44 protein-coding genes (1 of these 44 running past the window's edge) are annotated in these 57,671 nt (G+C 52.1%); 13 read left to right on the forward strand and 31 right to left on the reverse strand.

The window, feature by feature from the left end:
- The first annotated feature begins 275 nt into the window (after positions 1–275).
- The gene (gene porD, locus B036_RS0111780) at positions 276–1,298 is read left to right on the forward strand and encodes a type IX secretion system protein PorD (RefSeq protein WP_026231907.1); all 1,023 of its coding nucleotides are present in this window, start codon (positions 276–278) and stop codon (positions 1,296–1,298) included.
- Here the strand turns inward: porD and B036_RS29080 are convergent.
- The 3 genes from B036_RS29080 to B036_RS29085 all read right to left on the reverse strand — a co-directional run bounded on the left by B036_RS29080 (position 1,273) and on the right by B036_RS29085 (position 3,375).
- Positions 1,273–2,313 carry a DNA topoisomerase IB gene (locus tag B036_RS29080; protein WP_020568926.1) on the reverse strand — a complete coding sequence of 347 codons (1,041 nt, stop codon included), beginning with the start codon at positions 2,311–2,313 and terminating at the stop codon, positions 1,273–1,275. The two genes, porD and B036_RS29080, sit on opposite strands and share 26 nt — an antisense overlap.
- 139 nt (positions 2,314–2,452) lie before the next feature.
- The gene (locus tag B036_RS0111790) at positions 2,453–2,701 is read right to left on the reverse strand and encodes a hypothetical protein (RefSeq protein WP_020568927.1); all 249 of its coding nucleotides are present in this window, start codon (positions 2,699–2,701) and stop codon (positions 2,453–2,455) included.
- A 95-nt stretch (positions 2,702–2,796) separates the two neighbouring features.
- Complete coding sequence (locus tag B036_RS29085) at positions 2,797–3,375, reverse strand: sigma-70 family RNA polymerase sigma factor (RefSeq protein ID WP_020568928.1); 579 nt, start codon at positions 3,373–3,375, stop codon at positions 2,797–2,799.
- A gap of 538 nt (positions 3,376–3,913) precedes the next feature.
- On the opposite strand from B036_RS29085, the gene B036_RS0111800 reads away from it, so the two are divergent.
- Positions 3,914–4,957, forward strand: a complete 1,044-nt coding sequence (locus tag B036_RS0111800) for an aldo/keto reductase (protein ID WP_020568929.1) — start codon at positions 3,914–3,916, stop codon at positions 4,955–4,957.
- Between the two features lie 32 nt (positions 4,958–4,989).
- Here the strand turns inward: B036_RS0111800 and B036_RS0111805 are convergent, their stop codons facing one another.
- Entirely contained in the window at positions 4,990–5,319 is a 330-nt protein-coding gene (locus B036_RS0111805) for a DUF3140 domain-containing protein (RefSeq protein ID WP_020568930.1), read from the reverse strand.
- Positions 5,320–5,400: 81 nt separating this feature from the next.
- Here B036_RS0111805 and B036_RS32015 point away from each other — a divergent pair, with 81 nt between their 5' ends.
- Together B036_RS32015 and B036_RS0111815 are read left to right on the forward strand one after the other, a co-directional pair.
- Positions 5,401–6,660, forward strand: a complete 1,260-nt coding sequence (locus B036_RS32015) for a hypothetical protein (RefSeq protein WP_026231908.1) — start codon at positions 5,401–5,403, stop codon at positions 6,658–6,660.
- A 66-nt stretch (positions 6,661–6,726) separates the two neighbouring features.
- On the forward strand, positions 6,727–7,302 hold the full coding sequence (locus B036_RS0111815; RefSeq protein ID WP_020568932.1) for a hypothetical protein: 576 nt from the start codon (positions 6,727–6,729) through the stop codon (positions 7,300–7,302).
- Between the two features lie 51 nt (positions 7,303–7,353).
- Here B036_RS0111815 and radA read toward each other — a convergent pair whose 3' ends face one another.
- The 4 genes from radA to B036_RS0111835 all read right to left on the reverse strand — a co-directional run bounded on the left by radA (position 7,354) and on the right by B036_RS0111835 (position 10,749).
- Positions 7,354–8,769, reverse strand: coding sequence for a DNA repair protein RadA (radA, locus tag B036_RS0111820; protein WP_020568933.1), 1,416 nt, complete (start codon positions 8,767–8,769; stop codon positions 7,354–7,356).
- A gap of 139 nt (positions 8,770–8,908) precedes the next feature.
- Complete coding sequence (locus B036_RS0111825) at positions 8,909–9,271, reverse strand: ArsR/SmtB family transcription factor (RefSeq protein ID WP_026231909.1); 363 nt, start codon at positions 9,269–9,271, stop codon at positions 8,909–8,911.
- A gap of 141 nt (positions 9,272–9,412) precedes the next feature.
- Positions 9,413–10,126 (reverse strand): hypothetical protein, encoded by a 714-nt coding sequence (locus B036_RS0111830; RefSeq protein WP_211217390.1) that lies wholly within the window; start codon positions 10,124–10,126, stop codon positions 9,413–9,415.
- Positions 10,127–10,167: 41 nt separating this feature from the next.
- On the reverse strand, positions 10,168–10,749 hold the full coding sequence (locus B036_RS0111835) for an RNA polymerase sigma factor (protein ID WP_020568936.1): 582 nt from the start codon (positions 10,747–10,749) through the stop codon (positions 10,168–10,170).
- A gap of 323 nt (positions 10,750–11,072) precedes the next feature.
- On the opposite strand from B036_RS0111835, the gene B036_RS0111840 reads away from it, so the two are divergent.
- From B036_RS0111840 to B036_RS0111855, 4 genes are all read left to right on the forward strand, one after another.
- Positions 11,073–13,589, forward strand: coding sequence for a T9SS type A sorting domain-containing protein (locus B036_RS0111840; protein WP_020568937.1), 2,517 nt, complete (start codon positions 11,073–11,075; stop codon positions 13,587–13,589).
- A gap of 275 nt (positions 13,590–13,864) precedes the next feature.
- Positions 13,865–16,009 (forward strand): S8 family peptidase, encoded by a 2,145-nt coding sequence (locus tag B036_RS34515; RefSeq protein ID WP_026231911.1) that lies wholly within the window; start codon positions 13,865–13,867, stop codon positions 16,007–16,009.
- 11 nt (positions 16,010–16,020) lie between these two features.
- Positions 16,021–18,813 carry a CHAT domain-containing protein gene (locus B036_RS0111850; RefSeq protein WP_083926193.1) on the forward strand — a complete coding sequence of 931 codons (2,793 nt, stop codon included), beginning with the start codon at positions 16,021–16,023 and terminating at the stop codon, positions 18,811–18,813.
- Positions 18,814–19,057: 244 nt separating this feature from the next.
- A complete protein-coding gene (locus B036_RS0111855; protein ID WP_020568940.1) occupies positions 19,058–19,516 on the forward strand; it encodes a GNAT family N-acetyltransferase in 459 nt (152 codons plus the stop codon).
- Positions 19,517–19,775: 259 nt separating this feature from the next.
- Here the strand turns inward: B036_RS0111855 and B036_RS0111860 are convergent, their stop codons facing one another.
- The 4 genes from B036_RS0111860 to B036_RS0111875 all read right to left on the reverse strand — a co-directional run bounded on the left by B036_RS0111860 (position 19,776) and on the right by B036_RS0111875 (position 24,585).
- Positions 19,776–21,845 carry a hypothetical protein gene (locus tag B036_RS0111860; protein WP_020568941.1) on the reverse strand — a complete coding sequence of 690 codons (2,070 nt, stop codon included), beginning with the start codon at positions 21,843–21,845 and terminating at the stop codon, positions 19,776–19,778.
- Positions 21,846–21,909: 64 nt separating this feature from the next.
- Positions 21,910–22,662 carry a DUF5995 family protein gene (locus tag B036_RS0111865; protein WP_020568942.1) on the reverse strand — a complete coding sequence of 251 codons (753 nt, stop codon included), beginning with the start codon at positions 22,660–22,662 and terminating at the stop codon, positions 21,910–21,912.
- 197 nt (positions 22,663–22,859) lie between these two features.
- Positions 22,860–23,948 (reverse strand): DmpA family aminopeptidase, encoded by a 1,089-nt coding sequence (locus B036_RS0111870; protein WP_020568943.1) that lies wholly within the window; start codon positions 23,946–23,948, stop codon positions 22,860–22,862.
- A 94-nt stretch (positions 23,949–24,042) separates the two neighbouring features.
- Positions 24,043–24,585 carry a hypothetical protein gene (locus B036_RS0111875; RefSeq protein WP_020568944.1) on the reverse strand — a complete coding sequence of 181 codons (543 nt, stop codon included), beginning with the start codon at positions 24,583–24,585 and terminating at the stop codon, positions 24,043–24,045.
- Between the two features lie 309 nt (positions 24,586–24,894).
- On the opposite strand from B036_RS0111875, the gene B036_RS0111880 reads away from it, so the two are divergent.
- Positions 24,895–26,172 carry a replication-associated recombination protein A gene (locus B036_RS0111880; RefSeq protein ID WP_026231914.1) on the forward strand — a complete coding sequence of 426 codons (1,278 nt, stop codon included), beginning with the start codon at positions 24,895–24,897 and terminating at the stop codon, positions 26,170–26,172.
- A 273-nt stretch (positions 26,173–26,445) separates the two neighbouring features.
- On the opposite strand, the gene B036_RS0111885 is transcribed toward B036_RS0111880, so the two are convergent.
- The 12 genes from B036_RS0111885 to B036_RS0111945 form a co-directional block, all read right to left on the reverse strand.
- Positions 26,446–28,734: a T9SS type A sorting domain-containing protein gene (locus tag B036_RS0111885; RefSeq protein ID WP_026231915.1), complete on the reverse strand. Its 2,289-nt coding sequence runs from the start codon at positions 28,732–28,734 to the stop codon at positions 26,446–26,448.
- Between the two features lie 133 nt (positions 28,735–28,867).
- The gene (locus tag B036_RS0111890; RefSeq protein ID WP_020568947.1) at positions 28,868–30,526 is read right to left on the reverse strand and encodes a glycoside hydrolase family 16 protein; all 1,659 of its coding nucleotides are present in this window, start codon (positions 30,524–30,526) and stop codon (positions 28,868–28,870) included.
- A 97-nt stretch (positions 30,527–30,623) separates the two neighbouring features.
- A complete protein-coding gene (locus B036_RS0111895) occupies positions 30,624–32,204 on the reverse strand; it encodes a PKD domain-containing protein (RefSeq protein WP_020568948.1) in 1,581 nt (526 codons plus the stop codon).
- Between the two features lie 53 nt (positions 32,205–32,257).
- A complete protein-coding gene (locus B036_RS0111900; protein WP_020568949.1) occupies positions 32,258–33,724 on the reverse strand; it encodes a RagB/SusD family nutrient uptake outer membrane protein in 1,467 nt (488 codons plus the stop codon).
- Positions 33,725–33,771: 47 nt separating this feature from the next.
- On the reverse strand, positions 33,772–36,840 hold the full coding sequence (locus tag B036_RS0111905) for a SusC/RagA family TonB-linked outer membrane protein (RefSeq protein WP_020568950.1): 3,069 nt from the start codon (positions 36,838–36,840) through the stop codon (positions 33,772–33,774).
- Positions 36,841–37,110: 270 nt separating this feature from the next.
- Positions 37,111–39,906, reverse strand: coding sequence for a helix-turn-helix and ligand-binding sensor domain-containing protein (locus B036_RS0111910; protein WP_020568951.1), 2,796 nt, complete (start codon positions 39,904–39,906; stop codon positions 37,111–37,113).
- A 250-nt stretch (positions 39,907–40,156) separates the two neighbouring features.
- On the reverse strand, positions 40,157–42,217 hold the full coding sequence (locus B036_RS0111915; RefSeq protein ID WP_020568952.1) for a M13 family metallopeptidase: 2,061 nt from the start codon (positions 42,215–42,217) through the stop codon (positions 40,157–40,159).
- A 449-nt stretch (positions 42,218–42,666) separates the two neighbouring features.
- Positions 42,667–43,473, reverse strand: coding sequence for a class I SAM-dependent methyltransferase (locus B036_RS0111920; protein ID WP_020568954.1), 807 nt, complete (start codon positions 43,471–43,473; stop codon positions 42,667–42,669).
- Positions 43,474–43,704: 231 nt separating this feature from the next.
- Positions 43,705–44,901 (reverse strand): DUF3500 domain-containing protein, encoded by a 1,197-nt coding sequence (locus B036_RS0111925; protein ID WP_020568955.1) that lies wholly within the window; start codon positions 44,899–44,901, stop codon positions 43,705–43,707.
- Positions 44,902–44,961: 60 nt separating this feature from the next.
- Positions 44,962–45,753, reverse strand: coding sequence for a hypothetical protein (locus B036_RS0111930; RefSeq protein ID WP_211217391.1), 792 nt, complete (start codon positions 45,751–45,753; stop codon positions 44,962–44,964).
- Between the two features lie 41 nt (positions 45,754–45,794).
- Entirely contained in the window at positions 45,795–46,538 is a 744-nt protein-coding gene (locus B036_RS0111935; protein WP_071596773.1) for an alpha/beta hydrolase, read from the reverse strand.
- Positions 46,539–46,728: 190 nt separating this feature from the next.
- A complete protein-coding gene (locus B036_RS0111945) occupies positions 46,729–47,802 on the reverse strand; it encodes a Gfo/Idh/MocA family protein (protein WP_020568958.1) in 1,074 nt (357 codons plus the stop codon).
- A 366-nt stretch (positions 47,803–48,168) separates the two neighbouring features.
- Here B036_RS0111945 and B036_RS0111950 point away from each other — a divergent pair, with 366 nt between their 5' ends.
- Positions 48,169–49,206, forward strand: coding sequence for a sugar kinase (locus tag B036_RS0111950; RefSeq protein WP_020568959.1), 1,038 nt, complete (start codon positions 48,169–48,171; stop codon positions 49,204–49,206).
- 539 nt (positions 49,207–49,745) lie between these two features.
- On the opposite strand, the gene B036_RS0111955 is transcribed toward B036_RS0111950, so the two are convergent.
- From B036_RS0111955 to B036_RS0111985, 7 genes are all read right to left on the reverse strand, one after another.
- Positions 49,746–50,795 carry a mandelate racemase/muconate lactonizing enzyme family protein gene (locus B036_RS0111955; protein ID WP_020568960.1) on the reverse strand — a complete coding sequence of 350 codons (1,050 nt, stop codon included), beginning with the start codon at positions 50,793–50,795 and terminating at the stop codon, positions 49,746–49,748.
- Between the two features lie 70 nt (positions 50,796–50,865).
- Complete coding sequence (locus B036_RS0111960) at positions 50,866–51,744, reverse strand: DKNYY domain-containing protein (RefSeq protein ID WP_083926194.1); 879 nt, start codon at positions 51,742–51,744, stop codon at positions 50,866–50,868.
- A gap of 105 nt (positions 51,745–51,849) precedes the next feature.
- Entirely contained in the window at positions 51,850–52,917 is a 1,068-nt protein-coding gene (locus tag B036_RS0111965; RefSeq protein ID WP_020568962.1) for a DUF1611 domain-containing protein, read from the reverse strand.
- 49 nt (positions 52,918–52,966) lie between these two features.
- Positions 52,967–54,007, reverse strand: coding sequence for a pyridoxal-phosphate dependent enzyme (locus B036_RS0111970; protein ID WP_020568963.1), 1,041 nt, complete (start codon positions 54,005–54,007; stop codon positions 52,967–52,969).
- A 145-nt stretch (positions 54,008–54,152) separates the two neighbouring features.
- Complete coding sequence (locus tag B036_RS33540; protein WP_020568964.1) at positions 54,153–54,482, reverse strand: hypothetical protein; 330 nt, start codon at positions 54,480–54,482, stop codon at positions 54,153–54,155.
- Positions 54,483–54,608: 126 nt separating this feature from the next.
- Entirely contained in the window at positions 54,609–54,980 is a 372-nt protein-coding gene (locus B036_RS0111980) for a hypothetical protein (RefSeq protein WP_020568965.1), read from the reverse strand.
- 58 nt (positions 54,981–55,038) lie between these two features.
- A complete protein-coding gene (locus tag B036_RS0111985) occupies positions 55,039–55,251 on the reverse strand; it encodes a hypothetical protein (protein WP_020568966.1) in 213 nt (70 codons plus the stop codon).
- Between the two features lie 117 nt (positions 55,252–55,368).
- Between B036_RS0111985 and B036_RS0111990 the strand changes: the two genes are divergently transcribed.
- From B036_RS0111990 to B036_RS0112000, 3 genes are all read left to right on the forward strand, one after another.
- Entirely contained in the window at positions 55,369–56,466 is a 1,098-nt protein-coding gene (locus B036_RS0111990) for a TRAP transporter substrate-binding protein (protein WP_245557464.1), read from the forward strand.
- Positions 56,467–56,579: 113 nt separating this feature from the next.
- Entirely contained in the window at positions 56,580–57,035 is a 456-nt protein-coding gene (locus B036_RS0111995) for a TRAP transporter small permease (protein WP_020568968.1), read from the forward strand.
- Positions 57,022–57,671: the 5' portion of a TRAP transporter large permease gene (locus B036_RS0112000; RefSeq protein ID WP_020568969.1), read on the forward strand. It continues 646 nt past the right edge of the window; 650 of the gene's 1,296 nt are visible here — the first part of the coding sequence; it begins with the start codon at positions 57,022–57,024; its stop codon lies off the right edge, out of view. The genes B036_RS0111995 and B036_RS0112000 overlap by 14 nt, the downstream gene beginning before the upstream one ends.

Raw genomic sequence — 57,671 nt, forward strand, 5'->3', positions numbered from 1 at the left:
GCTCCTGTTGCAGTTGTTGCAGGAGTCGCTTTGCTCCTGTTGCAGTTGTTGCAGGGTCGCTTTGCTCCTGTTGCAGTTGTTGCAGGGTCGCTTTGCTCCTGTTGCAGTTGTTGCAGGGTCGCTTTGCTCACGTTGCAGGGGTTACAGTGAGTTACGCTGTTCTCCGCCCCTGCAACGTGAGCGCAGCGAACCCCTGCAACGTGAGCCCAGCGAACCCTATCTTTGCACCTGCGCCCCCGCCACAAAAGCTACTTCTTTTAAACAAGTTATTCCCGATGCAACAACGATTATTTATCCTTTCGGTCCTGTTTCTTTTCTCCCTTTCCTCCCTTGTTGCCCAGGGTGAGATCAAATGGACGTTGAACATGAATACGGACCAGATTCTCCAGACGGACAAGAGCATTTTCAATGCCCTGGAGAAGGACATCATCACCTTTCTGAATAGCCAGAACTGGACCAATGACCGATTCGAGGAAGAGGAACGGATTGAAGCGACCATGTTCTTTACCGTAAGTGAGGTCTTTGAAAAGTCGGGCAAAGGAGACGGAGCTTCCGTTGCCGTTCCAAATGCCTATAAGGCGACGGTCGCTATTCAAAGCTTGCGACCGATTTATAATTCCGGTGAAAAAACGCCGGTACTGAATACCCTGGATAAGTTTGTAGAATTTACTTACCGGCAAGGAGAAGGCGTTCAGTATTCGGAACAAAGCTACCTGAGTGACCTGGGAACCATATTCGCTTTTTACAGCTACATCATCATCGGGCTCGACTACGACACTTTCAGTCCACTAGGTGGCGATCCTTATTTCACTAAGGCGCAGGAGCTGTATAACCGGTTGCCAAACAGCGTTACCAACGATGTGAACAATGGTTGGGCAAGTACAGCTAAGAGCCGAAATCGCTACTGGCTGATGGAAAATATCCTTCAACCCCGGATGCTGCCGCTTCGCCGGGCCTATTACACTTACCACCGTAGGGGGCTGGATATCATGTCTGAAGATGTGATTGCCGGCCGTAATAACGTTACCCTGGCCATCGAAGATTTGCAGAAGGCAAACCAGGCTTATCCCCAAACGATGTATGCTCAGGCATTTGTTGATGCTAAGCGGGACGAGATTATTGAAATCTATAAGGCAGCTCCCAGCGTCGAGCAAAATACCATCATCCAGGCGATGACCCGGGTGGACCCTTCGAAGTCCTCTTCTTACCGTAATATCCGGTACAATACGAGTGGCAGCAGCCGGCCGAGCGTTCGCTCGCGAGCTCCGGTATCTACGAGCAAACGCGGTAAGCGATAATTTCTCCGGCAGAAAATTCGTCGCCGAATTGGTGTAATTCAGCTTTGGTTATGTCTGTGGCTGCCGGTAAGGTGGTCTCCACGATGCCTGCCATAACGGCCGGATGTATGTAGTACTTCCGGCATACGGCAACGGTATTGCCGAGGAATTCGGCAACTCGTTCGGTTACCCTCAGGTCTGGTCGGTCAGGAAGTGTACCTTGAGATTCTTCCTGAAGCCGCCAGTATTCTGCCACGGCAGCGGCGGTGCCTGCCCAGGTGCGAAAGTACTTAGAGCTGTATGCCGGTCCTGCCAGCTTTTTTACCAATTCATTTACGTCCTGGCTATCCAGATTATGCATCCGGCCATCCTCACTTCGATAGCGCAGAAGTTCATATCCAGGAAGTTCGCTGACGTTTTTAACCAACTTCACTAAAGTTGGATCTTCCAGGTCGACGGCCCGATCGATGCCGCTTTTCCCTACGTATTCGAAGTGCAGGGTGTCGTCATCTGTTTCCACATGTTTACGGCGCAGGGTGGTTAGCCCGATGGTGCCATTGCGTTGTCGGTAACTTGCATTACCAACCCGCATGCCGGTTTCGTCCATGATGGCTACGGCCAGCGCGGCGACCCGGTCCTGGTTCCATCCCTGGCTACGATCAGTAATCAGATCACGGATTTTCTGGCGGGCTTTAGGTAGTTGGCTGGCGAAGTCAACCAGCTGCCGAAATTTATTCAGCTGCTGGTAGGCCATCCAGTCAGGATGGTAGCGATACTGCTTCCGGCCAGCTTCGTCGCGGCCGGTGCTAAGCAGGTGCCCATTCTCCAGTGGACAGATCCAAACGCTGGTCCACGCCGGTGGAATGGCTAATGATTTGAGCCGGTTCCTGATCAGCTTGTTGGTGATGGGCTTTCCGTCTTCCCGGAAATATCGGAAACCCCGGCCATGCCGGCGTCGTGACCAGCCGGGCTGATCGTCGGAAACGTGAACAAGTTGGGGAATGGCCGCCAATAGGCGTACGGAGTCAGCGCCCATGAGATGATAGTTTACTACCAGTTTAATGGACGGAGCTCAGGAAATGTTCACTTTATGAATGAGGGGGGCGCACGTGACTATATTGTTCGCTCAGTGTTTGGCGGTATTCGGCGTGCGCCGGGGAGTTTTTTTTCTAATGCTACTCTTCTCCAGCTTTAACTTTTTCGAGTCTGGCGTTGATGTTGGCTAATAAGTCAACGGGGGGAGCTTGCCACTTTAAATTTCGTTTCATAAAGACTTTATAAGTCTTGAGGTCAACGAGGTCTTCGGTCTGGGGGTCTATCGATAGGTCCAGACATTCCCCGGCTGGTACGGCTGGCTCGCGATCAGCTACTTCGGGAAGTTGATGCGTGCGTTTCTCCTGGGGGTTGCGACTTGAAAGTGACATTATTTTGGATTGAATGAATAAATGATGATGATACGTAAAGCTGAAAATGCCACCCCGTGAAATGTTTCGCGGGGTGGCATTGATGATTTGGTGAGTTATCCGAGGTTTCGCGTATTGACGATACCGTAGGTATCTTCAGCATAGACTGCGAGCTGGCGGATAAGTGCAAGACGTGCCCGTCGGGTGGTCGACTTCACGGTGTTCAGGTTGAGGTCCATCGCCTTGGCGATTTCCTTCTCGCTGAAGTCGTAGAGGTCAGCCATGATGATGATGGCGCGGTTATCGTCCTTGAGGAGGGCCATGGCCTTCACTATCTCGTCGGAAAAATCTTGCTCCATGGCACCTGCGATGCGGAGGTCAGCAAATCCGGCCATAGAGTGGCCTTCATCGCGTTGGTTGTAAGCGATGCGTTCGTCCAGTTCCGTTTCACCCCGACGAGTTTTTTTACGGTAGTCGTTGATGAACAGGTTCTTGGCCAGGCGGAAGAGCCAGGCCCGGGCGTTGGTGCCGGGCTCGTACTGATCGATCTTAACGTAAGCCCGCACGAAAGTTTCCTGGGTAAGGTCTGCCGCGTCGGCCCCGTTACCACACATTCGGTGGAGGAAGTTATAAACGATCTGGTAGTGCTCCTGCATCTCCAGCTTGAAAGTACGCTCGCGAGTATCGAGTGCCATAGTTTGCCCCTTTCGGGGGTTTGTGCCGGCTTGACGGAGTTTCACGGATATCCGCCTCCCGGCTGTACCTTTTTCTTAGCGCGTAAGTGAGGGTACGGTTTACGGTTGATGTTGTTTCAGAGGTGTAATGTCGTGGTTTCTATTTAAAGTTGCAGCTGCTCGAAAAAAGTTTCACTTTTTTTTCGCGCCACAACTTTAAAAGGAAACCACGGCATTCGTGGCAGGTGTTTAGAGGGGCTTTGAGGCTGCGAGTAATTTGGGGTTTTGGGCGGGGCCGCAGGTGCAAAGGGCCCTGCTAGCGGCTACCGCCGCAGTCCCTGAAGGACCAGGGTGCACGTACCGGGCAAAATCGCTGCGCTCCCTTGCCCGGTTCGGGCAGAATGCCCTCAACCATTCTCTGCACCTGCGGCCCCGCCCAAAGGAATGATGTAACTGGCGATTCCTGAAAAAGCATTGAACCTTGTTCCGTCTATCATTGTCTTGTGCCCGCGATGCTGCTCTTGCACGTCTCCTACTAACGATAAACAGAACACTCCCCATGCGTTACAACCATTTTGGTACTACTGGCTTCAATATTTCCAAAGTAACCCTCGGCACCATGACCTGGGGCCGGCAAAATACCGAGGCGGAAGGCCACGCGCAGATGGATTACGCCGTGGAGCACGGCATCAATGCTTTTGACACCGCCGAACTGTATGCTATTCCGAGTACCGCCGAAACCTGGGGGAAGACGGAAAGCATTATCGGCACCTGGTTTAAGGCAACGGGCCAGCGGAAGGATATTTTTCTGGCTTCCAAAGTAGCTGGCCCGGCAGCTTTCGCTGCTCACATTCGCAACGGTAACCTGGGCTTTAGCCCTGCGCAGATCGATGAAGCACTAAGTGGCTCGCTGGAGCGCCTGCAGACTGATTACCTGGATTTGTACCAACTGCACTGGCCGGCCCGCAAAGTGAATTTCTTTGGAAAACGAGGTCTGCATACGATTCAGGATGATCCGTGGGAAGACAATATTCTGGAAATTCTTACTAAAATGGACGCGCTGATCAAGAGTGGAACCATCAGGCATTGGGGGCTGAGCAATGAAACTCCCTGGGGCGTGATGCGGGTCCTCCATTTAGCAGATGTACACGGCCTGCCGCGCCCGGTAAGCATTCAAAATCCTTATAACCTGTTGAGTCGCGGCTTTGAGGTCGGCCTGGCGGAGGTTTGCCTGCGGGAAAACATTGCCGGCTTTCCTTATTCGCCCCTTGGTATGGGCCGCCTTACCGGAAAATACCTGGACGGTACTGCCCGTGAGGATGCCCGGCTAAATCTTTTCCCGCAGTACACCCGGTATACCAACGCAAATGCTTTGGCGGCCACCATAGGTTACGCCGAGGTGGCCAGCAAGCACGGGCTGAACATAACTAAAATGGCCCTGGCCTTCGTTAATGACCGGGATTTCAACCACAGCAACATCATTGGGGCTACCAGCCTGGAACAACTGAAGACGAACCTGGAGAGTGTGGAGCTTAGCTTGTCTGAAGATGTGCTGAAGGACATTGAGGCGGTGCAGCAGCGGTGGCCTAATCCTAGTGTGTAGCGAAGGCGCTATAGCACTAGTCGGCAGAAGGGTTATTTGGTGGGGTCGAACCCCCAGTTTTTCAGGCTAAAGGTCCAGTTGGTACCACTGACGTCCCCGTCGGGTCGCTGGGCACGGTGGCGATGGATATAGCCAATAACTTTGTTCATGTGTTCGTAATCAGCGTCGGTCAATTCTTCTTTTTTCTTACGCTTGATTTTGACGATCCGCCCCCCGGAGCGGTGGCCTGTACTTTCTCCATTGTCGGTGTCACCCACTGATTTGGACTCATCGGTTTCCAACCATTCTTCCAGTTCCTTGGGGGCCATGTTTACGGTATCGTAGAAGTTGGTGTAAATTTCGTCGTGTGACTTATCTGGCATTGTATTTTTCCCCTGAAACAGGATAGTGTACTTACTATGTTCGGATAAATCGTGCTAAATTCGGGGCATAAAAATATCGTAATGGCCAACAAGCTCTTAATTGAACGCGAATCGGGTAATTTGTCCATCAGCTACTCATGGAAAACACCGGGAATGTGGTTCCTGGCCTTCTTTTCGGTGATCTGGGACCTGTTCATCGTTTTCTTTTTGATGACTGGCGCAGGGCTTTTTATCAGTCTGCACCTGCTGGCGGGAATATTTATCACTTGGTATACGATCACGCGGTTTACAAACCGTACCAAGATTACGATTGACCGGGAGAAATTACTGATTGATAATGGCCCGATTCCGTGGCCTTTCGCTAAAAATCAGCGTATTCCGGCGCGGTCGCTGGTGCAATTATTTGTTAGTAAGAGCGGGGTTAAGGTCAATGATCAGCCGACTTTTAACCTTAAGGCCAAGCTTGATACTGGCGTTGAAGTGGCGTTGATTAAAACAGAACTGGATAAGCAGTTGCTTCTGGACCTGGAACGAACCATAGAAACTTACCTGGACATTAAGAATGACACCAGCCTGGACCTGAGCGGGAAAGAGGGCTTTGAAAACCTAGACCTGGAAGAAATGAAGGCGCAACTGGAGCAGATGCAGAAGCTTAAGAAATGGCTGCCCGGCAGCATTGTGAAGCAGATGGAGTTGGCGGAGGAGAAGATACTTCAGGAAGCTAACGGCAGAGGTGGATCGGCAAGTGGCTCCTCTCGTAGCAGCGGTACCTCAGGCGGCGGTTCTGGTTCCTCTGCGAAGGATGATGGGTTCTTTGCCCGGAAGGATCTGTCGGGCCCACGCCCACTACCAACGCCTACCCATAATTTTGTTTATCCGCTTTACCACGCTAAAGAGGGAGATGCCTTTACTTATCTGGGAAAAACTTACCGCTTAGGCCGCTCCGCACAGATTGATTGGGAAGATAAGCACATTACGGTAGGGCGTCAGCTTGAGGCCATACCCGGAGGAGGTGGTGATCAAACACATTTTTATGCACAGAACGAGCGGGAACGCTGGGCCTATTTTGAAGAACGACGGTTGGATGATGCTGAAGTGGAAGTATTAGGCTTCAAAAACGAAGTTCACCCACTCCGTTTCGACAACGGTAAAGAGCGATATTATCCCCGGGATGAGCAGCGCGGGAAACGCTTTGTTGGCAGGGTAGGGGAGCCGGTACAACAATTCATTTATTTCACTACTGCTTCTGGCACACAATTCCGGGCCTTAAAGCCAGAAGGGCGAGGCTGGGAAGTTTATGTGATGGAGGTGGTAGACGGCGGGAGCTTTGATAAAGTGTAAAAAAGTGACTGATTTTTGTAATGTTTGCTGATTTTGCTGCATAAAACTATAAACAACAACCCCTTTATGAAATCACTCTCTCTTACCTTATTTTTTGGCCTTCTATTCCTCTTTACTGCTTGCAGCCATGGAGATAAAGCCAGTGCCATTGGTGCCACCTTTGAGGATGCCAGCAGCTTCGAAAATACCTACTTCACGGGCAACAAGATCAACCTTGCCGAATTCACCCAGCCTTGTCAGTACATCTCCAAAGCCATTGTGGCTTCAATGATGAGCATTCCGGTTGAGAAGGTCGATTACCGCCCAATTCCCGCAGAGAAGAAATGTGTTTACACCATCATCTTTAACGATGATGCAGATCAACCTGATTACACTACTGGGAGCCTGGCTTTGGTTCAGGAGGTTACTGGCGTTGAAGAAGAATGGAAGGATAACTGGTCCGTGAAAAAGGGCATCAGTAAATCTTCAGAATGGGTCCCTAACCTTGGTAAGGCTGCTATCTGGAACCCTTCTAACCGGATTCTTGAGGTTAAATTTGAAGGTTATACCCTTCAGGTTATCTCGCCACAGGGGCCAGGTAAGGACGAAAAGAACAGCAAGAAATGGGCCATTGAAATGGTTAAGCTGGCTGGATTCGTTTAATACCGGGTCGCAACTAAATCTTTTAGTGATTGCCAAAGGCCCTGCAGAGCACTAGGCAAACAGTGCTTCATACAGTTCCCGTACCGTAGCCAGCGTGATTATCCTTATTCCGTACCGGTCCGGGTCCAGGCCCTTGGTATTGTATTTGCTGACGTAGATGGATTTGAACCCCAGCCGGTCGGCTTCCTGAATGCGTTGCTCGATACGGGTGACGGCGCGAATTTCTCCACTCAGGCCTACTTCGCCGGCGAAGGCGATCTCGGGAGAGATGGTTACGTCCATGGCGCTGCTGAGCAGCGCGGCGATGATGGGCATGTCAATTGCGGGGTCGTCTACCTTGAGTCCGCCAGCAATGTTGAGGAAAACATCCTGGTTACCCAGCGGTAGGCCGGCACGTTTCTCGACTACCGCCAATAGCATGTTGAGGCGCTTAAGATCGAAGCCGGTTGCCGTTCGCTGCGGGTTCCCGTAGACGGCGGTGCTGACCAGCCCCTGCACTTCGATCAGCATTGGGCGCATGCCTTCGAGGGTGGCACAGACGGCGGAGCCGGAGAGGTCTTCATCCCGCTCACTGAGCAATAATTCGCTGGGGTTGGAGACTTCCCGTAGTCCGGTGGCTTCCATTTGATAGATGCCCAGCTCATCGGTGGAACCGAAGCGGTTCTTCAGGGTGCGGAGGATGCGGTAGGTATAGTTGCGGTCCCCCTCAAACTGTAGTACGGCGTCGACGATATGCTCCAGCAATTTAGGGCCGGCAATAGAGCCTTCCTTAGTGATGTGCCCGATGATGAAGGTGGGTATCCCAGACTCCTTGGCGAAACGTTGCAGCTCTGCTGCACACTCCCGAACCTGGCTAACGGTGCCAGCCATACTGTCGACATGGGGACTGGCCAGGGTCTGGATGGAATCGATGATCAGTAATTCCGGTTTGACTTCTGCGGCATGTTGCAGGAGCTTGTTGGTATTGGTTTCGGTGAGGAGGTAGCACTGGGTTTTGTCTCCTCCCAATCGGTCGGCACGCATCTTGATCTGCTGTTCGGATTCTTCTCCGGAGACGTAGAGTACTTTCCGGCCCAGGCGGAGGGCTAGCTGGAGTAGTAAGGTGGATTTACCAATGCCCGGCTGCCCGCCGAAGAGGACGATGCTTCCGGGGACGATGCCGCCGCCAAGTACGCGGTTGAGCTCGCGGTCGGGGGACTCCAGGCGATTTACGTCGCCGGCGACAACCCGTTCGAGTTGGATGGGGCGTGGGCCTTTGCCGACCGGTCCTCCGCCGGAGTTGCCTCCTGGTGGGGAGTCGTTGACGCTTCGCCAATCGGTCTTATTGTCGAGGCGTTCGTTCTTGGTTTTGACGACTTTTTCCTCGATGAGGGTATTCCACTCGCGGCAGGATGGGCATTGGCCCATCCATTTGGGGGATTCGGCACCGCAGGAACGGCAGAAGAAGGCTATTTTGGTTTTGGCCATTTTGTAAATATGTAGAAGTACGACAGTTCTAATTTGTGTAGAACTTCAGGGTGCCGTAAATATGTAGAAGTACGACGCTTGTACAGCAAAACTAATGAAAGCGCCGTTGTAAATATGTAGAAGTACAACAACGCTGATATCACGCACTCCCCGTCCCCGCATCCCTCTCCTCCTCCAATGGAATAACTTGAGCAATCTGCCGGAATTCTCGTCGGGAAGCCTGAATGCAGCGAATGTAAAACTCACGATTTAGCTGATACCCTGCCTGATTACTAGCGAGTAAAACAGGCTGGATAAAGCCAAGTTTTTTTAAAATGTGCACGTGCTGATGAATCGTGGCGCGCGTGAGCGGAATACCACTAATCAGCGCACTATAGCAGGAAGCACCTCCCTGTACCAGCTTTCTCATTACCACCACTCGGGCAGGATGACCAAGCGCATGACCTAATGTACTGGTTAATTGCAGGTCTTCACGGAAGATGAAGTTTTTTGAAATCGCCACGTTTTGCTGTTTTAAGTAATGTAGGGTCTAGCATGCAATGATAAACAATAAGTTTTAAAATAAAAAATTATACTTTAAAAACGTGCATTTAGGCGCCTGCGCTCCAAATCTTCCTTTGCACCTGCGGCCCCGCCCCAAAAATTACTCTTCAGTCATACCCCTAATTTCTTCCAGCAACTTACCCGCCTGCTCATGATAATCAGACCCTGAAGGAATCTCCCGAAGCACCTCCTCACTTTGCTGATAGGCTGCCTTGTCACCTGCTTCGGCTTTCCTCAAGTAAGTAAGGGCCAAATACCAGCCCCCCGCCCATTTGTTAGCCGTCTCCCCTGCATATAGGATTTCAAACTGCGCTTGCGCGCTCGTCAGATTATTTAGTTCCAATTGGCTTATACCCGCGAAAAGTCGTAGTTCCGAATTCCAGCCATTGGTCGTAGCGTAGGTTTCCAACAGTTGTGCCGACGCTGCATAATTTTCTTCACCAAAGGCTTCCTCCATCTCCTGGATCGTTACGTTATCCTGCGAGCCACGCGCTGTCATTTCCAGATGGGGATGTTCCGCATACTGCTCGTAAAGCGATCCATTAATTGGCCAGCCGATATAAACGAGCACCAAAATAATCGCTGCAGCGATGCCACTTGCTATCCTGAACCATAGTCTTTTTACTATCGGACGCTGTTTTTGAAGCCCTTTACGCGCATTTCGCATCACGGCCCGGAGTTCTTCTACCTCCGGCTCATTAGCACTTTGTCGATGGATACTTTCCCTGGCCATTTTCAAGGCCAGAAGCTCATCCGAAAGCGCCTCATCCTCCGCAAGCCTCGCAGCGAAATGAAGTCGTTCTGCTTCTGGCATGTCACCGGCGAGGTACCGTTCTATTTCCTCATACCGCTCGTTCATAAGCCCTCTTTTAACTTTGAAAATTCCGCCGCCTGCCTGATCAGCGCACTGAGCCTCGCCATACACTCCGATTTTTTCTTACGGGCATAGCTGTAGGAGATGCCTAACAATTCTGCGACTTCCTTCATCCCCATACCAGCCCAGGAATTCCGGAGTATGGCTTTGCAACTCTCCCCCAGATCATTAAATTTTTCCCGGAAGAACCGATCTCTTTCTTCTTGAAGGATCGTTTCTTCGGCCATTTTTCGGGAGTCGTCTCCCTCCTTGTATAGTGTGTACCCCGCTAATGTTACTCCCCTGGTCTGCCGTTTCTTCAGTTCATTCAGCCAAAGGTTACGGCAAATGGCGTGGAGGTAAGTACTGAATTTACAGGTCAGTAGCAATTCTTCCTTCTTTGCCCGCTGAAAAATGGCCACCATCGCTTCCTGGAAAATATCCTCTGCATCGGTCCGATCTCCTGAATTTCGAAGGACGTGTTGGGCGACCGATTCAAAATTTTGCACATAAATATCCCTGATCACGCCAGCATCTCTGGCAATGATACCCTCTATGTATGCCTGATCCTGATGTGCTTTCATAATGAATTCAGCGGGGAGTAACTGTTGGTTAAGGTACGGTTTTCGAATATACTCATCACGAAGTTGTTTGGGAAACCCCTGGCGCTGAGCGTCTGCAAACGCTGCTGCTTTCAGGTCAACGGTATCCCTAACCTTTACGGTTTTGGTTTAATCTGAAAAGAGGGGGGTAACAATAGCAAGCAACTGCTTATACACTTTTGAATCGGCTGGGCAGGAAGCCCCATTCCCTTTTAGATCAGGTGGCGCGGCCGCAGGTGCAGGGGAAGGACTTTCAAATCAGCCGTGTAGGCTAACCCATTCTCTAATCAACAAAATCAACAGTTATGAAACGGTATACTTTTTACTTACTCCTCTTGCTCTTCGGGAGCAGCATGACCCTAAGCTTATCGTTAGCCGGTCAAGCCCACGTCGTAAAGGGAGCCAAAGATATTCCGGTAGGAGTACCTACCAGGAAGGCGACTATTAAGGTGCAGAATGCTAACGGTGAAGTGGCCACTGACTTTATGGTTTACCTCTCCGGGGGCGGTAACATTACTCAAGTTGACATCCGTGATAAGACAGATTTTGTCGATGATGATTATATGAATACCCTGGATAGTACTGAAAATGACCAGATGGTAGATCCGCCGGCAACCCAGGCGCGAACAATCATTTCAGGCCAGTTCCCCATTAGTGCTCAGGATTCGGTTACTGTCGATATATACTTCGACACACTCTCGGCACCAGGTGCAATACTTAGCGTCGTCTTTTCTAATGAAGATCCCCACGGGTTTCATTCGAGCATGTTAGAAAACACCCCATTGGGCCCTCCTGGAGTTATGGCATCACTTTTTTTACCCCCTGGATCCAACGGTGCAACAACTCGACTAGTAAACGAAACAGGAGAATTCATTGCAGCCGTCGGAGTTGTGCTTCCGGAACAACCGATGGAAAACCTGTTCCTGGAAGCCCCTTACGAAAACAGTGAAATCCCCCTGGGCACCGGTCGGGAGACCATGATCTTTTTCGACCCGCCCCTTGCGCCTTTCGACCAAGCCAGGCTCTACCTGAATATGCCGCAACCACTGGGCGCGCAGGGCGCGCAAATGCAATTTATTACTCTGGAGAGTTTCCCCCCTGAATGCCCCATCAGCATTGCCAGCATCGATATCGACGAATGTGAAGTGGACAATACCTTCGGCATCGCCGTGGATATGAACGTCAACGCAGCAGCCCGTCACTATAAAGAATACACCTTTACCAACAACCTTGATCAGTCGGTCAACGACCTGCACGCCACTTTCTCAGGGACGGGAGGCGACCTGTTAACCGTTATCCTGAAAAACGGGACGGGGTGTGATGCACCTGAAATCAATAATAATGATGAGGTAAGTAACCGGATGGACATTAAATGGCCAGCGGCCTGTGTCGGCCCGGGTGAATCCGTTCGGGTGCGGGTATGTAGCCCGTACGGTACGCCACGATTCGAGGGAGGGTACTGGACCTTAAATGGCCGCAACGTGGGTGACCTTAAGGAAAATGATGTAAGCGCCGGGCCTGAATATGGCGCCAATAGTGACGGGCTTGAGTTCTATTTAAACGGAGAATTAGTAGCGCAGACCCCGGCCATCTCCGGCATTCATAGAATTGATAACCTTCCAGCCGGAGGTGAGCCGATGATGCTTACGGTTGCCCTGACCGGAGACCTGGGCTGTGCGTTCACCCAGACGTTCCTGCCACCGGCTTGTCAACAACAATTTCCGTTGAATTGTGAACGGATGCAGCTACCCGACCAGGACATCCCCCTGGCAGAATACCCAATCATTGAAGTAACCGCTGGGGTTACAGTGCATTACGAAAGCCTATCCAGCCCAATCACGGATTTTTGGGTGTTGCCCCCCAAAATGCTTCAGGCAGACAATGCCTACCAATGTGGGGAGGACTATCGCGCAGTAATGGATCAACCCCAACTCCCGGCAACTTCCATTGACCTTACATTGGACCGTTCCGGCCCATATCTCGTACAATACCTTACTATGGCTGGAGAGTTGACGACGGAAATCATTTATGTCGACACGCAATCTCCCGGGAATGTATTCGATAATAATAGTTGTGCCACCGGAGCCTACGAGGAAATCCCCTGTGGTGATCCTGACCTGGCAGTATTAAGCAGCACCAACGGAAGCCCAAATCGTTGGGGTGAGCCTGGGGTGTTTGCTACCAGTTTAGATTCTGCTGCCGCGTTGATTTGTCGCATTTACGAGAAAGAGGGGGATTCTTTAAGTCTGGTCATTAATGCGCACGGCGCATCGGGCTCCGTCATTATTGGGAGCGACACGCTGACCATTGAAAATATCGACGCGTTTGCGGAAGCCATAAAAGGAAAAGTCAAAGAAGTCAGGCTTATGTCCTGTAATGTTGCCTTGGGCGAGGGAGGCAGGGCCTTCGTTTGTGCCCTGGAACAAAAACTGGGGGTAAATGTGATTTCTTACACAGGTCTGGTAGCAGTAACCAAAAGGGGCGAAGCAATCTGGTACACTACCGGGGAACCATACAGCTGGGAAGATGCCACAACGGCAACAAATGATGCGGCATCGTCCGGTTGGGTACCTCCCGCCACGATATTCCCAAATCCGTTTACAACTTCAGTAACGGTACAAGTGTCATCAGCATCGCTTACGCCAATACGCCTACGCGTATTCCGGGCAGATGGTTCGCTGGTAAGGGAACAGTTGTATCGACAGTCACTGGCTGGCGAAGCGTATCAGATACTGTTGACGGAGGAGCCCGCCGGCGTTTATTTCCTTCAAATAGAAAGTCTAGGTAGGACTTCCGTGCAACGACTTATCAAATCGGACTAATCTCTTGGGTGCCTACGATGAGAAAACGGCCTGACAGTCAAGCGGTTTTCTCACCCGATGCAGCTTTCAGTTTGACGTAGTTGGCTGAAAGTTCATCGGATGTGTGAAATCGCGATCATTTAGAGCACTGTAAAGATTCGTGCACTCCGTAGGGCTTGCCCCCGCCTGATCAGCATAAATCCGAAATCCGGGACAAAATTTATCCAATCAGAAAGGCCACTCATTTAGGGTGGTCTTTCTAATTAGACAGAAAACCCTTAAATTGAATATCCACCATGAAACAACAAACACTACTCTTTCTTCTTTTGGTAACCTTAGGCTTTACCTGCCTCTCTGCACAAAACATACTTTGGCAGGAGACTTTCCAGGATTCTCCCTTTGAGACTTCACCTGAAGAACAGTGGACTACCGGAGGAACTCAAAGCCCCGAAGCCTGGAGTTGGACACCAGACGGAACAGCAGCAGGCTTATTTTGGAATGATCGTAAGGCAATTGGTTCCAATTCGGGTGGAGGTGCTTTGCTTTTCGATTCTGATTACTTGCTAAACGAAACAGGTGTATTGGCCCCTCATCGTGGGGTGGCTACCTCTCCGGTACTCAATGTCGGAACGCCCGGAGCACCGCTTTTTCTCAGCTTTTATCAGTACTACCGAAGCCATCAGTCTTTTACAAGCGTAGCGGTTGTGGACCCGGAATCAAACGATGTTTTTGAAGTATTCAATAATGAACTTGTCGGCCCAAATGTAGAGACGTCATCCAAGGAACGGGTGGTCATCGATCTTTCCGACCTCCCCTTTACCGGATCCCAACTTCAGCTTCGGTTTACTTTTCAGGGAAGCTACTATTTTTGGCTGATTGATGACCTTACCCTTTATGATGCTTATCCATATCCGGTCACGGTACCAGGCTACGTTGGGGACAGCTTAGCAAACTACGGGAAACCCTATGCGGTCAATTGTGCAGGGACGGCCATCGTCCCCAACCAACTCGTCGTTCAGTTTAAGCCCGGTGTATCGGATGCAGAGAAGGAGGAGTTGCGCGAAGATTTTGGGGTAATGGAGGTGTCGGGCTGTATGTGTAATGCAATTGAACTTTGGCAACTAGGGAATCCACTGCCTACAGATCCTGCGGCCCCACCCGGCCCCACCGGAAGATCCCTCGGAATAGACGAGCTAAAAGCCTCAGCAAGCTCCTCCTCTAAAGTAGACGGTGTAGACCCGAATTTCTATAATTGGAATGAAATACAACCTTCCTCCGAAGGGCCACTGCCTCCGCTACTCTCAATTCCGGCGGTGGGTACATCAGGTGACGAGACTACAGTCATCGCAATCCTCGATACTGGCGTAGAATTCGAACACCCAACCCTGAACCCTTTCATTTTTCTGGAGGGCGAGGAGGAATCCCAAAACTGCCTCCCGGCAGATACCATCGGCTGGAACTTTGTCGATGACAACAACAACAGCGGAGACAGCCACGATCACGGTAGCCACCTTGCGGGCATCATCGTTCAGCATATGGCCGCTGCGCCAACCCCGGAAACCGATTATAGATTGCTGCCCGTTAAAACCCATGATCAAAACGGTGTCTCCGACCTCTTCGATACCAGTTGCGGACTATACTACGCCCTACAGCAGGGGGCTAAAGTGATAAATTGTAGTTGGGGGTGGCTGGGAGATTCCAGCAAAGTCTGGTCAAATATTCTGGATTCAGCCATTGTCTATAATTCGTTGGTTGTCGCCGCGTCGGGTAACGACGCTATCTGGCTAGATACCCTTCAGCAGTACCCCGCCTGTTACCAACGGAAAAACCTATTGGCGGTGGCCTCCGTAGATGCCGCCGGGGAGAACCTCAGCCCGTTCTCCAATTTTTCCGCCACCTATATCGACTTGGCCGCACCAGGGGAGAACATCCTCAGTACCGTAAGAAATAATGGTCAGGCACGTAAAAGCGGAACCTCCATGTCCGCACCAGCCGTAGCGGCACAGGCCGGTCGTATCTATCGGCAAGGCAGGGGAGACGTTACTTTTCGGGATGTGCGGGATTGTATACTGGCGTCAGCATCCAGCACCGAAGCGCTTAGCGCGTCGGTACTGGAAGGTAGGGTACTTGCCCCCGGGTTAGGTAGTTGTGATATCGTCGGCACCAATGATGTGAACATCGGAAGCCTTGCCCTGAAATTAAGTCCAAATCCCACCGCCGGACTAGCGGTTTTGGAAATAGGCACAACGCTCAACACTCCGGGGAAAGTGACGATTCTTGATGTTGGTGGCCGGAAAATTCAGGAGGTTCGTTTTTCACGATTGCTGGGAAATGGAAAAGTCAACCTAAATTTAAGAGGTATTCCGCCGGGCTTATACCTCCTAACTGTTACCGTTGCGCAACAAAAAGGCGTAACGAAATTGATAATTGCCGGCGATTGAACAGCGCCTGAATGAATTGTTTTAGACTTCCGCTTACCACCTTTCTTTTCCTGCTAACTGCAGGTTGGAGTCTGGCACAATGCCCGGCAGTGGCTGAAATCAATTTGGCAACGTCAGGCGATGATCCAACAGCCTTGAGCCAACTCTTACAAAGGGCCAATAACTGTCCGGTCCCGGATTCGATCATGGGAGATGCCTACCATCGGCTCGGCATTCTACATTACCTGGAAGGCGATTTACCCGAAGCAGTATTGGCAACCCTGGAGGCGATTTCTTTTCGGGAAAAGGGACTGCCTACAGGGCGTTTTCTGCTAGGTAAGTCGAACCACAACCTCGGCGTTTTTTACAAAAGTCAGGGGGATTACCACATGGCCATTCCTCGTTTCCGCAAAGCAGCGAATATCTACGATGGGCTGCACCATGACCGGGCCGTCGGGAGTCGGCGGGAACTGGCAAACGCTTACAGTGAACTACGGGATTACGGGCTGGCACGTCTGCATATCGGGCTGGCGCTTGAGCGGGCCGTAGAATTCGGTCATAAAGACGTATTGGCCCAGACCTATCTGGATTTTGGCCGAATCCTGTACTACCAAAAAGAATACCCGGCTGCCAGAGATACCCTGAAAAAAGCCGAATCCATTCTGCAAAATTTACCTCCTGAAATACGTGAGGAGTATGCGTATGATGAGGCCGCCTGCTATCTCAATTCAGGTCTCGTTCACGATGAACTTCAGGAATACGAACAATCGGTCAGTTTTTACCAACAGGCCTATCGTATTGCCGAAAGACTGGACGATACGGAGCTGCTCGTCAAAGCCGGAAATAATATTGGTGTTGCCCGTAAAAAACAAGGAAGACACGGTCAGGCGGAAACAGCGTTCAAAAATGCTCTTAAGTTGCTGGAACCATATCCCAAAAATTATCTGCGGGCTTATGGACTCGACAATCTGGGCAATCTGGCCATGTTGCAGCAAGATCCACAGGCTGCAGTAGGTTATTATCGGGAAGCGATTGGCGTTTTGGCCCCTGAGTTTAACGCAAAAGAAACGGGAGGATTACCCACCGAGGCGGAGGTGGCCGTAAGTCTCCATAAGTCTGAACTGGTCGTATGTCTGGTGGACCAGGCAGGGGCATTGCGTAGTTTGGCGACTACCGAAAACGGGGAGGAAAACCTTGCAGCGGCCCTGGCCCATTACCAGTTGGCTGATCGGGTGCTCGACGCTATGCGACTGGAACATCAGAGCAGTTCAGCAAGATATTTTTGGCGGGAAGAAGCCCACCGGCTTTACGAAGAAGCACTAGCTCTATGTTACGAGGTGCAGGAAACTGACCTGGCGTTTTATTTCATGGAGAAAAGTAAATCGGTACTATTGCTGGATGCTTTTATTACCAATGAGGCGAGCAAAATATTACCGCCGGAATTAGCCAATCGGGAACGCAAATTGCAATCAAGTATTCAATTGGCCAACGCCCGGTTAGAATCAATGCTAAGGGTCCAAAATATAATGAGCGAGCCCGTTGAGCTTACAAGCAAATCCCTTGCCGCAGCCCAGGCAGACTATCAGGAGTACCTAACTGAGTTGTCGTCCGATTACCCCGCCTACTACCAGTTTCGTTACGCCGATCAGGTGATTACTGCCACTGCAGCCCGCAAAGCATTCACTACTCCAACCACCCAACTGCTGCATTACTTCGCCGGTCGCCACTATTTTTATTTGTTGCGACTGGGTCCTGATGCCAGCCAGCTGACAAGAGTAGCAAGAACACCGAAGCTTGATGCCTCACTGGTAGATTTCAGCAACTTGTTTCGTAGTAGTAACGCTGTGACGGATGATCCACGGGGCTTTGCCGAACAGTCGTTTTTAATTTTTAAAACCCTCTACGCAGTGGTTTGGAAGGAGGTAGATTCACTGCCCGGAGAAATCATCATAATTCCCGATGGAATCACCGGTACCATCCCATTTGCTGGTTTGCTAACCGAACCCGCTACGGGAAATACTCCCGGGCGATTTCCCTACCTGATCAGAAAACAATTGGTGCGCTACGCTTTTTCGGCAACGATATTGGCGTACCAAGCGAAAGAAGTAGACCTTGAGGCTTCGGCGGAATTACTATTTCTGGCACCCTTCACGGAGCCGGGTGGTAAACAACCAATGTTGGCTGCAGGTAGAGATATGGCCGAGTGGCTGCAAACGGGCGTTCGGGGTACATACCTGACGGGGGAATCTGCAGATGTCGCAGCATTAAAAAATACCAACGGGTCATTGGGGGTTTTGCATTTTTCTACCCACGCTAATGGCGGGGATTCGCTGACCTCCCCATCCGTTTGGTTGGCCGACTCACTGTTGTTCCTTAGCGATCTCTCTCAGCGTCTTCCGCCCACCCGCCTTGTGATCCTTAGCGCGTGCGAAACAGGAGCGGGCCGCTTCCAGCCCGGAGAGGGCATCCTGAACCTGGCGAATGGCTTTGCCTATGCCGGTGCGCTGGCCATGATCTCCACCCTTTGGCAGGTCAACGACCGGGCAACGGGACAGATACTTCAGTCTTTCTATCAATCCCTTTTGGCCGACCAACCGGCAGCTGCTGCACTCCGCCAGGCGCAGCTGGCCTGGCTCGACGACCCTTCGGTCAGGGCCTCCCTGAAATCCCCCTTCTTTTGGAGCGGGTTTACTTATTGGGGTGCTGAGCAGCAGGCGCTGGTATCGCCTGCCGGTCGGTTCCCCTGGTACCTGTTGCTGGTGGTCGGTGTCATCGTTGGTGGAACTCTTGCCTATCGGAATCGGACCAATAATCAGGCGGAATGATGGGCCGGACCGCGGGGTGATTTGGGCGCGGCCGCAGGTGCAAGGGAGGGTTGTCCGGCCTTCAGGCTTTTTCCTGGCTGATTGATCTTTAAAGAATGGATCGATCCTAAGGGACGGGAAAAAACAGTATCGCCCATCACCTGGTTCATGCAATTTTTTACACATCTTAAAACCATCGCTTACCCCTCGAATTGCTCCCAAAAACCTTTCTTTGCACCAGCGGCCCCGCCCCTAAATCATTCCCATGCAACTTACCTGGCACCACATCCACTTTCCTGATCTTACCATCACGCAACTCTACGCTATCCTCCGACTCCGCGCCGAGGTCTTTGTGGTAGAACAAGATTGTGTGTACCAGGACCTGGACGATAAGGACCAGCGGGCCATCCACTTACTCGGCACAACGGAGGATGGTCAACTCGCTGCCTACACCCGCATAGTTGACAAAGGCGTCTCCTACCCAGATTACGCAAGTATCGGTCGGGTCATCACCGCACCGTTCGCCCGTGGAAAAGGCCTTGGTCGCCCCCTCATGGAAGAATCCATAAGGGGCCTTGTGTCTCATTTTGGCCAACAACCCATCAAAATTGGTGCCCAGGCACACCTGCAAAAATATTACGGCAGCCTAGGCTTCATTGGGGTTGGGGAGGTGTATGATGAGGACGGCATCCCGCATCGGTCAATGGTATATACGCCCCAATAGACCAATATGGCGCGGTCGCAGGCGCAGTAAAAGTATTAAGGAGCAAGATGCTGTAAACGTAGTCCGCCCCACCAAAACAAGGTCCTGGCGGGGCGGGCAAAAAACGTCCGGAAAGCAAGTGCGCTAAAATTTGCGATAGAAGGAAGCGCACAAATGGCCGGTCCGTAGGTGTTGAAGCGGAAAGTATCCCGACTAAATTATTGACTATTAATCAAATTGGGAGTAGAAGGAAGTCAGAGAAATGGCCGCATTCAAATTTTTAAGGCAACAAATCTTCCAATGCCATCGCACGGAAATCATTTGCTTCATTTTCGGGCTGAAAAACGTAAGCTGTTTTAGTGCTGATCTCTACTTCTTTGTCCGAGTAACGGACGGGGAGACCTTCTCCGCCAGGGCTTACGTCCCGGAAAACGTCATGAACCGACGGTAAAGTTGCCAGGTAGTCCAACATGGCTGGCATTTTTTCCGCCAGGCCCACCTCATTGACTTTTGCAGAACTTACGTTTCCGTACAGGCCGGCATCCAGGTAAACGATCCTGCGATCCACTAAATCGAGGTAGCAGATGTAGCGGGTCAATGAACCTCCAGTCACCTGGAAGGTGAACTGACAGCGGGAAGGCTCGATGAGTTTTCCCGCCTCGGGATTTTCTCCCAGCTGCATCAGACCCATCACTTCCTCTAGCTGATCAAACGGTATATGGCTGTAAGAGAGGATGCTCCACACGCCGTAGCGTATACCCTTCGCGACCAGTTGCTCTGGGTAAAGGTCAATCAGTTGGCCAGCGGTTCCTTCGCTGTTTTGGGAGTTCACCGGGTCACCGGAGAAAACAGCGGCAGGTTTAAGCGTGTCGGTATGGTTCCAGGCGATACTATCTGCCGGAGCCCAGTCTTCAGCGAAGAAGTTCCATCCATTGTCCATCCAGCAGGTGCCGTTTGTAGCCTTCCAGTAGGTAGCAGTTCGGATGAACTTTACGTACTCCGGAAGGGCGAATTCCGTGCCTCGTCCGTAGGGTAGGGCACCGTCCGCATTATTAGTCGGCAGCTTAACCTTTTCCGTTGCGGAGTCGAGGTGAACCCCTTCGGGAAACTTTGCTTCCACGCGGCTGCGTATTTCCGCACGCAGCGCGCCGGTGATGCCGGTGATCCAATGCTCCTTCAGGTATTCCTTAGCCTTACGTTCCTGAACCTGCAACTTGGTCCAGTTGCCCAACGGTGCAAAGGTCCGGTATTTCGTCACGTTGTACCGATCAATGACTTTCTCCAACCGCAGCAGGGTCATGGTCGGCAGCTTGGGGACGACCTCCCGAAAGGCCACCATAGCCTCGTCTCCGAAGGTATGTAGCATATACACCAATCGGCGGGAAAAGTCACCCGGCCGGCTTTGCAACAATGGCAAGACCTTAGGATCTTTAGCTACCAGCAGGGCTTCCACTTCACCGTTGAAGGTGGCAAATTTTCCGCTTTCCCGCAGCACTTTGGCCGCCAGCCAGACCTTTGGGAAAACCTTGCCGTAGTCGCCTACGTGTAAGGAATGCAAAGCCCGTACCCATTTGTTTCGGTGACGGATCAGGCCTTCTTCAAGGTCGGGTGCTTGCTCCAGCATCTCCAACAACAGCCGTCGGCGGCTGCGGGCGAGTGACTTGAACTTAGTATTGGTGTTCAGGCTGATGTCTCCGGCGGAAAGGCCTGCGTAGAAGCGGAGTATGTCCGTAGTGGTCGTCAGCACAAACGGGAGACCAGCCTCCAGGCACTTGGTACCAACGTAGACCAGGTTTTCCTTAAAGTCAATCAGGGAAGTATCTGGCGCATAGCCGTTGGCGACGAACCAGTCGATTTCTTCTTGTTCGGCCGGGGTCCAGACGGAGGGTTTGGACAACAGCGCGTTCAGGATGCCGGCAAGGCTGGTGGCCTCCGCTGAGCGGAGGACGGTTAATTTACCGGTCTCAAAGAGGGCGGGGCGGTCGGCAGGGGCTTCCCGCACCGCTTCGCGGGGCACACCCAGGTACATCAGAATCTGGCGGAACCAGTAATCGGCCTCCGACATCTCCAGTACCTCCCGGGGGAAGTTTTGGTAAACGATGGTATCGCCGATCTTGCGGTCCTCACCGGACTCCCGTTTAAGCGCGGGTTCCAGACCACTCCAGAAAGTAGTGAGGCTCGCCGGGCTGAGTGCTTGTAGCCTGTCCAGCAATTCTACATTGGGTACGTAACCGAAGTATGCCAGGTTAGACAGTAGGGTGCCAACCATGCGGCGATCACTTGTACCGGTAGCTTTGGGGACCGCCGCCAGGTGACGACGCAACAGCAATATGTTTGCAGTTATTGACATTTGTTTTGAATAGGTGTTCGGGGAAAGTAATGTTTTGGAGGAGTGATAAAGTTGCGTGAAGGCCTTACTTCAACCGCAACCGGTCAATATTTCCCCCAATACTCCCCCCTTCGGTCAGCGCCATCCCCCGCCAAAGCCACCGCCCCACCCGCGTGCGCGGCTGATTGACCCGCCCCCCGAACCGGGCTACGTTTTCATCGGTCCTGGATATAACCACAGAGCTGTCATCCCCAGCGGCCCAGACCTGATGCGCCACCACCCAGGCCTGCTCCCGCGCTGCCCGCATGCTGAAATCCAGGAGGTGCTCGTCCCGGTCTTTGCCCAACCGGTCGAACCAGGTGAATACCGGGCTCGCCCGGGCCACCCGCTCCTGCAATTCTTCGATGATCTCCTGTAGGATGTAATTAACCAGTCGAAAATCGGCCTCCAGGTCATTGAGGTCTTTGCCTGCCATCAGGCTGCCAGCGGCAATCCCAAGGTCGAGGTTGATGTGGGCATTCATCCCCAGCAAGACGTGCTGAAGCAAGGCCTTCTGTTCTTTGCCCGCGTCGAAGGCGAGCTGCCAGGAAGCAGAGCATGGATCTCCGCAATGGTACTGTTCGTAGGCTTCGAGGTAAAGGTTGGCAAAGGAGACGTCGAAGACCTCCATTCGTTCATTATCGGCAAAGCGGCCGGCCCGGATCGCCTCTTTTACGGCGGCGGTCGTCCGCCGGTAAACGTAGGCGAAGTAGCCTAAGGCACTATTCTCTGCTCTTGCGGCGTCGATGATCACGTCCAGTTGCAAAAGGACTTCGTCGATGGTGGTGGCTTGCGGCATGGGTGGAAGATAAGGGGAATGAGTTGGAATTATAGTTGGCAGCTGATGGATAATAGAATGGTGAACAAACATTTAGTCGAGCCTTAGTACCCCAGATTTGCCGCGTTCAGTTTTGTTGCACATTTTCCAACGATGGCAACTCTGTGCGCCCTCTGTGAGAACAATCAGCTGCGTAGCAGCCCCTGTTTTAGGCTGTTTCATTTTCTTCCTCCCTTTACAATAACTCCCTGCTTCCGCAACAACCCCATCACCCGATCCACCGGCAAGGCCTCCCGGGTATGACCGTCCTTCCCCGTCATCGTCTCCGCAGCAAATAAGGAATTAACGATGGCCTCCTCCGTAGCCTCGATGGTGGCCAGAAAAAGGGGAGACATTGCCCCGTTGCGGAGTTCCCGAATTTCTCTTTCCCGGTCTTCTCCCGCAACAATTCGGTTTTCATTGGCCGTTGAGAAAGCGACGACGTAGTCCCCGCTCCCGTTGCTGGCAATTCCGCCGGTGCGGGCCAGGCCCAGCATCGCCCGTTTGGCGATGCGCTCGAGGTTCCGCGGGCCAACCGGTGCATCGGTCGCCACAATGATCATGCAAGAACCGTCCGCATGGCTTTCCAGCGCGCCTTTAAAATAATAGCTGCCCAATGCCTGGCCAACCTGTACGCCGGCAATTTGCAGTACGCCGCCAAAATTGGTTTGTACCAGTACTCCAACAGTATATCCGCCAAGCGATGCTGGTAATTTGCGGCTGCTGGTTCCGATGCCGCCCTTCCAACCGAAGCAGCTGGTGCCGGTACCCGCACCTACGTTGCCTTCAGCAACGGGGCCTGGCGAGGCTTGTGCAATGGCTTCCAGCACATGCTTTTCTTTTACGTGCCGACCTCGAATATCGTTCAGAAAACCGTCGTTCGTTTCGCCGACAACGGCGTTGACGGAGCCGACATTTTCATTCCCCGGAGCTTCCAGACAGTGGGTGATCAGCGCATCGGTGGCCGTAGCTACGCTGAGGGTATTGGTCAGCACGATGGGCGTTTCCAACTCTCCTAATTCTTTGACCTGACTGTAGCCCGCCAGTTTCCCGTACCCGTTACCGAGGTAAATAGCCGCCGGAACCTTCCGCTGGTACATATCCTCCCCGGTCGGCAGAATGGCGGTAACGCCGGTACGGATGTTTTTTCCCTTGATCAGGGTCAGGTGCCCAACCTTTACGCCGGTTACGTCGGTAATGGCATTATTGGTGCCCGTGGGCATGACGCCGAAGGGGACGCCTAGGGCACGGGGGCGGGACTGAGACATCAGGAAGAGAGGTAAGGCGGTGAGTAGAAAGACCAGGTAGAATCTATGCAAAAGAAGGAAGGTTCGTTTTGCTCAAGATAGGGCCATCTACTCATTAAGACCAGTTGTCCTCTTCTAACCACGCGCGCTGCCGTTTTTCCTTATTACGCGCCAGACGCTGTTCTTTTTTATTGTACTTATTGGTGTCCTGTTTAAACCAGATCTCGGAACCGTAGCTGTACGGGTGTTTAGGCTTGGTCATGTAATTATTGAACTTACAGTCGTCATGACCGCAATCATGCCGGCTGTTGACTCCGAAGTTGCGGTGTCCGAACCGCTTTCTACTCAGAATTTCCTGCTGCTTTTCCTGAATTTTACGCCAGTTATCTATTTCTTCCTGGCGAGTGTGGGTTTTGCCCAGGTTTTCCAACTTACCCCAGGTGTGCGGGTCTTTTACGACCAGGAAATCATAGTATTTGGTAAAAGTGGCTTTACCCAAATCACGTAGCTCCAGCTTTTCTTTCAGGTTAAGTTTTTGGGATTCAATAATACCACGAAATAGGCCCAGCCGGTTGAAGTCGGTGTAGCGACGGTAACGAGGGATCAGACTGCGGATGGCAGCAGCAGTTAGCTGGTTGATGGGGTGGCCGATTTTCATGGTGGTATGTTTTTCTACGCGGGAACAACAGCACCAATGACCGCAGAAGTTCGGCTCCGCTAACTTTTCTGGAAGTGCATCAAATGTAATGGTGGCTGGTAAGCACTTGGTTGAGGGTGCCCCCACCCGAAAAGGTTTATCCGCAATGACTTCGGGTTGGGACACCCTCAACCGAAGTCATTGCGGATCGTTACATTTGATACACCGCCACTTTTCTTTGCACCCGTGCCCTATCTTGCAGCCCCCAATAGACCAATAGTACCAATTTTCCAATAGCACCAATAGACCAATACTTCAAAAGACCAACCTTTGCAGCCCCTAGCCGAACGCATGCGCCCCACCTCCCTCGACGACTACGTCGGTCAAACCCACATCGTGGGCACCGGTGCCGTACTGCGCCGCGCGGTGGAGACCAAACGCCTGCCCAGCTTCATTCTCTGGGGCCCACCCGGGGTAGGGAAAACCACCCTGGCTAAGATCATTTCCAGCCAACTGGAAGTGCCTTTTTATATGCTGTCGGCGGTTAATTCCGGGGTTAAGGACGTGCGGGATACTATTGAAAAAGCCAAGCGGGGACAGTTCTTCGACCGCGCCAGCCCGATCCTTTTTATCGACGAGATTCACCGGTTCAGTAAGAGCCAGCAAGACAGTTTGCTGGGCGCCGTCGAGGCCGGTATCGTTACCCTGATCGGGGCCACTACGGAGAATCCGAGCTTCGAAGTTATCCCGGCTTTGTTGAGCAGGTGCCAGGTGTACATCCTGGAACCCCTGGGGAAGGAGGAGTTGAAAAGTATGGTCGATAAGGCGCTGACGCAGGATGCAATATTGAGTAAAAGAGCAGTGAAGGTAGCCGACTACGATACCCTCCTGCGCTACTCAGGTGGAGACGGCCGGCGGCTGTACAATCTCCTTGAACTGGTCACCAACGAAGCAGAACCCGGCGGCGAAGTACTCATCATTACCAACGAACTGGTCTCTGACCGCGTACAGGAAAACCTGACCCGCTACGACAAAACCGGCGAGCAGCACTACGACATCGCCTCGGCCATGATCAAGTCCATCCGTGGCTCAGATCCCAACGGGGCCGTGTACTGGATGGCCCGGATGATCGACGGCGGCGAAGACGTCAAGTTCATCTGCCGCCGACTCATCATCTCTGCGTCGGAAGACATCGGTCTGGCCAACCCCAACGCCCTGCTCATGGCCACCACCGCCGCACAGGCCGCCCAGATGGTCGGCTACCCCGAAGCGCGGATAATCCTGAGTCAGGCGGTGATCTACCTGGCAACGAGCCAGAAAAGTAATTCCAGTTACATGGCCATTAATGAGGCACAGTCCGTCATCCGAAAAACCGGCACCTTGCCCGTTCCCCTGCACCTGCGCAACGCGCCCACCAAGCTCATGAAGCAACTGGATTACGGCAAAAACTATAATTACAGCCACGATAATCCCGGCAACTTCAAAGCGCAGGAATACCTGCCGGATGAATTGTCCGGTAAAGCCTTCTTCGTGCCGAAACCGAATAACCCTACCGAAAAGGGAATACTGGAGCGGTTGAAGCTCTGGTGGGGGGGGAAGTATTATTAGTATTTTGGTCTATTGGTCTATTGGTCTATTGGGGAGAAACCGGACGAAGCTCCCTCCGGCAACGCGTGGCTATCTAACGCCAGGTTAGTCCATTTCCTGGATGATCCGGATAGGCGGATCACTTTTTTCCTTGCTCCGCTATACCTTCCCTGCACCTGCGGCCCCGCCTCCTAAAAATAGTGAAGCGGTACCAGGTTTCCCCGATACCGCTTCACAAGCAAAAATGCCATACCGACCACAGTTCTAAACAGAACTGAGGTCAAGAACCAATTTTTATTGCTTCATCAGACGGGCAACACGCCGGCCTTCGGCCGTGGTAATTCGAACGATGTAAGTACCGGTTGGAAGCCGGCGCGCATCGATCTCATAAGTGTTGGTATTGGGGTTGGTGTTGAAAACCAGTTTTCCGGAGAGGTCGAACACTTCCAGGGTCTCGATGCGGGCGTCGGGAGACGCGATTTGCCAGAGATCAGCCGTCGGGTTGGGGAATACCTGTACCTCTTCCGCAGTAAGCGTTCGAGTAGACGTAAGCTCATCAACTGAGAGATTATCAAAGTAGTAGGTGGTGCCATCGCCAGGAAGATCAACGACGAATTCGTAGAAGAGCACGATCCGTACATAGTCAACGTTGGCGTTCTGCAGCGTGGAGAAGTCAGCCTCCAGGGTTTCCCAGGTACTGGCCGTCACCGTATTTACGTCTACCTCAATACCAACACCATCCGTATTGCCAGCATCTTCCAGGCGTACTTTTACCGGGATACCAGCTTTGGGTGACCAGGAGCTGAAGATGATCTTTCCGGTATTGGACAGGTCTACGGGTTCGTCCAGTTCAATCGCACAACCGGCGAAGAACTGCGCACCATCCGTTTTAAGCAACCGCATAACGGTAGCACTGGTATTGTCCCCAGTCTGGTCGGGGTTCATTTCGATGGCAGCATCTGCCCCTTCAAAACCAACAAAGTCGTAGGTCAGATCGGTGTTTTCGAAGCCAATGGGTAAGGTGACTGGTGGGGAGTTATCGATGATTCCCTCTGCTACCTCGATGTTGTCGTAGTAATAGGTTGTTCCATCACCAGCCAGGTCTCCTACAAATTCAAAGAAGACGACGACCCGAACATAATCGACGGCCGGATTGATGGAGTTCGTGAAATCAGCAGTCAGGGTTTCCCAGCTGCTGGCAGCAGTCGTAGTTACGTCGACCTCAATACCTACACCATCAGTATTGGCGGCGTCTTCCAGACGGATTCTGACCGGAATACCAACTTTAGGCGACCAGGACTGAATAGAAATGCCTTTGTTTACGGAAAAGTCGATCGGTTCGTCGAGGTTCAGGAACGTACCGGCAAAGAACTGGGCACCGTCGGTTTTGGTGGTCCGCATTACCGTGGCACTGGTGTTCTCACCAGTCTGGTCGGGGTTGGTTTCGATGGCGGAGTCTGCGCCTTCAAAGCCACCGAAATCGTAGGTGAGTTCCGTGCTTTCAAAGTCAACGGGCAGGGTTACCGGGAGCACGCCGCCACCGCCGCCTGCACCTCCGAATGACATATCATCGAAGAAATAGTTCGTCGTTGCCGCAGGGACGCTTCCGAAATCGAAGAAGATGGAGGCCTTATTATAGGAAGAGCCGAGATTAAGGGCGGCAGTTCCCATGGCTTCCTGGGAAAAATCAAATACCAGGGTATCCCAGGCAGCAGCCACGGTGACCATGGCCTCGGTTTCAACGCTGACGCCATTATTATTCGCATTCTCTACCTTCAGGCGAACGGGGATATTGGCCGTCGGCGACCAAACGCGAACGGACATAGTAGTAGCATTAGCGGTAAAGGGAATAGGACTAGCGAAACCAGCCGGCCCTCCGGGCAGGGAGGTAACCGTTACGCCGGCTGAAGTGCCGGAATCCTGATCTTTAGTGGCCTGCCCGACCCGGTTAACCGTATCCACCGGGCCCGGTACGATGGCAGCGGAACCGCCTTCAAAACCAATGACTCCGTAGTTTACGTTCGGATCGTCAAAGGTGACGGGGAGGTCCATTTGGTCTCCGTCTGGAGCAGGCACATCGATCTGCACCAGGTTGTCCCAGTAGAAGGTAATGGGAGCTGCGTTAGTATTGACGTTGAAGTTCATGAAAACAACGACAAATTCAAAGACGTTATCGCCCTCGGTCAGGAAGTCAAAAGTTAGCTCCTGCCAGCTGTTGGCAGCACCGGTAAAGGTGGCCGCACGCTCAATGTCCCCACTGGTGGTAGATCCCTCAAACTTGAGTAGGACCGGCGCATTTTCGATGGGGGACCAAACCTGCATGGTAAAGGATTTACCGGCGGCCAAATCGATGCTTTGGGTGATCTTAATTCCCGCAAAGCCCTGTGCAATCGGGAGCACGTTCTGTACTACGGTAGCACTGGTATTGGGCTCGGATACATCGGGGTTGGCGATGATAGTGGATACAGAGCCGTTGAAATCCTCGAAGGTGGGGGCAGCGCCCTCAAAATCTAAGATCGTGGTCTGCGCCATGGCCGTTACGGACAGTAGCAGCAGGCATAGTAAGGTAGATAGTAATCTCATGAATGAATAATTTTTTGATTGATAGAGCTAAAAAAAACTAGAATACAGTGTAGTAGTGCTCCGTCCCACAAGTTTCGTTGGCATGACCTTGGTCTCTTGCCTGACTCAACTTGAAAAACGGAGCACCAGGATTTTATTGGTATACCCGAACGTAGTCTACTTCCATGGTTGATTCCACGAAACTAGCGTCGATGTTACCACCGAAGTTGCCCCCCATCGCTACGTTGAAAATGAGGAAGAAGTCACTATTGAAAGGTAGAGTTCCGCTATTAGCGAAAGTATGGTAGAGCGTATCGTCTACGAAAAAACGAATCGTCTCAGGAGACCAGACGGCCGAAAACTTGTGGAATTCCGTGGAGATTCCCGGTACGTCTGTACCACGAGAAACGCCGTCGCCTCCGGAGTTACCCGGAAAATGCAGGGTAGAGAATAATTCATCCTGCCGGTTGCCGACGTGCTCCATGATATCGATCTCACCACATCCGGGCCAGGTGTTGGTCGCATAGTCTTCGCCCAGCATCCAGAGCGCCGGCCAGGTGCCACCGCCCGTAGGTAGTTTGGCACTGATGTCGATTCGTCCGTAAGTGAACTCAAATTTATTTTCTGTCACCATTCGAGCAGAAGTAAAATCTGCACCGCCGAAAGCTTCCCGCTTCGCTGTGATTTTCAGCACACCGTCTTCTACCCGAACATTGTCTGAACGGTCAGTGTAGTACTGAGACTCTCCGTTACCCCAACCGTTGTTTCCACGACCGATATTGTAGCCCCACTTTGTAGGGTCAGGTGCGCCAACAGCATTGAATTCATCGGCCCATACCAGATTATCATAGTCCGTATCACCGCCGCCTCCACCAGGTGTTGGCTTGGTGGAGCTGAAGATGTGGTACCAGGCCAGGGCAGTGTTGTTTGCCTGGACAGCGCGAACCACCAGGCGGTTCTCCGTTACGGAGATCAGTTCGTAAGTCGTGGCACCAATGTAGTAACTCATGAAACCACCATCGGTGAACACCAGATTCGTACCCCGCGTCTGGCCGGGTACGTTGTTGTTTACGACGACGCTTTCGGAGGGAGCAAGTTGCACCAGCTGGGGTGTACTGGCTACCGCGAAGTCATAGCAGTAATCAAAACCTTCAGTGCCACCGGCAACATCCTGAGAGCCAACGTTGAAATAAGTCTGGCCAAAGTTGTTCAGCTGGTAGAATAGTGCGTCGCCGTCACGGGAAAAAACCAGTTCGTCCTGGTATAAACAGAGGCTTTCTTCGGCACCGTCCTTCTCAAAAGGAGTGGTTTGGAAGTAATTGGCGTAGAAGTTCAGCTCGGAGTTATCGTCATTCTGACCTACTCCCAGGTGGCCGGGCTCATCGGCGGCCCAGTACCAGGTTTTGCTGCCACTACCGGTCAGGAATTGTAAAACTTCTGGGTCGCTAAACGTACTCTCAACGGTCACCTCGGTGGTCATCGTAGTACTCACGCCAGCAGTGCCGGAGGCGACCACGGTAACGCCGTAAGTGTTTACACCAACCTGGTTGAAGCGTTTGGTGAACCGGCCAGAAGGCGCAATTTGCTCCGTACCATCGCTGAATATATAGCGGTAAGTAATGGCGTTATCGGCCTCGGCGGTGAAGACCACCTGTCCGCTCCCGTCGCCGAACGGGGCGTCGTTCGTCTGTCCGGTAACGGCGGCTTCGAGAATCAGGTTCTGGGGGGCGGTAATGTCACCGAAAGCGTACTCTTCCTGTTCGCAGGTAAAGCAGAGCAGGGCCAGAGCCGTCAGTAGAAGAAATTGTTTCATGGTTAGTTTTTTACTAAATGCATTTTGGGCGGGGCCGCAGGTGCAGTGGATAGTTTTTTAAGAGCAGGAAAGGAGAAGACTTCTTTGGAAGTTAGCTTTACTCCCGCCGGATATCGTCGAAGTAGTACGTCTCTCCCGTACCGGCAGTGCCGAAGTTGCCGAAGAGGACCACCCGCTTGATGTTGGGGAATGCTTCAATGCCGGAAAAATCGTACGTCAGTTCTTCCCACTGATTAGCTCCCGTGGTGGGGACCATTATTTCAAGGAAGTCGTCAGCGTTGTCGGGGTTCTCCAGTTTAAGCATAATGGGCGCGTTGGCTACTGGCGACCACACCTTGAGTTTCATGGTTTGCCCGCCGCTGAAGTCGATAGGGTTGTCCAGGTCGATGAACACACCGGCCCATACCTGGGACGCGCTGTTTTTTGTCAGCGCAACTACCCGGCTGCTGGTGTTGAGGCCATTGGCATCTGGGTTGTCGATCACCTCAGCTCCGGCACCGCCGAAATTGCCGAATACGTAACTGATTCCGGTGTTCTGGAAGTCGAGCGGAAAGGCGATTTCATCGCCGCCACCGCCGCCGCCACCGCTGCCATCGGGATCGAGGCTGATGTCGTCGAAGTAGAAATTTTCGTCCATACCGGCAGTGCCGAAGTCGAAGAAAATCACAACCTTCTCGTAAGGTATTGTGAGATCACCAGCTCCGCTGAAGTCAAACTCCAGCTGGTGCCAGCCGTTGGCCATGGTTGTGATGGCATTTACCTCGACATTGATGTCTGCATCCACAGCGTCCTCCAGCTTGAGGATGACTGGAATACCAGCGCGAGGAGACCAAACATTGATGAAAATCTTGCTTGAAGCGGAGAAGTCGACCGGTCCTTCCAATTCAAGGAAGGAACCCGCCCATACCTCGGAGCCACTGGATTTGTTGAGCTCTACCACCCGGGCACTCATGTTACCTTCGGCCACGTCGGGGTTATCGACAACCGAAGCTCCAGCTCCGCCGAATCCGCCCCAGGCGAAGTCTAAAGTGGTGTTCTCGAAGTTGAGGGGAAGTACCACCGCATTATCGCCATTGCTGACGCTGACGGTCTCGGTTGCCTCTAAAGAAGTCTCCATGCCTTCACTTAGGGCTACAACGCGAACATCATAATCGCCTTCGGCGGCGTATACGTGGCTGAGGGTCTCACCTTCCTGGAACAGGGTGGGCATTTCATCCGTAACATCTCCGAAGTAGGCATGGAAGCCGTCGGCGTTATCTGCCGTAGCGGACACATTGATGGAAAGCGTGTTGCCCGGCGTACCACTAATGTTCAACACCAGGTTACGCGGAGGCAAAACATTGATAGTTATTGCCTCAGTTAGTGTTGCCGTTTGTCCGTTGATGCCAGTAGCCGTAAGGGTTACAGTATAGGAGCCAACGGTATAGCTATGATTGGCTGATTCACCAATAACCATGTCTTCTGCCGGACTACCGTCGCCAAAGTCAATGGAGAATAGTGTTACGCCACGGCCGCCGGGGGTGATGCTGGCATCGCCGGGGTTGTCCGCATCCATTATAATGTCAAGTGAAAGCTCGGTAGGAACCGGAGCGTCCTCCAGAGAAGGTAGGATCTGCTCGTCGTCACAGGCAGTAAAGCCAACGAGAAAAAGAAGCAGGAAAAGATACTTTGTAGGCATGACCGAAAGGGTTTGCGATAGTTTTATAATGAATAGGGAAACATACGATTGAATCAGTATCCCGGGTTTTGGTTCCAGTTGCCGTTGCTGAACTGGATCTCTTCGAAGGGGATCGGGAAGAGCTCGTTCTTCCCTGCACTAAATCCTTCGATGGCACCTGCGGCCTCGCCCGTACGTACCAGGTCAAAGAAGCGATGAGCTTCTCCCATCAGCTCCAACCGACGCTCTTGCAGAATAAAGTCCCGCAGGGCATCTCCGCTCGAGTTGATGTCGTGGTCCATATCTCCAAATGCACGGCGACGGACTTGGTTTAGATAATCTCTGGCGAGTTCATCATTACCGGTTGCATTTAGGGCTTCTGCAGCCAACAGTAAGACGTCTGCGTACCGAATCGACCGGTAATTATTCGGATTGGTCAGGTTCTGGTCACCGATGTTGGAATCCCCCTTGCGAGCGATGTACTTGCGGTTGTAGTAACCAGTGTGCTCATTCCCCGTGCCAAAACTTGCGCCTGTTTCAGCGGCCCATGCGTTGATGTCAAGGATGGACACGTCGCGGCGCTGATCACCCGGAGCGTAGGCGTCAAAAGCGCCCTGTGTGGGGACGTTGAAGCTAAAGCCGCTGTCGTAAACCGGGCCGGTGTGGTTCCGAATACCGTTGAACCCCACGGCGATGTTTCCTTCACTGCACTGGAGACAGCCAAAACCGGCACCTTCTGCGTCAGTGTACTGTACCTCGAAAACCGAGCCCGGGCCGTTCTCTCCGGTCATCTCAAAGATGTCGGCAAAGTCTGCTGGCAGGCTGTATACCCCGGAGTTGATTACTGCCTGAAGTACGACCGCAGCCTCGCGGTATTCCCCCCGGTAAACGTGGGCTTTGCCAAGCAACGCCTGAGCGGCACCTTTACTAACCCGTCCGGTCTGTGGAGCCGTTACGGCAAGGTCCGGAATGGCTAAACTCAGGTCCGTCTGAATTGCGGCATAAACTTCCTCCACGGAAGACCGGGGCAGGCTGGTCTCGTCGCCTAAAGCGAAACGCTCATCACCTTTTAAAGGAATTGGACCAAACCACTTGACCAGTTCGAACTGGTAGTAAGCCCGCAGAAAGCGTGCTTCAGCAATGATCTGAGCTTTACCTTCAAATTCCGTTTTATCCTTGAATTCAAGGATAAAACTGGCTCGGTTGATACCCGCAAACATCCAATTCCAGATGCTTTGCAGTTGAGCATTTACCGGGGTGTGGATCATATCGTCCACCTGCTGGATGCCAATAACATCAGTGGCGCTCTCACCGCCTGCCAGCGTATTGTCCGAAGCAATTTCTCCAAGCATTACGTTGAGGTAAGATGATTGCAGCATGTCGTAAGCTGCAATAAGCGCATTCTTGTAATCGGCCTCCGCATTGAAGTAATTTTCGGAATCAATGGAGTAAACCGGTGTCCGGCCGATGAAGTCTTCTTCACAGGCAGATGTGCCGATGAACAGAAGAGTAAGGGATAAAAATAAATTTCTTGTATTCATGATCGAGGAAATTCCTGAGGTGAGGGCCACCTGGCCCGATCTTATTTTTAGAGACTGAGGTTAGCGCCGAAGAGTACGGTTCTGGCAATGGGGTAGAAGCCGTAGTCGATGCCACCACCGATGGGGGCACCGCTGGAGGCACCGGGATCAAAGCCTTTATAGTCAGACAGCGTTAGCAGGTTGTTTCCGCTGATGTAGAGCCTTAAGCTGGAGTTGCGCTTTGCACCAACCTTGAATGGAAGGGTGTAGCCCAACTGGACGTTCTGCAAGCGAAGAAAAGAAGCGTCTTCGACGAAGAAGTCAGAGAATACGCCGTTGGAAGTGGCTGCTGTGGTTACTCTGGGGACTTCGTTGCTGGTACCTTCGCCGGTCCAGCGACTGAGGTAGTAGTCGAGGCGATTGACGTCAGAAAGGGCGCGCTCATAGTTCCGGACAATGTCTCCACCTAGAGAAGCAAAGGCAAAGGCCAGAAAGTCAAAACGTTTGACTTCCAGTTGGAAGTTGAGTCCCATTGTCAGGTCGGCAATCGGATCTCCGAGGTTGGTCCGGTCGCTGGGGTCAATGACTCCATCCTGATTTACATCGACGTAACGAATGTCTCCGGGCTGCGCAGCTGCGCCCAGAGCCAACTGGGAAGGATGCGCTTCGATTTCATCTGCGTTCTGAAAGATACCGTTAGTCTGGTAACCATAAAAGTAGCCTATTGGCTGGCCAACCTCCATCCGTGAGGGGGCCAATTGGCCTACGCCAAAGCCACCGCCTTCGATAAAGCCTGTACCGTTATTAACCTCCAGTACCTCATTATCCAGGGTAGTGATGTTGTAGCTCAGGTTGAGTTTTACATTTTTGTTAAAGCGCTGTTGGTAAGTGATGGCCAGTTCAAGACCTTTGTTCTGAACCGCACCGGCGTTGACCGTAGGGGCGGCACTACCGGGTGCTGCAGTACCTACAATTCCCGAAACGGGAATATTGGAAATCAACAGGTTGTCCCGGGTGTTGATGAAGTAGTCCGCAGTAATATTTAGCTTGTAATCCAGCAGTGCCAGGTCAAAGCCGACGTTAAATTTCTTGGCTTCCTCCCACTGCAAAGAGGGGTTGGGCAGCGCACCAATGGCGGTACCGTTTACCAGAGCGCCATCGAAAACATAGGTTGCTTCTCCGCTGAGGGAACCGATGTAGCCGTTATTGATGATCTGATCATTACCCAGAATACCGTAGCTAACCCGGAACTTGAGTAGATCGATGGGACCGTCTTCTCCGAAGAATGCCTCATCAGAAGCAATCCAGCCAGCGGTAAAGGAAGGGAATAGTGCTGAACGGTTTTCCGGTCCGAATTTGGTGGATGCATCCCGGCGCAGCATGGCCGTCAGGAAATAGCGTTCCATAAACCCATACTGTACCCGGCCGAAGTAAGACAGCCGCCGCTCATCGTAAGAGTAGGAGCCTACATCGCGGGCACCTTCGGGGCTGGTACCGGTGGCCAGCGAGATATCAGCAAATTCCCAATCGTTGTTGGGTACATCAAATCCGGTCGCAAATAGCCCGTTACCTAATTCCCTGAAAACGGTGGTACCGACGGTTGCCGTCAGGTTATGGTTGGAGCCAAAGTCCTTCTGGTAGGTGCCGAAGAGGTCAAAGGAATAGTTGTTATCGTTGATGCCGTTCTGAGCAACGCTGCTACGGGTGATGTCAAACACTTTGCCGCCGTAGCTGATTTGCTTGCTGAAATTGCGGCTTTCACTGTTTGAAGTGTTGAAACCTACGCGACCGGTGAGGGTGAAGCCCTCAAAAGCATTATAGTCCAGGCTAACCTGTCCGTTGAGCTTGTTCAGGTCATAGTCGTTGAAGGTGTTCTCGATCTGGGCGACCGGATTGATTACTTCAATGCCAAGACCTGGAGTGCTTGGTACCAGAGAAAGAGCTCCTGTTTCATCCCGCAGCGATAAGGTAGGTGGCGCGTTGAGGGCGTTGAAAAGTACTGCTCCCAGCCCGTTTTCACTGAGGGCATCACGGTCTATATTAGTGAAGATGGCATTTGTTGTGAGCTTAAGGCGATCGCTCAGGTCAACACCCAGGGAAACGCGGGCGGTGTTCCGGGTAAAGTTGGATTTCTCCCGACCCACAATACCTTCCTGGTTAAGATGAGATCCACTGATAGAATAAGTCATGTTCTCGCTTCCACCAGAGACGGTTACATCATGGCTGAGGATCGGTGCCGTTTCGAAGACCTGGTCTTGCCAGTCGGTGCCAAATCCCAGGCCGGTAGCATCTGGATAGGGGAGTGCCTGCCCACCACCGGCATAGCTTTCGTTAAGCAGTAAGCCGTATTCGGTAGCGTTCAGCAAATTCAGAGATCGGGAGGTCTCCTGAGCACCAAAGTAGGTGTTGTAGCTGACCTGGGTCGGCCGGTCCTTATCTCCCGTTTTTGTCGTGATCAGGATCACCCCGTTAGCTCCCACCGTACCGTAAACTGCCGCTTGGGCATCTTTAAGTACCGTGATGGAAGCGATGTCGGTTGGGTTAATTGTGCTGAGGTCACCCTGGTATCCGTCAATGATTACGAGGGGGGCGTTCTGTCCGTTGGTAGAAACACCACGGATACGAATGTTGAGCCCGGCGCCAGGGGCGCCTGATTGCGTGGTTACGTTGACACCGGCAACGGTGCCCTGCAGCGCCTGTTCAATCTTTTGCGGCCGAAGTTGGTCAATGGTTTCAGCGCCAACCGTCGTAATTGCTCCGGTGACGTTTCGTTTCTGCTGCGTACCATAACCAATCACTACCACCTCTTCGAGTGCCTGGATGTCTCCTGACATGGCTAAATCGAGCGTCCCGGATGCTGGAACTGCGAGCTCCGCCGGTTCGTAACCGGTGTAGGAAAACCTTATGGTACTACCAACTGGTACATTATTAATGGTGTAGTAGCCGTCGAAGTCAGTAACAGTACCCAACATGGAAGCATTGGCGTCTGATTCTACAGATTGGACGACGATTACACTGGCACCGATCAGGCCTTCTCCGGTGGTCGCATCAGTGACGGTACCCTGTACCGTTATGGTTTGGGCAGTAAGCCCTCCCCATCCCAAAATGAGGGTAAGCAAAAATAAATATTGGCGCATGTGACTTTAAGTTATGATCCTCCAACTAACCAAGTTGTGGAGAGCAGACAACCACGGAAATAAATCAATATAGTTGTACCACAAAGTTATTCTTAAGTAGTACGGAAACCCGAATTTTGCGCCCCTACAAAAACTACACATTACGTAACTATGCAGTAGTTACGGGGGAGAATCCCCGCCGCTGGTGCATTCGATTGCATTTTCCTGTATAGGAGGTCGTTAGGCTGAAAGCAACACTGTATAGGTAATGTTGTGGTTATTAAGCGCAGTCTATATTTCCATGATGTAGGCAACAAGTCCGGCTTTAGTGTCGAGATTCAACTTTTTGCGCAGCCGATAGCGCTTTACTTCAACACTGCGGGGAGAGATGTTGAGCATCGGAGCAATTTCCTTGGAAGAGAGGTTTAGCCGGAGGTAGGCACAAAGCTTCAGGTCATTTGGGGACAGTTCCGGATGAAGGTCTTTGACTTTTTTGAAAAAATCCCGGTCGGCGTTTTCAAAAGCGTCTTTGAACAGGTTCCATGTTTCTACTTCGTCAATATTACGATCAATGGTTTTAATCACTTCCTTGATGCGCTGCAGTGGTTCCTGTTTTGCCAGTAGGCTGTCTTTGATTTGTTGCAGCAATTCATTCTTACGAACAAGGCTCATGGTGGAAATGGCCATTTCCCGGTTCTTATTATCGATGTCCTCTTGTAACCGTTGGTTATTAATGCGGATCATTTCTAATTCGGTCTCTTTTTCCCGGGTGGCGATCCGCCGGTCTGTCTCCGACTTTAGGGTGGATTGCTTACGGCGATAGTAACGCGTGTAACTACGATGCAGTAGGTAAATCACCAGACTCGTCAAAAGCAGGTAGAGTGCCCGCGCCCAGTAAGTGGCATACCAGGGCCTGAGGACCTCGAAGGAGTAAACAACGGTGTTCTCAGATCGTTGTGGCCCCAGAAGAGACCTGGCCTCCAGGGTGTATTCTCCATACAGCAAGCCTGGAAAACTGAGCGTAGAAGCAGTAGACCAATTACTCCACTCCTCCGAAAGGCCAAGTAGCCGATGCTGAAAACGTGGAATAAAATACTTTTCGAAGGAAGGAACGGCCAATTCGAACAGAACACTATGGTCCTTGAAAGGAATCTTCCCGTCGTCCTGCAATGAAAGTGGAATCGGACTGCCGGCTGCTGGCTGTGCTTTCGCTCCCGTTAGGAAAAGCCGGTGTTGGTGCGTCGGCACACCAGAGAGCGCCAGCAGCAGATACCCGTCGGCCGTACCGATCAATAAGGTATCTCCACCAATCGGAGAAATGTTTTCATAGCCAGATTTAGTGTCGATTAATCGGGCGGGAACGGGAATAGTTTGCCGTTGTAGCTCTTCGCTCAGTGCCCCACGATGAAAATAGCTGATGCTTTCATTGGTGAAGAACCAAAGTCGGTTGTCTTCCGTCGTCATACGACCTGAAGTGTATTCCGATCTGTTAACCGATTCACTTAAATCATCAGTACGTTCAAACCCCCGGTCGAAATCAACCAGCGTAAATATCCCTTCCCTGGAAAAGTAAACTATCTTTTCCTGAAATCGTGCCAAACCGGCATTTTTGCCTTTTAAGGGGGTTTCGTACAGCTTCAGGTCGGTCACCGTGCGATAATCATCGTTAAACTTTATACCGTAAACTCCACGGTATTCATGACTGATGTAGGCCTCTGACGCTGATTGTACGGCAAGAAATCTCGCCGAATAATCAAATCCATCGATGTTGTTTCGGTGCGTCCACCGCCCGGCGTTGAACTCCAGTACGGAAAGACCAAAGTAATTCCCCTGTAGAATAAGGTCCGGCTTTCCCGGAATCGATTCAAATCGCCAGGTACCACCGTTTGTTGATGAAATGCGGTTGGCCTGTGAACCGTCCACAAGAAATGTTCCCTGATCGTGGCCGCAGAACAAGCTCTCCCGATATTTGAACAATGACCAGACCTGACCGCGGGTACCGGGTATGATTCTGGGGAGGTCCGTTCCCTTGGCAGATTTTACGAATAACCCCTGGTTGCTACCCAGGTACAGATTGCCGCCGTGGATGGCGGAAGTATGAACCGTCCCGAGCTGACCGGAATTATCCGTAAACTTCCGGAAGGGAGAGGACAAGCTGATACAGCTGATCCCGTTATCTGTACCAGCCCAGAGGTTGTCCTGGGCGTCTTCGAACAGCGATAGTACGGTGTTATTGGACAGGCCATTGACCTGATGCAGGTGATAAGCAAGTTTTCCGTCGGCATCAACAATGTAAACTCCGTTGGAAATGGTGCCGAATGCCCGGCCACCCCGCCGCAGATTCGTTGCACTATACACCCGCTTCCCTTGCAAAAAAGGATGGAGATCTGTAGGTATCAGCATATTGTCCTCCAGTATGAAGCAACCTTCGGTCGCGGTCTGTACCATTAGTTGACCGGCTTCTTCCCATATGTGAGTAATGAACTTGCCGCTAGACGTCTGCGATAAAACGGGCTGGGTCTTACCTGACTGCAGGCGGAACAATTGCCACTCTTTATCCATAAAATATAGGCCACTGGCGGTAGGGAAAACCTTGGCAACCCCCTCTTTTGGAGAAATAATGTTGATCTCCCCTCCATCAGGCTGGTACAGGAACAGCTGGTCCAGTGATTGAAAAACCAGGTACCCTTCGTGAAGGATGATGTTCCAGAAATGCTCGTCGGGCAGGATTTCTTCCCTCAATTCATCGCAAAGCGTCTGGTATTCCAACTGCCCGGTGGGCGTACGTTGCCAGTAACCGAAGTCCATATACAGGCCAGTATAGATACGTCCCTTATGCGCTTTTACCGACCTCAGTATCGTCTCGTTCGGTGAAGGGAACATGGACCATTGCCGGCCGTTGAATTCAAGTAGCCCCTGGTTATTCGCTACGTAGATGAATTGGTCTTCGTCCTGATCCAAATTCCAGTTCTGGCTTCCCCCACGGTACACCTCGGGCTCAAAAGATACTACCGGTGGTAGCTCCTGAGCGGATAACAGGGAACTCCCCAGTAGAAGAAACCATATTTTAAAGGTAGTACGAAGCATAAGAGAAATCCTCTGCGGAAGGTAGGTAATATCCCGGTTAATTCATCTGGCGTTTTTTTTCAGAACGTTCCTCTAGGGCCATTGTTTGGGCGAGGCCGCAGGTGCAATGTGAAGAACCAGGAACTATAAGCTGAGGAACTTGCGCTTAAAACCTTCCTTTGCACCCGCGTCCGCGCCAAAAAAAGCATCCCCGATCAGAACATCTGATCGGGGATACTAACTGCTCGAAAGCTAAACTGGTGATGGAAGTTTACCAGATCCTAACCCGCTTTTCCGGGGCAAGCCACATACCATCGCCTTCCTTAATGTCGAAAGCTTCGTAGAACTCATCAATATTAACCAGCGGCTGAGTAGCGCGGCTACGACCGGGAGAGTGCGGGTCCGTCTTCACTTGGTTGCGCAATGCGTCGTCTCGGGTGAGGGTCCGCCAAACGGTGGCCCAGCTCATGAAGAAGCGTTGCTCTGCCGTGAAGCCGTCAATATTCTCAGGGCGGCCATTCTTGGCGTAGTTCAGCTGTAGCCCATCATAAGCACCAAGGACACCGCCAAGGTCACCAATGTTTTCACCGAGGGTGAATTTACCGTTGATGAATACGCTGTCGAGCACCTCGATGGCACTGTACTGAGCGGCCAGGGCATCGCCCCGCTTAGTGAATTCTTCCAGGTCCTTATCGGTCCACCAGTTGGCCAGGTTACCGTCTCCGTCGAAGCGTGCGCCGGAATCGTCAAAGGCGTGGGAGATCTCATGACCAATCACCGCACCGATGCCACCGTAGTTGACCGCATCATCGGCCAGGTAGTCATAGAAGGGAGGCTGCAGAATGGCTGCCGGGAAGACAATCTCATTATTAAGCGGGTTGAAGTAAGCATTAACCGTTTGGGGAGACATGCCCCATTCCGTTTTGTCTACCGGCATCCCAATTTCAGCAAAGTTCTTGTCACGGCTCCATTTCCCAACGGCGGCCATATTATCGAAGTAAGAATTGTCGGCACTTACTTCCATGTTTCCATAGTCCTCCCATTCATTTGGGTAGCCGATTTTCACGGTGAACTTATCGAGTTTTTCAATGGCCTTAAGTTTGGTCTCCGGGCTCATCCAGTCGAGTTTTTCAATGCGCTGCTGGTAGGCCTTAATTACGTCGGCAATCATTTGCTCGGCTTTGGCTTTCGCTGCGGGAGGGAACTTTTCATCTACGTATAGCTGACCAAGTGCTTCCCCAACGGTTCCATTCACGGTGTTGAGTGCGCGCTCATCAGCAGGCCGTTGTTCCTTGGCACCGTTGAGGTACTTGGCGTAAAAGTCCCAGTTGGCATCTTCAATTTCCGTGGTCAGTTTGCCCGCAGCATCCGCCATGGTATGCCAGCGAAGCATCGTTTTTACGTCCTCAATTGGAGTGGTCGTCAGGAATTCCTGCATGGCCGCCAGGTACTTGGGCTGGGTAACTATGATGGTGTCCAGATCTTCCCGTACGCCAAGGTCTTGGAGGAACTTCTGCACGTCCATAGATGGAATCATCTCCTGGACTTCTGCAATGGTGCGCGGGTTGTTGAAATTACGCGCATCCCTGCTCTGTACCTTGTCTAAGCGAGGCTCAGCTAATTGGGTCTCGTAGGCAAGAATCTTCTTAGCAGACGCATCGGCTACGGGGGCTTCGTCTCCAAGGAACTGGAGCATCCGTGAAACGTGGCTAACGTATTTTTCCCGGATTTCTTTAGACTTGGTGTCTTGTTCCAGATAGAAGTCACGGTCAGGAAGTCCCAGGCCGTTTGGCCCTACGTAGGCCGCATTTACGCTACTGTTGTTGAGGTCCGGAAAAGCGGAAAGGCTTATGAACGGAGAGCCAACTGCCGGGTTGGTCGCCAGCACCCGCTGAAGGTCCGCAACGGATTTGATGTCGTCAATGTCTGCAAGGGCAGACTGCAGCGGAGAGACACCAAGCTTATTACGTGCGTCGGTGTTCATTTTTGTGTCGAAAATGGCCAGCGCCTTTGCCTGGTCGGTGTCCGGAGCATACTTGCCGCTATCTTTCGCTTTGGCAAGGATGGCGAGGACATCTGCATCCGTAGCTTTTGAAAGTACGCCGAAGCCGCCCCAGCTGGTCCGGTCGTCAGGAATTTTCGTTTCCTGCATCCAGGTACCGTTGACGAAATTGTAGAAGTCGTCTTTCGGACTCTTTGTAGTGTCCATGTTGGCCAGGATGAGGCCGTGGGGGCCGTCGTCAACGGCAGTAGTACTTGTAGTGGGGTTACCGCCACAGGCAGTGACTGCCAAGGCCAGAACGGCCATGACGGTAAGATTGAATAGTTTCATTTTGGTCCCTTGAGTTTGGTTAAGAGCTTGTCTGATAGAATGATATAGACTATAAATGTACGGAGCTGCCGGGCAACGGATTGTCGGGTGGTTCACCCCTGGGAAGCAATTCGACCAAGGGCGGGAATTAATCGACGAAGGCAGATCGCTTCGCTCCTTATTGCAGAGGTCGCTTACGCTCCCGTTGCAGTGCGCCTTTGGCGCGTAGCAGCCTGCAACCCATGCAACGCGCCGAAGGCGCTCTGCAACAAGGAGCGCAGCGACCCTGCAACTCCTGTAACCTGAGCGCAGCGACCCTGCAACTCCTGCAACCTGAGCGCAGCGACCCTGCAACTCCTGCAACCTGAGCGCAGCGACCCTGCAACTCCTGCAACCTGAGCGCAGCGACCCTGCAACTCCTGCAACCTGAGCGCAGCGACCCTGCAACTCCTGCAACCTGAGCGCAGCGACTACTTCACACAATCCAAAGTATAAACCAAAGGAATCAACCCCGCCATCTGCCGCAGGTGCCAGTGGCCCGGTTCGTCTGCGGGTACCATATCGTCGAAACAATTGTAGGGGGAATAATCGAATTCATGAAAGCTACGCAGCGTAAAGCCGGTACTAATTAGTGCATTGATGACGGAACTGATGGTGTGGTCCCAATTCACCTCCGTTCCTGAGACCTCCTCGCTGTTGTCTGTATAGCTGCTGGTGATGGGTTCCACGATGGGCTCGGGGTTAAAATAGGGGTACTTGATGGCCGTTCGGTCGTCGTTCCAGAGGTAGGCCATGTTGTGGAATTCGGCGAAGACGAATTGGCCACCGGGTTTCAGGTAACGATGTACTATGCCCGCCCATTTGTCCAGGTCGGGTAACCAGGTTATGGTGCCGTAAGAGGTAAAAACGATGTCGAAAGAAGCAGTTTCATCGAGGTGATCCGGCAGGCTGTACAGGTCACAATTGAGGAAGCGGGACTGGTCTTCCAGCCCGGCTTTTTTCGCAAGGTCCTGCGCAGCTTTGATGGCCTCTGTACTCAGGTCAACGCCGGTCACGATGGCACCACGCCGGGCAAGGCTCAAGGTGTCCTGACCAAAATGGCACTGCAAATGCAGGATTTTCAGTCCGGTCATATCCTTTGGTAGCAAATTAAGTTCAGGCTGCTTCAGGCTGTCTGCTCCGGCCAACCAGCCGGGGACATCGTAAAATTCGCTGGTCAGGTGGGCCAGGGTGCGTTGGTTCCACTGGTCGTGGTTGAGGGAGATGTAGTCTATCATAATGTGTGCCGGGTGGTTTTTGTAAAGATGTCAGGCCGGGATTGAAAAGTTGCGATGTTATTTAGGTATACTACTCTCGGCCCTTTTCTGTGAAAAGATAGCGGCCAATTCGGGCGACCACAAGGGTCGCCCTTACGGGCAGTTATTTGAAAGGCCGCGTTCGCTGCGCGAACGCAAAATCACCTCAAGTGGCTGAGTGCAATGTAGTTGACTAACCCTCCTTCCTTCATCCTAATGCGGATGAGTCTCCAGATGCTGCCGAAGCAAATCCTTGCCATAATCGTTGCCATTAGGGGTACGGACGACGGTATGAATATGGTTTCTGGAAGCTTCCCCGCGTGTTCCCGGAGCACCCACCGGTGCCTGGTGGTCAAACTCGATGAGAACTACCGGACTGTGAATCCGGTAATAGAAGACAGCGTCTTCATCTGTGGCCCCGCTCCAGGCGAACTTGGTGTCTGCCAGGTGCTGCCGGATGTCTTCAAGTTTTACCCTGGCGTGGCCGTCCCGCATATTGGAGATATATTGGTTGGCCAGGTCGAGCAGGGATTCTTGTTGCTCGGGAGACATTTCTGAAGCCAGCAGACCAGCGTAATCCAGCACGATATTGTCCTTGAAAGCTTCGGCCTGCGCATCGTGCCGGCGCTTGGTTTCAGACAGTGTAGCTTTCGCCTGCAAATCCGGTGGTAAGGATTGCATAAAGCGCAGACCAATGTTTTGCTCATCCTGGAAGAGAGTATTTCCGGCATATTTGCCGGTAGTGGTAATGATTGGCTCTCCGCCCATGAAGGTGGGGGTCATCACCACCTGGTCTCCAAGTATAAAATAATTGATGATCAGGTGGTGGCCATCAATCTGCCAGCCCCAGGGCTCAGTGGTTGAGGGCGTGCCCATGATGGTGAAAAAATACAACTCCTCGTCAAAGACCGGGTTGTCATCATTAAATTCTCGCAGTGTCTGGTCGGTTTTCATGATGTCCTTGCTCAGCTGGAGGCCTTTGGCGCTTAGGGAAACCTTGAGCAAAGCCTCGGCAGCAGTCCGCTGTGCCAGTGCCATTTCTTTCAGGCTGACGCCATGGCGCGCATAGATGCCATTGTCTACGTTGGACCAACGACGCCACTCCTCGTGGTCAACGGCAAAATGCGTCTTGCTTTTTTGCTCCGCCGTCAGGCTTTGCAGAAAAACGTTCGCGGCTGCCACAATCGGTTCGGTGGAAACACCGGTAGAACGTACCGGGAATAGGTCTGCCTCAATGCCCGAACTGGTCGCTACTCCGGTGAACGGCGTTTTCAGCGCTTCCAGCTGCATTTTTTCCATGAAACTCAGCGGCCGGTCAGCTGCCGGTGTGCCGCTGACGGTTGGATCGCCGGGGCGAGGGGTACAGGTGAGGAATAGGGTAGTGGTGGCGAGAAAGAGTAATGTTCTCATGGCAGGTGTTGTTGTGGCACAAGTGAATCGAGGGGAGTAAAGTACGGGGTCTTAACGGAATCACTTCTCCTCAAGCACTTTTCTCACGTACTTATCCAGTTTCCTTAAATCACGCCTATTTTTCAAATAACGATCGATCCGGTAATCCCCCATGTCTTGAATCCTGTACCCCTTTAATTGATCACCAAAACTAAGCGATACAAAGGTATCTACAATACGCTCTTTTAACTGGTGAGGAACTTTGTACTTATTGATAATGGAATCTTCAAGTCCGATATGCACGATTTCGTGAATCACCGTATTGGCGGGATCATCGTAATTCTTAAACTTGCCTTCGGGAGTGGTAAACATAAGGATAGACCCTTCTTCCGGGTCGTAGCTGCCACCTGGCCCGTAGAGTGTGAGGTTTACCTCGTAATTCTCAAAAACCTTAAAGGACCACTTAGATTTTGGTGGTTTGATGGTCGTCAATAATTGGTTCAGGAAAGGAAGCCTGCTCTTTATCTTTTGGTACCCTTTCTCGTAATTTTCCCTACTGTACACGCTGTCTTGTAAAAAGGTCAGAATACTGGCGTAATCCGTTTCTTCCAAACCACTGGATCGGGCTTTCGCCGTCAGTTTATCTATCAACGAACCTTCGGGTAGTTTGACCTGGTAATTGTTCTGGTCAAAAAAGGGGATGTCCCGGATGGTCATCCATACATAAGTCGCTTCCTGTTCTACGGTGGGGATATTGAGCTGAATATTTGACTGGCTTACCTGCGGATAAGACCCGGAAAAAAAAGAAATCCATAGTAGTATGAAAAGACTCATCGCGATGTGTTGATAGGATAATGAGAATGGGACGGTCATTGGTTGATGAGGTGAAAATGGGGATTTCTAAGCCTCTATGGTTAGGGTTTTGAACTTAAGCCATTCATAAATTCGAGTAGGTGACGGAGCGTCTCCTCCTGCTGCTGCTCCAGAGAGATGGTCGCCTTTCCGTCAGTCAATAAATGCCCGGTAAAGGCAAACTGAGAATGATTACCTCCCTCGAGCAGGGTGAGCCGACTCTGCCTGGGCATCAGGTGCTCATTTTGTTTTACTTCCGATACACTGGCAAGACCGTCGAACTCCGCGTAGATCTTTATCGTGGGGATATCGCGTCGGGATAAATCTATGTCTCGGGGATGGGAAGTTCCCAGCAGAAATAAACCATCAATGAGGCCTGGGTTTTCGTAGACGAACTGAGCGGCCATTTTACCGCCCTGAGAGTGGCCACCAAGAACGAATTGCCCGTCGTCTGCGGTGAGATCAAATAGTGTTTTGATCTGGTTGTAACCTTTGGTGGACATGCGCCAGGGCATTTTAATGATGTGGAGATTATATCCGGCTTCCGCCAGCCTGCGAGCTAACGGCACGTAAGCTTCGGGGTCTACCAATCCTCCAGGAAAGAATATTACTTCAATTTCGCTGGACTGGGTGTGCCTGAAGCTAATGGTTTGCTCGTCTTCCTCTACAGTGATTTCAGCATTTCCCTGGTACAAGGATCGCGGTATGCCTCTTGCCTGATAGGTGTACCATTGCCAAACAACGAAGATGGTAACTATGGTGAACCAAAGTGGGCGGAGAATAGACCTGAATGAGATGGATTTCATAATGCTGCTAAATAAGTGCTTCTTTTGCCCCAAGGAGTAGGGCTTACCTATTCATCAGTCGCATAAGTTGCCAAAATCTTACAGGCGTGGGGAACTTTTATTTCATAATCTTAACTATCTGGCCGTTTTTAAGCGCGATCAGGCAAATTATTCCGAGGGTAATTGGCCTTGCTTGGGCTGATAACCTTTTTTACAAGCCCTCCCCCGGATACCGAACCCCAACCATCCTTCTCACCTCCGTCAGTGTTCGGTGCAGTGCCAGCGAATCATCCAATGACCAACGGGCATTTTCCGTAAGCCCGGCCCGCACGTCGGCCATCACGGCCTCGGCTTCGTAGCGGTACCCGTTTGCCCCGCCAAAGTCGAAGTAGAAGTTTTCCGGTGGGGTGTCTTTTCCGGTTAGCAGGCTGAAACTACTGGGCTCGTGCCAGCGAGGGTGCCAGTGCAGGCTGGCCTTGCTGCCAATGATGAGGGCTTCAGTTTTGGTACGGCCAAGGACGGTACTGTAATTGTGGCTCATCCTGCCGCTGGCGTGTACGCAGGTTACGGAAGTATCCAGGTCAATGCCCTGAGGAGAAAGGCGGGCTTGTGCGTATATCTTCTCCGGTGGCCCCAGTAGGAATTGGGAAAGAAACTGCGGGTAGATGCCGATGTCCAGCAAGGCACCTCCACCGAGTTCAGGGTTTAGGATGCGATTTCTTTCTAACCCTGCCGCAGGGTGGCGGTCAGTATTTTCAGGCGCGGTCGCAGGTGCAGAGAAAGGTTGTAGTGCAAGCTCGAGGTCCTGGGCCCGAAAGCCAAAATCGGAGCGGATACTTTCAATGGTACCGATCACTCCGGCATCGATCATTTCCTTTAGCTTGAGCGTCGAGGGCAGAAACCGGGTCCACAGTGCCTCCATCAGGTAGACCTTATTTTCCCGGGCCAGGCGTACTGCTTGTTCCACTTCGGTCAGGTTCAGGCCCATCGGTTTTTCACAAATGACGGGAATGCCTTTCTCCAGGCACATTATGGCCAGCCTCAAATGGTCGACGTGCGGGGTGGCAATGTAAACAGCGTCGACGCGCGGCCCGTCAAAGGTGGCCGCATAGCTTCCAGCCGCGTACGGGGCGTCGAAATCGCGCGCAAAAGCCTGCGCCCGCTCCAGGGAGCGAGAGCCTACCGCCACCAGTTTAGCATCGTCAATCAAGGCCAGGTCCTGGGCAAATTTGCGGGCAATATTGCCAAGGCCTAGAATGGCAAAATGGAAAGTGGGGTGGGGCATGAGGTAGATTTAATGTCGATTGAATTAAGGAGATAAAACAGCCTTACATTTTGGGGCTGTCGTCTGACAAAAAGTTCGTCCGATGACTTTTGCATTGAACCCGTTTGATGCCGGACCAAATTATGATTTTCGTCAGGAACACCAGTAGTTGGCACTGCTTTAATACGCCAATCATCCCTTTTCCTAACATAAACCTGTATTCCTCCCCATGTTTATTGCTTCTGGCCAGGGGATGAAGATCCGCGATCCGTAATTTGCAAGCTCAGTTTTAAGAGAAGGGTTTTACCTTTGTCCTTTATTGTGTTGTTTTGACACAGAAAAGCTTTTCAAGCTTTAAATTTTATCACACTTACACACTCATCACTTATGCCACGTATTGTAACCTTCGGAGAAATAATGCTTCGCCTCAGCCCTCCCGGCTGGAAACGCTTTAGTCAGGCTTCTGAATTTGAAGTGATTTACGGTGGAGGGGAGTCCAACGTAGCCGTCACACTGGCGAACTACGGTATGGACGCCCGGTTTGTTACCCGTATACCTAAGAATGATATTGGTGACTGTGCCCTTAATGCCCTTCGGGCCAGAGGCGTGGATACCAGTCACGTAGTAAGAGGCGGTGATCGCCTGGGCATTTACTTTCTCGAAACCGGCGCGATGCAGCGCGGTTCCAAGGTGGTTTATGACCGCGATCACTCCGGTATGGCCACACTGAAGCCCGGAGAAATTGACTGGGACAGCGTTTTCGAAGACGTTGATTGGTTTCACTGGACTGGCATCACCCCGGCCCTCAGCCAAACTGCCGCCGATGCCTGTCTCGAAGCCTGCAAAGTTGCTTCTGCCAAAGGAATCACTATTTCTACTGACCTTAACTACCGCAAAAAACTCTGGAACTACGGAAAATCTCCGCAGGATATCATGCCCGCATTAGTTGAACACTGCGACATCATCCTCGGCAACGAGGAAGACGCTGAAAAGCACTTCGACATTCACCCCGAGAGTGTTGACGTGACCAAGGGCGATACCATGGACCCGAAGGCCTATCTCCCGGTCTGTAAAGCCCTTATGAAGCGCTTCCCAAAGGCTAAAAAGGTGATCACGACCCTCCGTGGCTCCATCTCCGCAAGCCACAATACCTGGTCTGGCGTGATGTGGGACGGTGAAAAAATGTACACCGCACCTACCTACCAGCTCAGCCACATTGTGGACCGTGTAGGTGGAGGAGACAGCTTCATGGGCGGTCTTATTTACTCCCTTCAGACCTGGCCCGACGACGATGCTACGGCACTACGTTTTGCCGTAGCCGCCTCGGCACTCAAGCATTCCATCTTCGGGGATGCCAACCTGGCGACGGTCGACGAAGTTATGGCGCTGATGGACGGTGATGGATCCGGGCGGGTCAGCCGGTAAGTGAAGGACTGACTTTCTAAAAGATTATCTTACTACCTCGTCATTGGAGTTTCTAGTAAACGGTAATTTAAGTTTACTGACTTATCTGCTGGTGGATTTTACCGGTTTGTTAGGTTATAAGTATATGCTGGTCGGGAGGGGACAAGCTCCTCCCTTACCAGCGCTTAGTTTGGTGACCGCGTTCGGTTCGCGAACGCGGGATGATCCATCCTTAACCAGTAGGGGCGGGGCTTGCCCCCGCCCCTATCGACAAGAAATTGATCCGGAAACTTAAATTATCCTTTAAAATACCCATTATTAAGTGGTTTGGGAAATTGCATGGCGCTAAGCGCCCGTAAACACTACCGACCGAAAGTAAACGGTATTCCAAACCTTTACGGTTTGGGTATCGCAGGCTGCCATAATCCACGGGGCATAAACCAAATTATCGCACCGACCAGTAGTACTGGAGTGCTTACGCCGGGTCAGTGCGATAATTTGGTTTACGCCCAATCCACGAATAGACCAATATCAGTATTCGTCACTCATCAGATCATAGATCAAACCCGCCCAAGCCCCGCTACTCCGTTAGGCCGCAAAATCCCTTTTTCCAAAAAAAACAAATCCCCGAAAGGGTCCGTCACAAAATCCAGGTGCCCGTCCAGGTCAGCATACATAACGTTGGGCCGGCTGAGGGCGAAGTGTAGCCCTGCCGAAATTCCCAGCCCGCACTCGTCCAGACAGCCAACCATCACCTCGTTTCCGGCGGCAAGGGCAACGGAGTTGATGTGCAGGCCCGGTGTCAACCCACCCACCTTCTGAAGTTTGATGTTGATCATGTCCGTGAAATCGTGACGGGTCAGGCGGAAGGCATCTTTCAGGGTTTTCAGGCTTTCATCGGCCATGACCGGAAGGGTACCCCCCATGCTCACTTCGCCCATCAGCTCCTCGTCCTCCACGCTGGTCGGCTGCTCAAGGATTTCAACGTCCAGATGCTGGGCCGACGTTACAAATCGCAAAGCCTCTTCCAGGCTGTATCCTTGGTTACCGTCAAAGCGCAAGACCAGTTTTGGGTACTTATCCCGGAGGGCTTTCAGGCGCGCCAGGTCCAGGGCGACATCAAGGCCACCTTTCACCTTAATGATGCCAAACCCCTGCTCAACGTAAAGTGCCGCCTTCGCTATCGTCTCCGCCATCGGCAGGATGGTGATGGTAACGCTGGTGGCGATGCTTTCGCGGTAGCCACCCAGTAACTGGTACAGCGGCACGTCGGCGAGTTTGGCAACGATGTCGTGCAGGGCCATATCGACCATGGCGAGTGCAGAAGACTTCAGGCGTCCGCGCAGAGACTCCAGCAGTCGGGCGTACCGCAGCGGACTCTCGCCCAGCAGGGTAGGGGAGATGATCGTCCGGATTGCGAGTTCCACCTCGCCGGCCGTCTCGCCGGTCACGCCCATATCGGGAGCCGCGCAGCCCATGCCGGTGATGCCTCGGTCGGTAGAGACGTACAGTATGAAATTCGTCGCCCGGTCGATCGTCTCGTAGGCGATGGTGTAAGGCTCGGTAAGCTCAAGGTCGAGCCGCTCGTAATCGATGTGGGTGATGCGCATAAATAGGGAAGAGAGTGTGGAAGTGGAAAATGGTTGAAATTGATGTGTTGGAGATCGTAGCCTGACAGCGTTAGTCACACTCTTCCTTTCTACCGCAGAAAACGTTAATGGGCCCAAACTTGTCGGAGCAATTAAGCATGCGGTTAGCAGTGAAGGTCGCTAAGTCCAGGGTGTCCAACAGTTTTTCTCCGTTGACGTCGAAGCGGATGTCCCGGCCGCGCATATAAGCCGTTCTGGAGTCTTTCATGATGCCCATACTGCCTTTGAATACCGTGATGTTGTCGTAGTCGTCGGAGGGCATTTTCTGGCTGCCATAGAAATAGTGGCACCCGTCCCTGCCCCAACGGTCAGAGCCCGGCTCATCAATACCGATGGCCTCAGACTTGCCCCCCGGAAAAATGAATTCAAAGTTTTTCGTTGAGCATACGTTCAGGGCAGTCCCCATCAGATAAATGTCTGAGGTGTCCCGGGCATAGTACTCGTCGATCAGGCTTAAGGTGGTCGTGTTGGTGGTGAATGGTTGTCCGTCGTAATAAGCCCGCTCCTGGTCGATGGCATAGTAACCCTTCAGTCTTTTGAAAGTCGCCGGATCTGCTCCGGGAATGACGTTGCCTTCCAGAAACACATGATGCTTGTCGCGGGCGTAGCGGGACATACCGAACACGTTGAGTTCATTCATCATCTGAAAGGAAGCAGGATCTGCATCAGTAATTATCCCCGCAGCCATGTAAACATGATTGTTGTCACGGCCAAAACGAGGATCAGATAATTGTTTAAAGCTGGCGGCATCTGCTCCTTCCACCTCGAAACTTGAGGTGCCGGTGAGTGAACTCAGGGTATGGAAGTAGACTTTTCCGTTCTTTGTTTTGTAGCCTTCAACGAGGTTCAGGCAGCTAGCCAGTACTACCGTCATCGCTACCAACGGTATAAGGATTCTTAGTAATTTCATTAGTCTTCGGATAATTTGGCGAGGCCGCAGGTGCAATGAAAGAACCGTTGGTAGCAGTAATTGCCTTTCAACCTTCCCCTGCACCTGCGGCCTCGCCCCAAAAAGCTATTGGCAGTGCTTAGCAATCAACTCCACCAGGCCTTCAGCCCCCCGTGCCAGTACGTCAAAGCAGGGCAATCCAGTTTCTTCTGTAACTGCCGCACAGGCTGCATCGATCTCGTCATCAGTCAGGCCTTCGTGGTTGAGCGTGATAGCCACTACGTCCTTACCCGAAACGACCTTGATTGCGTTGATCTGCTCCTCCAGCGAGTGAAGCCGGTAGCCGGGAAAACCGTCATATTCCTTGCGCGTTGGTGCGTGCTGGAGTACCACAAAGTCCGGACGGCCAGCGGCCAGAATCTCGAATCCGCCAGGGTAAGCCGGGTTCATCAGGCTGCCCTGGCCTTCGATCACAATGACATCAGGAGACTCGTTGCGGTAGGCGCTTACCACCGCGTGTTCAATCTCTCCGGCAACGAAGTCATTGATGCAGCTGTCCATGATCATCGAATACTTCGCACCCTGCATCCAGCCCGTTTGGCCGGTGCCGATCATTTCGGCCTTCCGGCCGGCGTCCCTTAAACCATGAACCAAAAGCCAGGCCGTCGTCCGTTTCCCGATGGCGGAGTCGGTGCCAAGTACCGCGATTTTGAGGCAGTCTACCGACTCAATGTCGCCACTAAAGAAGTGCAGCGTATCCCGGTCCGGCGTTTTGCGGACATCGCGGATTCGGAGCCCTTTTTGCTGCGCTTTTTCGGCAATCGCCGGGTCGTTGGACAGGAAGTCGTGTAAGCCTGAATCCAGGTGGAGGCCGTAGTCGAGTGCTTCGGCCATAGTTGCCCGCGCTGAAGCCGGTAATCGGCCACCATCGGGTGCCAGGCCAACTACGAGGTAGTTGGCCTTCGAGACTTTTGTCATCGCGTCAGAAAGGGTGGCAAAAACGGGGATGCCGTTCGGCTTCCCGTCCAGCACCATTCCGGCGTCCTGGCCCGCATAGCGTGAGTCGATGACGCCAAGTACTTCGTAGCGATAAGTGAAGCGAACCAGCCCGTGAGCTGTCTTGCCGTTTGGTGTGTTAAAGGCACCTTCGCAGTAAACGATGGCGCGGCCGTCGATGGGTTTGTTTTTGGTCATGTTGGTTTTTGGTCTTGTTTTGGCAGGACGCGCTCGCCCCCAAATTATTTTAACGCTTAGCGGTAAGCACCGCTACGTGTGTTCCTTCTGGTAATACGCCTTCTTCCTGCATTTTTAGCAGGGCAATCAGCCCCGCCGTTGAAGCGGGGAGAACGCGTAGGGCCTCTCGATCACTGAGGTAAGCGGCCATCTTGCGCATGCGCTCGTCGCTGATATTGTAGGCCAGGCCGCCGGATCGATAAACAGCAGACAGCGCTTCCTCACCGTCGAAACTGTGCCAGTTGATCAGCGGTTCGTTAATGATGGTCTCGCGAATTTTGGCCGGGTCCAGGTCGACGCAGTTTTTAAACCCCTTACGAAAGGAATGGACAATGGGGTTTTTAGCTGTAGCAGAAGCTGCGATCATCATAGTCTCTTGGCCGTCACCAAGGCCACGGTGGATGCCAGCCAGCAGCGTCCCGTTGGAAACGGGAACGGCACAACTGACGGGAGCATAACCCAATTCTTTTCGTAGTTCCTTGCCCACGCCAGCGTAGGCCATTAGTTGCAATTCGGTATTCAGCCCACCAGGGTTAGCGTCGTACCAGCCTTCTTTGCTGGCCCTCTCGCTGCTGAGCAGAACTACTTCCTCATAGCTACCCTCCGGCCGATATATCTGCCCGTTGAGCAATTCCATTTCAGGAAGGCGATGTGTATGGTAACCGGCAGGGATGAATATGTGGCACTTTATCCCGGCTAACTTTGCGGCTAATGCTACGGCCACGCCGTAGTTGCCACAGGTAGCCAGAGCAATGCCATCGAAGCCCCGGTGCAGGGCGTCTTCCACCTGGGCAAAGGCTATTCGGTCTTTTTGGGTACCCGATGGGTTGTCGCCCTCGAACTTCAGGTAGATGTCCGCCAGACCGAAGTCGCGTTCAATAGAACGTGACCGGCGAAGCCAGGTGTTACCTACTTCGAGGTTGGTAATCCGGCGAAAGGCCACTAACCTTTCTTCCCGGTCAATGCTGGGATCACTTGAGCGAAGACTCTCTTCTCGGGCCACAGACCCCACATTATTATTCGCCGTCTTTACGGCGTCCCGAAGGGTCATCTATTGTTATTTATAGCCGTCATCGGCACTTACAAGTACTTTTTGCCTTCATCAAATATTGGATGTAAGATAAAAAAAACAGCTGGTGGTTCGCGAAAACCACCAGCTGCAGATCTTGTTACACCGAAAATGGGCAAACAAGTACTTACTTCTTCTTAGTCTTGCTTTGGTTAATCAGCGAGGCTCCTTTTTTACCTGGTTTGCCAGCTGGTGCTGCCAATTTATTCTTTCCTTCGCGAAGCGCCTTTTTCTTGGCTTTTTCGGCTTCGGCGTTTTTCTTGGCCAGGGCGGTTTTGGAGGCTTTTGTAGTGGTAGGCATGGTGAATCTATGCTTAATTGTTGAGGTTAATGGTTGCATACGACCAGCCTTATCGGCTGGCACCCCATAAAGAGTCGATAAGGGCACTTTGGTCACCAAAAAAAGCAGATTTTTTTTTAAAAAATCTTTTCTTTTTCTTTCCTCAAAATTGTCCAAAGCAACCTGCGATCAACCCATCACCCGATAGATGGAGCGATGAATTGAAAAAGTATTGTCTAACGCAGTAAATCAAGAAGTGATACCCTACGAATAGCTGACTTCTAAGATTTATTGCACAACCGATTAGTCCTCGTCCTGATCAATTTCAGTTTCCTCGTCGATCAACTCGTCGGGGTCAATATCCGCCGCTACGATGTTGTCGTCTTCATCCTCGTCAAGCCTGTCTTTGTACTCTTCACGGGCCTCGTCAAGCAGGTTGCCGTCATCATCGTAGTCGTCGTCGTCATCAATTATGATCAGGGCTTCGCTCTTTGTCATCCGGATGAGGTAGTACTTCTCTTCGGTTTCAAAAGGGAGTGCACTGTTTAGGCGGCCATCCACATCCGTAAACCGAACTAGTGAATCGACAAAACCTTCTGGGTACTTCAACTTGATTTGCTGCAGTACCTCCTCATCAAGTTTTTCGTAGTTCTTTATTACTCGTGGCTTATTCATTTAGGATGCGGTATTAGATCTTGTGAAACTAGTGTCCATTAGATCAATGGCCCACCTTCTATTTCTTGCCAAAGGTAAAGGCACCGGCAACAAAGCACACAATGCTCAGTACGCCGTAAAGAATAGCGGTGGTCTGCGCGCCCTGGTCGGTAGCTCCAATTTCGAGGCCAAGGACTTCAACGTCGGCAGAAGAGCCCTGAAAGGTGGTGATGCCGAGGTAAGCAAAGACGATGCCTGCAACGACGAGGATAATAGGAAGTATAGCTTTCATAGTAAGGTGATTTTGATTATCCCTATAAGCAGCTAATACCTGGTGGATGTTCGACCACGAAGATCTATCTTCATCTTTTAATGTGCAAAACACAAGCTTAAATTAAACTGTGTATATTTGACACGAATTAAAATCGATCACTTGCTTGCCGATAAAAATACCGTCGTAGTTCCTTCACTGCTCCCGTTAACGTACCCTGCACCTGCGGCCGCGCCCACTACCTACGTACCTTTTCGGGCACCGGGGTGGCTATTGTTGTTTGGGTTACTGTTTGCTTTTTCCGGTTGCGCAACGAACGATGGGGTCCAGACTTTACGCCTGGCCCATACCCTTGATCCTACCCACCCCGTTCATGCCGGGCTGGTCAGGATGGGAGAAGCCCTGGATTCAATTAGTGGCGGGAAAATGCAAATCAAAATCTATTCTTCCGGCCAGCTGGGGTCAGAAAAACAGTGCCTGGAGTTGTTACAGCTTGGTTCTTTGGCCATGACGAAAGTCTCCGCTGCCGTGATGGAGAATTTTACGCCAGCTTATGGCGTCCTCAGTCTGCCCTACCTGTTTACTGATCGGGAAAACAGCTTCCGGGTGTTAGATGGCGAGGTTGGTCAGGAAATTCTGAGTCAGGGGGCGGAGGTGCGTCTGCGTGGTCTTACTTTCTTCGACTCCGGCACGCGTTGCTTCTACACCAAAGACGGGCCGGTAAGAACCCCTGCCGACCTGGTGGGCAAAAAAGTGAGGGTGATGAACAGTGCAACGGCCGTAAACATGGTCAAGACCCTCGGTGGATCACCAACGCCGATTAGTTATGGTGAATTATATACGGCACTGCAACAAGGTGTCGTAGACGCGGCGGAGAACAATCTGCCAAGCTATTATACCAGCCGGCATTATGAGGTCACCCCGTTTTACAGTTATGATGAGCACACGTCCATTCCGGATGTGATCATCATTGGTACGGCCACCTGGGATGCCCTGGACGACCAAGGCCGTACCTGGCTACGCGAGGCCGCTGCCGTCGGTACTGATTACCAACGCAGCATTTGGCGCGCCGCTGAATTAGAGGCAGTCGCCACCCTTGAAAAGGAGGGGGTCACCTTCACCAAAGTAGATGGTGCTGCCTTCCGTGAGGCCGTAAAGCCCATGTACGTCACCGCACGAAAGCATCCAGTGCTTGGGCCGTTGTTGGACCGGATACAAGCTCAGCAAAGTGAATGAGGGAATTATAGAATGAGTGAATATGGGGCAGGAATTGCCTCGTTTTTCTGTGTTCTCATTCCGCCATTCTCTAATTCATCCACTCACTCATTCTCTAATTCTCCCATTCTCTTATGACAAAAATTGCTACCTATCTGGGGTACTTCTGCGCCGCCCTCCTTGCCGTCCAGGTAAGTGTGGTGCTTTGGGGCGTATTTACCCGCTACGCAATTGGAGACCAGGCGGGCTGGACCGAGGAATTGGCCCGTTACCTGCTCATCTGGATTAGCCTGTTGGGATCAGCCTATGCCGTGGCCAACCGAAGCCACATCGCGATTTCTTTGTTGCCCGATAGCCTGGAAGGTACGCGTAAGCGAAACCTGGACCGGGTCATCGACCTGTTGATCCTGATTTTTGCGGTGGGCGTTCTGGTCATCGGTGGAGCCTATTTTGTATGGCTGGCCTTTAGCCTGGGGCAACGCGCACCAACGCTCGATATTCCCATTGGCATCGTTTATCTGGCCGTACCACTGGCCGGGCTCCTAATCTCTTTCTTTCAACTTAAAGACATCATTTATGGACGGCCTTGAAGTCGCGATCATGATCGTTAGTTTTCTGGCCCTCCTAAGCTTGGGGGTTCCCGTAGCCTGGACGTTGGGACTAACGGCATTCATCACCCTACTCACTACAATGGATAGTCTGGTCGCTGCCGGTACCGTCGCCCAGCGTATGGCCACGGGGCTCGATAGTTTTAGCCTGTTGGCGATTCCTTTCTTTATCCTGGCCGGACAGCTCATGAACCGGGGTGGTTTAGCCAAAAGGCTGATCGACTTTGCCCGGGCACTGGTCGGGCCTTTACCTGGCGGGCTTGCGGCCGTCAACGTAGTTGCAGCAATGCTCTTCGGTGCCATTGCCGGCTCCGCCGCTGCTGCGGCGAGTGCCATCGGTACAATCATGACCAAAACAATGGAAGACGAAGGTTACCCCCGGCCGTTTTCTGCGGCGGTAAATATTACCTCCGCTACTACGGGGCTGATCATCCCACCCAGTAATGTCCTGATCGTTTACAGCCTGGCTTCGGGCGGTGTCAGTATTGCTGCCTTATTTGTAGCCGGCTATGTCCCGGGGATTCTTACCGGTATGTTGCTTATTCTGGCGGCGGCCATTTACGCTAAGCGGAAGGGATATCCCAATGGTGCGCCATGGAAAATTACCACCATGCTCAA

Source organism: Neolewinella persica DSM 23188 (assembly GCF_000373105.1).
GTDB classification, from domain to species: domain Bacteria; phylum Bacteroidota; class Bacteroidia; order Chitinophagales; family Saprospiraceae; genus Neolewinella; species Neolewinella persica.

Bases quoted from the DNA above. Each gene is read 5' to 3' on its own strand.
- B036_RS0111815 (WP_020568932.1), top strand. From the start codon at position 6,727: ATGAAATCACTCTCTCTTACCTTATTTTTTGGCCTTCTATTCCTCTTT.
- B036_RS0111850 (WP_083926193.1), top strand. From the start codon at position 16,021: ATGAATTGTTTTAGACTTCCGCTTACCACCTTTCTTTTCCTGCTAACT.
- B036_RS34515 (WP_026231911.1), top strand. From the start codon at position 13,865: ATGAAACAACAAACACTACTCTTTCTTCTTTTGGTAACCTTAGGCTTT.
- B036_RS0111985 (WP_020568966.1), bottom strand. From the start codon at position 55,251: ATGAAAGCTATACTTCCTATTATCCTCGTCGTTGCAGGCATCGTCTTT.
- B036_RS0111895 (WP_020568948.1), bottom strand. From the start codon at position 32,204: ATGCCTACAAAGTATCTTTTCCTGCTTCTTTTTCTCGTTGGCTTTACT.
- B036_RS0111970 (WP_020568963.1), bottom strand. From the start codon at position 54,007: ATGACCCTTCGGGACGCCGTAAAGACGGCGAATAATAATGTGGGGTCT.
- B036_RS0111800 (WP_020568929.1), top strand. From the start codon at position 3,914: ATGCGTTACAACCATTTTGGTACTACTGGCTTCAATATTTCCAAAGTA.
- B036_RS32015 (WP_026231908.1), top strand. From the start codon at position 5,401: ATGGCCAACAAGCTCTTAATTGAACGCGAATCGGGTAATTTGTCCATC.
- B036_RS0111865 (WP_020568942.1), bottom strand. From the start codon at position 22,662: ATGCCGCAAGCCACCACCATCGACGAAGTCCTTTTGCAACTGGACGTG.
- B036_RS0111790 (WP_020568927.1), bottom strand. From the start codon at position 2,701: ATGTCACTTTCAAGTCGCAACCCCCAGGAGAAACGCACGCATCAACTT.
- B036_RS0111945 (WP_020568958.1), bottom strand. From the start codon at position 47,802: ATGCCCCACCCCACTTTCCATTTTGCCATTCTAGGCCTTGGCAATATT.
- radA (WP_020568933.1), bottom strand. From the start codon at position 8,769: ATGGCCAAAACCAAAATAGCCTTCTTCTGCCGTTCCTGCGGTGCCGAA.
- B036_RS0111915 (WP_020568952.1), bottom strand. From the start codon at position 42,217: ATGAAACTATTCAATCTTACCGTCATGGCCGTTCTGGCCTTGGCAGTC.
- B036_RS29085 (WP_020568928.1), bottom strand. From the start codon at position 3,375: ATGGCACTCGATACTCGCGAGCGTACTTTCAAGCTGGAGATGCAGGAG.
- B036_RS0111935 (WP_071596773.1), bottom strand. From the start codon at position 46,538: ATGAAATCCATCTCATTCAGGTCTATTCTCCGCCCACTTTGGTTCACC.
- B036_RS0111925 (WP_020568955.1), bottom strand. From the start codon at position 44,901: ATGAGAACATTACTCTTTCTCGCCACCACTACCCTATTCCTCACCTGT.
- B036_RS0111905 (WP_020568950.1), bottom strand. From the start codon at position 36,840: ATGCGCCAATATTTATTTTTGCTTACCCTCATTTTGGGATGGGGAGGG.
- B036_RS0111900 (WP_020568949.1), bottom strand. From the start codon at position 33,724: ATGAATACAAGAAATTTATTTTTATCCCTTACTCTTCTGTTCATCGGC.
- B036_RS0111950 (WP_020568959.1), top strand. From the start codon at position 48,169: ATGCCACGTATTGTAACCTTCGGAGAAATAATGCTTCGCCTCAGCCCT.
- porD (WP_026231907.1), top strand. From the start codon at position 276: ATGCAACAACGATTATTTATCCTTTCGGTCCTGTTTCTTTTCTCCCTT.
- B036_RS29080 (WP_020568926.1), bottom strand. From the start codon at position 2,313: ATGGGCGCTGACTCCGTACGCCTATTGGCGGCCATTCCCCAACTTGTT.
- B036_RS0111830 (WP_211217390.1), bottom strand. From the start codon at position 10,126: ATGCCAGAAGCAGAACGACTTCATTTCGCTGCGAGGCTTGCGGAGGAT.
- B036_RS0111860 (WP_020568941.1), bottom strand. From the start codon at position 21,845: ATGTCAATAACTGCAAACATATTGCTGTTGCGTCGTCACCTGGCGGCG.
- B036_RS0111995 (WP_020568968.1), top strand. From the start codon at position 56,580: ATGACAAAAATTGCTACCTATCTGGGGTACTTCTGCGCCGCCCTCCTT.
- B036_RS0111960 (WP_083926194.1), bottom strand. From the start codon at position 51,744: ATGAAATTACTAAGAATCCTTATACCGTTGGTAGCGATGACGGTAGTA.
- B036_RS0111840 (WP_020568937.1), top strand. From the start codon at position 11,073: ATGAAACGGTATACTTTTTACTTACTCCTCTTGCTCTTCGGGAGCAGC.
- B036_RS0111920 (WP_020568954.1), bottom strand. From the start codon at position 43,473: ATGATAGACTACATCTCCCTCAACCACGACCAGTGGAACCAACGCACC.
- B036_RS0111835 (WP_020568936.1), bottom strand. From the start codon at position 10,749: ATGAAAGCACATCAGGATCAGGCATACATAGAGGGTATCATTGCCAGA.
- B036_RS0111855 (WP_020568940.1), top strand. From the start codon at position 19,058: ATGCAACTTACCTGGCACCACATCCACTTTCCTGATCTTACCATCACG.
- B036_RS0111955 (WP_020568960.1), bottom strand. From the start codon at position 50,795: ATGCGCATCACCCACATCGATTACGAGCGGCTCGACCTTGAGCTTACC.
- B036_RS0111885 (WP_026231915.1), bottom strand. From the start codon at position 28,734: ATGAGATTACTATCTACCTTACTATGCCTGCTGCTACTGTCCGTAACG.
- B036_RS0111870 (WP_020568943.1), bottom strand. From the start codon at position 23,948: ATGTCTCAGTCCCGCCCCCGTGCCCTAGGCGTCCCCTTCGGCGTCATG.
- B036_RS0111805 (WP_020568930.1), bottom strand. From the start codon at position 5,319: ATGCCAGATAAGTCACACGACGAAATTTACACCAACTTCTACGATACC.
- B036_RS0111875 (WP_020568944.1), bottom strand. From the start codon at position 24,585: ATGAAAATCGGCCACCCCATCAACCAGCTAACTGCTGCTGCCATCCGC.
- B036_RS0111930 (WP_211217391.1), bottom strand. From the start codon at position 45,753: ATGACCGTCCCATTCTCATTATCCTATCAACACATCGCGATGAGTCTT.
- B036_RS0111980 (WP_020568965.1), bottom strand. From the start codon at position 54,980: ATGAATAAGCCACGAGTAATAAAGAACTACGAAAAACTTGATGAGGAG.
- B036_RS0111965 (WP_020568962.1), bottom strand. From the start codon at position 52,917: ATGACCAAAAACAAACCCATCGACGGCCGCGCCATCGTTTACTGCGAA.
- B036_RS0111890 (WP_020568947.1), bottom strand. From the start codon at position 30,526: ATGAAACAATTTCTTCTACTGACGGCTCTGGCCCTGCTCTGCTTTACC.
- B036_RS0111910 (WP_020568951.1), bottom strand. From the start codon at position 39,906: ATGCTTCGTACTACCTTTAAAATATGGTTTCTTCTACTGGGGAGTTCC.